The 57671-nt window shown below is 34.5% G+C and carries 50 protein-coding genes and 1 pseudogene (2 of these 51 cut by a window edge); 48 read left to right on the top strand and 3 right to left on the bottom strand.

Annotation, left to right across the window (positions count from 1 at the left end; translation table 11 throughout):
* From J4O15_RS08865 to J4O15_RS08775, 18 genes and pseudogenes are all read left to right on the top strand, one after another.
* Positions 1-752, top strand: the 3' end of a protein-coding gene (locus tag J4O15_RS08865; protein ID WP_208100502.1) for an ABC transporter ATP-binding protein. Its footprint begins 766 nt before the window's first position; only the last 752 of its 1518 coding nucleotides appear in the window; the start codon falls outside the window, past its left edge; the stop codon is at positions 750-752.
* Positions 742-1446 (top strand): energy-coupling factor transporter transmembrane component T, encoded by a 705-nt coding sequence (locus J4O15_RS08860; RefSeq protein ID WP_208100501.1) that lies wholly within the window; start codon positions 742-744, stop codon positions 1444-1446. Before J4O15_RS08865 ends, J4O15_RS08860 begins: the two co-directional genes overlap by 11 nt.
* 10 nt (positions 1447-1456) lie before the next feature.
* Positions 1457-2041, top strand: a complete 585-nt coding sequence (locus J4O15_RS08855; RefSeq protein ID WP_208100500.1) for an MptD family putative ECF transporter S component — start codon at positions 1457-1459, stop codon at positions 2039-2041.
* Between the two features lie 266 nt (positions 2042-2307).
* A complete protein-coding gene (locus J4O15_RS08850) occupies positions 2308-2571 on the top strand; it encodes a hypothetical protein (protein WP_208100499.1) in 264 nt (87 codons plus the stop codon).
* A 95-nt stretch (positions 2572-2666) separates the two neighbouring features.
* Entirely contained in the window at positions 2667-3308 is a 642-nt protein-coding gene (locus J4O15_RS08845) for a TetR/AcrR family transcriptional regulator (protein WP_208100498.1), read from the top strand.
* A gap of 58 nt (positions 3309-3366) precedes the next feature.
* Positions 3367-5118, top strand: a complete 1752-nt coding sequence (locus J4O15_RS08840; RefSeq protein WP_208100497.1) for an ABC transporter ATP-binding protein — start codon at positions 3367-3369, stop codon at positions 5116-5118.
* Entirely contained in the window at positions 5119-6843 is a 1725-nt protein-coding gene (locus J4O15_RS08835; RefSeq protein ID WP_208100496.1) for an ABC transporter ATP-binding protein, read from the top strand.
* Between the two features lie 8 nt (positions 6844-6851).
* Entirely contained in the window at positions 6852-8360 is a 1509-nt protein-coding gene (locus tag J4O15_RS08830; protein ID WP_208100495.1) for an ABC transporter ATP-binding protein, read from the top strand.
* A complete protein-coding gene (locus J4O15_RS08825) occupies positions 8357-9058 on the top strand; it encodes an energy-coupling factor transporter transmembrane component T family protein (RefSeq protein WP_009218365.1) in 702 nt (233 codons plus the stop codon). Before J4O15_RS08830 ends, J4O15_RS08825 begins: the two co-directional genes overlap by 4 nt.
* A 17-nt stretch (positions 9059-9075) precedes the next feature.
* Positions 9076-9657, top strand: a complete 582-nt coding sequence (locus J4O15_RS08820; protein WP_208100494.1) for an MptD family putative ECF transporter S component — start codon at positions 9076-9078, stop codon at positions 9655-9657.
* 251 nt (positions 9658-9908) lie between these two features.
* A pseudogene (locus J4O15_RS08815) lies at positions 9909-10241 on the top strand (sigma-70 family RNA polymerase sigma factor); the annotation flags it as partial.
* 258 nt (positions 10242-10499) lie between these two features.
* A complete protein-coding gene (tnpA, locus tag J4O15_RS08810; RefSeq protein WP_009219910.1) occupies positions 10500-10859 on the top strand; it encodes an IS66 family insertion sequence element accessory protein TnpA in 360 nt (119 codons plus the stop codon).
* Positions 10808-11209, top strand: coding sequence for an IS66 family insertion sequence element accessory protein TnpB (gene tnpB / locus J4O15_RS08805; protein WP_009219909.1), 402 nt, complete (start codon positions 10808-10810; stop codon positions 11207-11209). The genes tnpA (J4O15_RS08810) and tnpB overlap by 52 nt, the downstream gene beginning before the upstream one ends.
* 90 nt (positions 11210-11299) lie before the next feature.
* On the top strand, positions 11300-12841 hold the full coding sequence (gene tnpC / locus J4O15_RS08800) for an IS66 family transposase (protein WP_208100165.1): 1542 nt from the start codon (positions 11300-11302) through the stop codon (positions 12839-12841).
* Between the two features lie 594 nt (positions 12842-13435).
* Positions 13436-14650, top strand: a complete 1215-nt coding sequence (locus tag J4O15_RS08795; RefSeq protein WP_330638749.1) for a hypothetical protein — start codon at positions 13436-13438, stop codon at positions 14648-14650.
* A gap of 307 nt (positions 14651-14957) precedes the next feature.
* The gene (locus tag J4O15_RS08790; RefSeq protein WP_009218370.1) at positions 14958-15200 is read left to right on the top strand and encodes a type II toxin-antitoxin system Phd/YefM family antitoxin; all 243 of its coding nucleotides are present in this window, start codon (positions 14958-14960) and stop codon (positions 15198-15200) included.
* A 137-nt stretch (positions 15201-15337) separates the two neighbouring features.
* A complete protein-coding gene (locus J4O15_RS16460) occupies positions 15338-15574 on the top strand; it encodes a type II toxin-antitoxin system death-on-curing family toxin (RefSeq protein WP_334299464.1) in 237 nt (78 codons plus the stop codon).
* Between the two features lie 465 nt (positions 15575-16039).
* On the top strand, positions 16040-16576 hold the full coding sequence (locus J4O15_RS08775) for a histidine phosphatase family protein (RefSeq protein ID WP_208100492.1): 537 nt from the start codon (positions 16040-16042) through the stop codon (positions 16574-16576).
* Between the two features lie 171 nt (positions 16577-16747).
* Here the strand turns inward: J4O15_RS08775 and J4O15_RS08770 are convergent, their stop codons facing one another.
* Positions 16748-16951, bottom strand: a complete 204-nt coding sequence (locus J4O15_RS08770; protein ID WP_208100491.1) for a hypothetical protein — start codon at positions 16949-16951, stop codon at positions 16748-16750.
* Positions 16952-17386: 435 nt separating this feature from the next.
* Here J4O15_RS08770 and J4O15_RS08765 point away from each other — a divergent pair, with 435 nt between their 5' ends.
* From J4O15_RS08765 to J4O15_RS16170, 24 genes are all read left to right on the top strand, one after another.
* A complete protein-coding gene (locus J4O15_RS08765) occupies positions 17387-17986 on the top strand; it encodes a type IV toxin-antitoxin system AbiEi family antitoxin domain-containing protein (protein WP_208100490.1) in 600 nt (199 codons plus the stop codon).
* Complete coding sequence (locus J4O15_RS08760; protein WP_208100489.1) at positions 17983-18390, top strand: hypothetical protein; 408 nt, start codon at positions 17983-17985, stop codon at positions 18388-18390. The genes J4O15_RS08765 and J4O15_RS08760 overlap by 4 nt, the downstream gene beginning before the upstream one ends.
* Before the next feature lie 149 nt (positions 18391-18539).
* Positions 18540-19865, top strand: coding sequence for an IS1380 family transposase (locus J4O15_RS08755; RefSeq protein ID WP_208099814.1), 1326 nt, complete (start codon positions 18540-18542; stop codon positions 19863-19865).
* A 312-nt stretch (positions 19866-20177) separates the two neighbouring features.
* Positions 20178-20606 (top strand): IS200/IS605 family transposase, encoded by a 429-nt coding sequence (gene tnpA, locus J4O15_RS08750; RefSeq protein ID WP_156791601.1) that lies wholly within the window; start codon positions 20178-20180, stop codon positions 20604-20606.
* Between the two features lie 350 nt (positions 20607-20956).
* Positions 20957-22069 carry an anaerobic sulfatase maturase gene (locus J4O15_RS08745; protein WP_208100488.1) on the top strand — a complete coding sequence of 371 codons (1113 nt, stop codon included), beginning with the start codon at positions 20957-20959 and terminating at the stop codon, positions 22067-22069.
* Between the two features lie 426 nt (positions 22070-22495).
* Entirely contained in the window at positions 22496-23569 is a 1074-nt protein-coding gene (locus J4O15_RS08740) for a LacI family DNA-binding transcriptional regulator (RefSeq protein ID WP_208100487.1), read from the top strand.
* Positions 23570-23679: 110 nt separating this feature from the next.
* A complete protein-coding gene (locus J4O15_RS08735) occupies positions 23680-25011 on the top strand; it encodes an ABC transporter substrate-binding protein (protein WP_208100486.1) in 1332 nt (443 codons plus the stop codon).
* A gap of 138 nt (positions 25012-25149) precedes the next feature.
* Positions 25150-26058 (top strand): carbohydrate ABC transporter permease, encoded by a 909-nt coding sequence (locus tag J4O15_RS08730; protein WP_008753165.1) that lies wholly within the window; start codon positions 25150-25152, stop codon positions 26056-26058.
* 13 nt (positions 26059-26071) lie between these two features.
* On the top strand, positions 26072-26956 hold the full coding sequence (locus J4O15_RS08725) for a carbohydrate ABC transporter permease (RefSeq protein ID WP_208100485.1): 885 nt from the start codon (positions 26072-26074) through the stop codon (positions 26954-26956).
* A gap of 14 nt (positions 26957-26970) precedes the next feature.
* Entirely contained in the window at positions 26971-28374 is a 1404-nt protein-coding gene (locus J4O15_RS08720) for a sulfatase family protein (RefSeq protein ID WP_208100484.1), read from the top strand.
* Positions 28371-30377 carry a heparinase II/III family protein gene (locus tag J4O15_RS08715; protein ID WP_208100483.1) on the top strand — a complete coding sequence of 669 codons (2007 nt, stop codon included), beginning with the start codon at positions 28371-28373 and terminating at the stop codon, positions 30375-30377. The genes J4O15_RS08720 and J4O15_RS08715 overlap by 4 nt, the downstream gene beginning before the upstream one ends.
* Positions 30378-30399: 22 nt before the next feature.
* Positions 30400-31605, top strand: coding sequence for a glycoside hydrolase family 88 protein (locus J4O15_RS08710; protein WP_208100482.1), 1206 nt, complete (start codon positions 30400-30402; stop codon positions 31603-31605).
* Positions 31606-31666: 61 nt separating this feature from the next.
* Positions 31667-32455 carry a carbohydrate-binding protein gene (locus J4O15_RS08705; RefSeq protein ID WP_208100481.1) on the top strand — a complete coding sequence of 263 codons (789 nt, stop codon included), beginning with the start codon at positions 31667-31669 and terminating at the stop codon, positions 32453-32455.
* Between the two features lie 302 nt (positions 32456-32757).
* Positions 32758-33075, top strand: coding sequence for a hypothetical protein (locus J4O15_RS08700; protein WP_040461745.1), 318 nt, complete (start codon positions 32758-32760; stop codon positions 33073-33075).
* A 66-nt stretch (positions 33076-33141) separates the two neighbouring features.
* Positions 33142-34251 (top strand): Mbeg1-like protein, encoded by a 1110-nt coding sequence (locus J4O15_RS08695; protein WP_208100480.1) that lies wholly within the window; start codon positions 33142-33144, stop codon positions 34249-34251.
* A gap of 197 nt (positions 34252-34448) precedes the next feature.
* Positions 34449-34796, top strand: a complete 348-nt coding sequence (locus J4O15_RS08690; protein ID WP_208100479.1) for a type II toxin-antitoxin system RelE/ParE family toxin — start codon at positions 34449-34451, stop codon at positions 34794-34796.
* On the top strand, positions 34789-35895 hold the full coding sequence (locus J4O15_RS08685; protein WP_208100478.1) for a HigA family addiction module antitoxin: 1107 nt from the start codon (positions 34789-34791) through the stop codon (positions 35893-35895). Before J4O15_RS08690 ends, J4O15_RS08685 begins: the two co-directional genes overlap by 8 nt.
* Before the next feature lie 31 nt (positions 35896-35926).
* Positions 35927-37204 (top strand): O-acetylhomoserine aminocarboxypropyltransferase/cysteine synthase family protein, encoded by a 1278-nt coding sequence (locus J4O15_RS08680; RefSeq protein ID WP_208100477.1) that lies wholly within the window; start codon positions 35927-35929, stop codon positions 37202-37204.
* A 34-nt stretch (positions 37205-37238) separates the two neighbouring features.
* A complete protein-coding gene (locus J4O15_RS08675) occupies positions 37239-37529 on the top strand; it encodes a DUF3800 domain-containing protein (RefSeq protein WP_208100476.1) in 291 nt (96 codons plus the stop codon).
* 212 nt (positions 37530-37741) lie between these two features.
* Positions 37742-39238 (top strand): carboxypeptidase M32, encoded by a 1497-nt coding sequence (locus tag J4O15_RS08670; protein ID WP_208100475.1) that lies wholly within the window; start codon positions 37742-37744, stop codon positions 39236-39238.
* A gap of 92 nt (positions 39239-39330) precedes the next feature.
* Positions 39331-40377: a Fic family protein gene (locus J4O15_RS08665; protein ID WP_208100474.1), complete on the top strand. Its 1047-nt coding sequence runs from the start codon at positions 39331-39333 to the stop codon at positions 40375-40377.
* A gap of 297 nt (positions 40378-40674) precedes the next feature.
* Entirely contained in the window at positions 40675-42285 is a 1611-nt protein-coding gene (locus J4O15_RS08660) for a mannitol dehydrogenase family protein (protein WP_208100812.1), read from the top strand.
* Between the two features lie 13 nt (positions 42286-42298).
* Positions 42299-42469: a hypothetical protein gene (locus tag J4O15_RS08655; protein WP_208100473.1), complete on the top strand. Its 171-nt coding sequence runs from the start codon at positions 42299-42301 to the stop codon at positions 42467-42469.
* A 247-nt stretch (positions 42470-42716) separates the two neighbouring features.
* Complete coding sequence (locus tag J4O15_RS16170; protein WP_279546051.1) at positions 42717-42845, top strand: hypothetical protein; 129 nt, start codon at positions 42717-42719, stop codon at positions 42843-42845.
* Positions 42846-42936: 91 nt separating this feature from the next.
* Here the strand turns inward: J4O15_RS16170 and mprF are convergent, their stop codons facing one another.
* Both mprF and J4O15_RS08635 read right to left on the bottom strand, forming a co-directional pair.
* Positions 42937-45522 (bottom strand): bifunctional lysylphosphatidylglycerol flippase/synthetase MprF, encoded by a 2586-nt coding sequence (mprF, locus tag J4O15_RS08640; protein ID WP_208100472.1) that lies wholly within the window; start codon positions 45520-45522, stop codon positions 42937-42939.
* A 24-nt stretch (positions 45523-45546) separates the two neighbouring features.
* Entirely contained in the window at positions 45547-46263 is a 717-nt protein-coding gene (locus J4O15_RS08635) for an alpha/beta fold hydrolase (RefSeq protein ID WP_208100471.1), read from the bottom strand.
* 267 nt (positions 46264-46530) lie between these two features.
* Between J4O15_RS08635 and J4O15_RS08630 the strand changes: the two genes are divergently transcribed.
* From J4O15_RS08630 to pglX, 6 genes are all read left to right on the top strand, one after another.
* Positions 46531-47133, top strand: a complete 603-nt coding sequence (locus J4O15_RS08630; RefSeq protein ID WP_208100470.1) for a DUF1819 family protein — start codon at positions 46531-46533, stop codon at positions 47131-47133.
* Complete coding sequence (locus tag J4O15_RS08625) at positions 47133-47711, top strand: DUF1788 domain-containing protein (RefSeq protein WP_208100469.1); 579 nt, start codon at positions 47133-47135, stop codon at positions 47709-47711. Before J4O15_RS08630 ends, J4O15_RS08625 begins: the two co-directional genes overlap by 1 nt.
* A gap of 8 nt (positions 47712-47719) precedes the next feature.
* Positions 47720-51373, top strand: a complete 3654-nt coding sequence (gene brxC / locus J4O15_RS08620) for a BREX system P-loop protein BrxC (RefSeq protein WP_208100468.1) — start codon at positions 47720-47722, stop codon at positions 51371-51373.
* Between the two features lie 77 nt (positions 51374-51450).
* Positions 51451-53607, top strand: coding sequence for an AAA family ATPase (locus J4O15_RS08615; protein WP_208100467.1), 2157 nt, complete (start codon positions 51451-51453; stop codon positions 53605-53607).
* Positions 53604-54650, top strand: a complete 1047-nt coding sequence (gene mcrC / locus J4O15_RS08610) for a 5-methylcytosine-specific restriction endonuclease system specificity protein McrC (protein WP_208100466.1) — start codon at positions 53604-53606, stop codon at positions 54648-54650. The genes J4O15_RS08615 and mcrC overlap by 4 nt, the downstream gene beginning before the upstream one ends.
* 140 nt (positions 54651-54790) lie before the next feature.
* On the top strand, positions 54791-57671 hold the 5' portion of the coding sequence (gene pglX, locus J4O15_RS08605) for a BREX-1 system adenine-specific DNA-methyltransferase PglX (protein WP_208100465.1). Its footprint extends 827 nt past the window's final position; only the first 2881 of its 3708 coding nucleotides appear in the window; it begins with the start codon at positions 54791-54793; its stop codon lies beyond the right edge, outside the window.

The following is a 57671-nucleotide window of genomic DNA, read 5'->3' as shown; positions in this document are numbered from 1 at the left end:
TATATCAATTAAATGATGAAAGTATCAGTGGGAAAGGCTTGAAATTTTGTTACCCAAGTGCAACTAAGGTTGGAAATAAGCAAAACCAATATATCTTAAATCATCTTGATTTCAATATGGAGTGCGGAAAAGCCATTGGTCTTATTGGGTTAAATGGTACCGGGAAAACTACTTTTGCAAGGGTAATTTCAGGACTTGAGAAGATAAAAGAGGGGAAAATATGGGTGGAAAAAGATAAAGAGTTGAATCGTAAAGATTTAATGGATATGTCATATTTTGTATTTCAGGATTCAGACTATCAGTTATTTTCGGAAAGTGTACTTGATGAAATGCTACTTGGTATGGAGGGTAAAGATAAAAAAGAAAATACCCAAAAGGCACAGTTTATTTTGAGTGTACTTGGCTTAGACAAATATACAGATAAGCATCCGTTTGCTTTGTCAAGAGGAGAAAAACAAAGACTTACAATAGCTTGTGGAATGATGAAACAGGCAAAGATTTTTATCTATGATGAACCAACATCAGGTTGTGATAAAGACTCAATGCTTTCCGTCGCAAAACTGATTGAAGAACAATTAAAAAATGGAACAACAGTTTTGGTAATAAGTCATGATTTTGAGTTTTTAGCAAACACAGTGAGCAAGTTGTGGGTAATGGGAGATGGAAAAATAGAAACTGTTTTAGATATGAGTGAAAGTAATAAATTTCTCATATTAGACAAGATGAGAGGAGGTAGAGAGCTTGTCAGATAGAAGAACTATAGATCCAAGAATAAAACTTACTCTACTTCCAATTGCCTCCTTTACGAGCTTTTTTATAAGCGACACAATTCTACTTTTTGGACTAATCGTCTTTGCCTTTTTTCTATATTTATATAGCAGGATGTGGAAAAGAGCATTACGCTTTATTTTGTTTTTTGTGCTTTTATACTGCATAGAGTTAGGGCTTGGAAAGTTTTGTGAAGCAAGCATCGTATTTGCAATATATATGTTTATTTACTTTGCATCAAGAATGACCTTAATTGCTATGTTTGGTGGATATATAACAAAGACTACAAGTGTAAGTGAAATGCTTGAAGCATTAAATAGAATGAAAGTGCCAAGAAGCATTGGTATACCTTTTAGTGTTTTGCTTAGGTTTGTACCAACTATAAAAATAGAACTCAAGGCATTAAAAGAGAATATGAAGATTCGAGGAATCGTAACAAGCAGATTTTTCCCGTTGCTACATCCAATTAAATATATTGAATATACGCTTGTTCCGCTTTTAATGAGAATGATTAAGATTTCAGATGAATTGTCAGCTTCAGCACTCATTAGAGGACTTGATAGTGATGAGAAAAGGGTAACATTAACAGAATTGCGGTTTAGAAAAACAGACTTAATGATTGGACTATTAGGAGCTTTTATGATTGCTCTTGTGATAGTAATACAGAAAATTTATTAGGATAACTTTTATGAAAAACAAATTAAATGGTCGTGATTTTATTACAATCGGAATTTTTAATGCAATTGGAATTGTCATATACATGGCAGCCAGCTTTGCTATGGCAACAACAGTTATTGGAGGATTTATTGCTTCAGGAGTTAGCTTTATGGTAGCTGCCACCGTTTATATCCTTATGGCTGTAAAAGTTAAAAAGAAGGGAGTATTTACAATATCAGGAACTCTTCTTGGCTTAATTGCATTGTCAGGAGGACATTTACCTCATGCAGTATTTGCTGTAATCGGTGGAATCATATGTGATTTGATTATAGGAAATTATGAGAGCAAGGGACGAATGGTTATTGGATATGGGACATTTGCATTAGCAGATTTTTTAGGAACAGTAATTCCTGTGATTTTATTCGGGACAACTTCTTTTGTGGAAAGAGCATCAAAATGGAAAATGAGTGAAGCACAAATAAATGAAGCATTATCTTATTTCAAAGTTTCGTGGACAGTAGGCTTTGGTTTTATAACTTTTATTCTTGCTTGCATAGGAGCATTTGTTGCAACAAGGATACTTAAAAAACATTTTGAGAAAGCAGGAGTGATTTAATAATAGATTTACTTAGGAGGAAAAGTAATGGAGGGATAATCATGTCAAAACTTATAGTTTCAGTTTTCACAGAACGATATAATTATCCTTTTTTATGCTTGGACTTACTTTTGTATAGCAATATATCGCCATTACAAACATACAAATAGTCAATATAACAAATCAGTAGTTTTCAAGTTAAGAGGACTTTTTACGCCAAAGTGTAGAAGTCCTCCTTTTTTATTCTTAAAAAGCAAACCACAGAACAGGGAAAGGAGGATAACTAAGTGGCTAAAGAATATTACCGTTATGTGAAAGGAAAAGCCGTACCTGTAAGCGAAGAAGAAAAACAAAAGCTTGAGGAAGAAGAAGGAAAAATAAATGAAAGAAAAGATAGGCTTCACCAAAATTATCTAAAGCGTAAAGCAAACGGCAAACAACAGGAATATGAGGAAAGGTATAAAGCAAGGCTAGAACAGAAGAAGCAGGAGAAGTTAAGGGTTTTGAAAAGGGTTGGGATACTTGTAAAGGGTTCAGACGATAATTTATAGGATTGGTGATATATTGACTAAAAACCAAAAAAGTGATAATATAATTATCTAAGATAATATAATTATCAAAATAAAAAATAGGAGGGGAGAGTTATATGTCTTATTGCTCTGATATAACAAAAAATAGAATTTTAGAATGTGCTAAAGGGGAATTTTTAAGCAAAGGATTTGAAAATGCACAGGTGGCTGAAATTGCTAAATTAGCAAAAGTAACTACTGGAGCAATTTATCGTCATTTCAAAAACAAGGAAGCATTATTTTTTGCTCTGATTGAAGAAGAATATAATTACACGCTAAATGTTGTTTCTGATGTTGAAAAAAAGAGTGAAAATAAAACTATTAAGATAGACTCTGATTTAGTCGATGATGAAGCGATTATAGAAAATTTATTTTTAGAAACAATGCTATTTGTTGATTATATGTATGCACATTTTGATAATTTTAAGCTGATTTTTGCGTGTAGCAAAGGCTCACAAGTGGAAAATTTTATTGAGGATATTACTGAAAGATATACAGCTAAAAACATGAAGCTTATTCATTTCGATGCTAAACAGGAGCAAATCAACACAGAAATTAAAGAGTTTGAAGTTCATGTTATTACAAAAGGATATATTACATCTCTATGTGAATGCGTTCTTCATGATATACCGCATGATAATGTTAGTGAATATATTAGAAGTATTGTTGTTTTTCAATATTATGGTTGGAAAGGCTTAATGAAGATAAATAACAGATGATTTTTTATCAAAGAGTTAGCAATAACTAATTAACTATTTGTTTGGAGGAGGTGTTTTCTTGAAAAGTAACAATAAAAATGCTATTTCACAGTTGCTTAAATACGCCGGTGGAGAGAAAAAACAATTATACAAATCAATTTTATTAGCGACCATAGGAGAGCTGTTTGGAATGATTCCGTTTTTAGCGATTGCCAAGTTGATAGAAAAAATATATCAATCTGAAGTGTCATTTAGAACCGTATTTTATTTAACACTTATTGCTTTGTGCGGACAAATTTTAAAAGGAATTTTTACATTATACTCAACAATAACCTCACACAAAGCAACATTTCATATTTTAAAAAATATACGAAGTTTAGTAGCTGAAAAAATGTTAAGAGTACCTATGGGTGTAATGATAGATACACCTATAGGTAAATTTAAAAATTTAATCGTAGATATAGTGTCGAAGCTGGAAGATTCAATGGCTCATTTTATGCCGGAGATAACATCAAGTATAGTATCTCCTGTTTTATTTTTAGTTTTGATTTTTACTTTGGATTATAGGATGGGGTTGGCTTCATTACTTACTATTCCGTTAGGGATGTTAGGATATATAGGCATGATGAAAGACTATGAGTTTAGAAGTAAAACTTATACTACAGCTCAAAATAATATGAATAGTACTTTGGTTGAGTATATCAATGGAATTGAAGTTATAAAAGCTTTTAATCACAGTGCTTCTTCTTACGAGAAATTTACTCATGCGATTAACTTTTTTCATGATAGTACACTTGCTTGGTGGAAACAAAGTTGGTTATGGTCAGCATTTGTTCAAGCGGTTATGCCGTCAACACTTTTGGGGACTTTGCCGGTTGGTGCATATCTGTATATGAATTCAAAAATCTCTCTATCAAGTTTTATTGTGTGCATTATACTGCCAATAGGGTTTATTGCACATTTAATGAAAATTGGGAAGTATTCTGAACAATTTAACATGGTTAAGGCAAGTTTAGATGTAATAGAAGAATTTCTATCGAAAGAGGAACTTAAAAGACCAAAAGAGAAGGTAATTTTTGATGACACTCTTTATCGTTTTGAAAATGTTTCATTTGCATATGATAAGGAACTTGTGCTAAAAAATATCAACTTTGAATTAAAACCAAACACAGTAACCGCATTGGTAGGAAGTTCCGGTTCCGGAAAATCTACAATAGCAAAACTTATGGCTGGTTTTTGGGATCCGTCCAAGGGAAGTATCTGTTATGGTGGGAAAAAAATACCTGAAATTCCATTTGAACAGCTAACAAATGAGATAAGCTATGTTGCTCAAGATAATTTCTTGTTTAATACAAGCATAAAAGAAAATATAAAAATAGGAAACCCAACTGCAAGTGATGATGAGGTTATTGAGGCGGCTAAAGCTGCATCTTGCCATGACTTTATTATGGAACTTGAAGATGGATATAACACAAAGGTAGGTGATGCAGGAGATTCTTTGTCCGGTGGAGAAAGGCAAAGAATTACGATTGCAAGAGCAATGTTAAAACAATCTAAGGTAATAATTTTAGATGAAGCAACTGCATTTGCAGATCCGGAAAATGAATATCTCATTCAAAGTGCAATCAACAATCTTATTAAAGGAAAGACTCTTATAGTGGTCGCTCACAGGCTCTCTACTATTACAAATGCTGATACAATCCTTGTTATGAAAGATGGGGAAATTGTAGAGAATGGAACTCATGAAAACCTTGTAAAAAAAGATGGAGTATATGCTTCCTTGTGGAAAAATTATGTGGGCGGACTAGATAATGAAAAGGAGGCGATGTAAATGATTAGCATTGTAAAACGAATATTAAAAATATCAGGAAAGTATCAAAAAAATGTAATCCTTGGTCTTGTATTTAGTGGATTAAAATCATTTTTCGTTTCTTTGATGTTGTTGGCGGTTTTACTGATTATGATTAATCTTGAACAGTTGAATATGCCTATTATTATGCAGGCAACAGCAATTGTAGTTGTGAGTATATTCGGCAGATTTATTTTTCAATATCTTTGTGATAGAAAATTAAGTGCATCAGGTTATGAAATTTTTAAGGATAAAAGGATTGAAATAGGGGAAAAACTGAAAAAAGCTCCAATGGGGTATTTTTCAGAAAAAAACTTAGGAACAATCCAAGCGGTTCTAACAACAACTATTTCCGACTTAGAGGGTATGGCGATGCTTGCGATGAACTTTATTGTAGGAGGTTTTTTTCATGCCTTTGGTATGACTACCATGTTATTGATCTTTTGTTTTCCAGTAGGGATGGTATCTTTAATTGCAATCATCTTTGGTATGGGCGTTCTTAAATTAATCGCAAAGAAAACCGAAAAATATTCTCCTATCATGCAAGACTCACAAGAAATGCTTGTTACTGATGCAATTGAGTATATTAGAGGAATTTCAGTACTTCGTTCTTTTGAAAAAGGAACTGATGGAAAAAATAAAGTTGAAAAAGCGTTTATGAGTAAATGTAAAGTTGATATTGAGGTTACTGAGGGTTCAGCTTATTTAATGAAACTATATGAAATGATTTTTAAAGTTGCGAGCTGTGTATTGGTGTTTGTTGCAATAATTCTATATATGAAATCTCTGATTCCACTTTCATATACTCTTATGTTTATAGTATCTGCTTTTCTAATTTTTATGGAATTGGAGTTGGTTAATGATGGAGCATTTTTAAGCAGAATGCTCGCAACACAACTTAATCGATTGGAATATGTTTCAGATATACCTTCGCTTGATGAGGGCGGAAAAGAAATTGATTTGAATTCCTATGACATTGAATTGAAAGATGTTTGTTTTGGATATGGCGAAAGAGAGATTTTGAAGAATATAAATTTGCAGATAAAGTCGAATAGCAGTTTGGCTATTGTCGGTGCTTCAGGTTCCGGAAAGACAACTCTTTGTAATATTATAGCAAGATTTTGGGATGTTAATAAAGGTGAAGTACTTATTGGAGGATATAATGTTAAGGATTTTACTTCTGAAAGCCTATTACAAAATATCAGTATGGTATTTCAGAAGGTTTATTTATTCAATGACACGATTGAAAACAATATAAAGTTTGGAAATCCGAATGCTACACATGATGAGGTAGTGCATGCTTGCAAGAAAGCGTGTTGCCACGATTTTATAACAAGTCTTAAGTACGGATACGATACTGTTGTTGGGGAGGGTGGTTCAACGCTGTCGGGAGGAGAAAAGCAAAGAATATCTATTGCAAGAGCAATTCTGAAAGATGCGCCAATTATTATTCTTGATGAAGCAACTTCAAGTGTAGATCCTGAAAATGAGCATATGCTAATCAGCGCAATAAAGGAGTTAACAAAAAATAAAACCCTTATTAGTATTGCACATAGACTATCTACAGTAAGAGAAGCAGATCAAATTATTGTCATTGATAAAGGGAAAATTGTGCAACGAGGAAATCATAAGGAACTAATTAGTCAAGATGGAGTATATAAACATTTCATCGAAATTAGAAAACAATCTATTGGTTGGAAAATATAGGTGATGAAATGGGAGATGTAGTTATTGATTTTGATAATGTAAGTTTCAGTTATGGAACACAAACAGAAGGGAGTCTCAGCAATATAAATTTCAAAGTTAAAGAAGGAGAATTTATTTTGCTTACTGGTCAGTCAGGTTCAGGGAAAACAACTGTTACAAGATTGATAAACGGCTTAATTCCACATTTCTTTGAAGGGGTTTTAACTGGAACTGTGAAAGTGTTAGGAAGTGATATAAAAACTATCACTCCCGGAGAAATGGGAGAAAATATTGCTTCTATATTTCAAAATCCACGAAGTCAATTTTTTACAACGAATAGTACCAAGGAAGTGGCATTTGCTCTTGAAAATTATGGAATAGATAGAGATGAAATGATAGATAGAGTGAATTGTGCATTTCACGATTTTGAAGCTGAAAATCTTATGGATAGGGATATGTTTTCTTTATCTAGTGGTGAAAAACAAAAGATAGCGATTATAGCTGCAAAAACTTTGAATCCCAAGATTTATGTTTTTGACGAGCCATCTGCAAATTTAGATATTCATTCAATTATTAAATTGAAAAAAATTATGGAGTGGTTAAAAAAACAGGGACATACAGTGATTGTTTCAGAGCATAGATTGTTCTACTTAAAAAATTTAGTAGATAAATGCTTAATAATGAAAGATGGAAAAATTGATAGAGAATTAAAGAAAAATGATATTGATAACTTGAATGATTCAGATATTAGAGCGTATAAACTTCGAACATTTAAGTTAAGTAATATTAAATATGAACTAAAGGATAATCTTATTGTTAACAAGCAAAATGCAGATTTTAAAGTGGAAAATTTATCTTTTTCCTATGATGTTAATCATTCTGTTTTGAGTAATTGTAATTTAGAAGGGAATTTTGGTGAAACAGTAGCTATAGTTGGACACAATGGAAACGGCAAAACGACATTAGGTAAAATAATGTCAGGATTACTAAAAGCAAGAAGTGGACAATTTTTTATTGAAGGTAAATATACAAAGCAAAAGAACTTATATAAAAGTGTATATTTTGTAATGCAAGATGCAGATTATCAATTGTACTCCGATTCTGTTGTTTCTGAGTTAATGCTCAGTTCTATGAATAGTATTAAGCAAAATGATGAAAAAATAGAAAATGCGATAACTTTATTGAATATTTCATCATTCAGAAATAGACATCCGCAAAGCTTATCAGGAGGGCAAAAGCAGCGAGTTACTATTGCAGCTGCAATAGCTTCAAATAAAAAAATTCTGATTTTTGATGAGCCAACCAGTGGACTTGATTATGAAAATATGAAAGTCGTATCTGAAGCAATTAATACTCTTCGTAAAAAAGGAATACTGATTTTTGTTATTTCTCATGATTTAGAATTTTTAAGTAGAGTAGCAACTAAAGCAGTTTTTATAGAGAATAATACTGTTAGCAAAAGGATCAATTTAAAGAAAAGTGATGAGTTTGAAACAATAAAAAGATTTTTACTGCAGAGTGAGGGATATGAAGAATGAGCAAATCTTGTAAACAAAATGGAATAAGATATGATCCAAGAATTAAGTTGTTACAAGTTTTAATTATAGGGGTTTTAGTATTTACTTTGACCGGTAAAAAGTATGAAGTTCTACTTTTTTTGTCAGTATTTGCATATGGAATGATAAGCGGCATATACAAAACTTGTTTTAAATTTTTAGCTTTATATATAGTGTTGTTTATGGTAGCGGAAATAAGTCCATTATTTATTTCAACTACAATACACTATTTTTTCCTATGTTTTATAACATTGACACTCGCAACTATAAATATGATTAGAACAAGTGAAATATCTGAAGTATTAGCTTCCTTGCAAAATATGAAAATTCCATATTATATAAACATTCCACTAGCTGTTATATTAAGATTTTTTCCTACTCTAAAACAGGATATTACTTGTATAAAGCAGGGAATTAAGACTAGAGGGATTGATATTTCTTTCCTTGGATTTTTAAAACATCCTTTTAAAGTTTATGAAATGATGTTGATTCCTATGTTAATGCGAATGCTATGTACTGCAACTGAGTTGTCGGCATCTGTTGAGACACGAGGACTTGGAGTTTCGTGTAAAAAAACTAGTTATGCAGAAGTCAAATTTCGTATGCTTGATATGTTATTGCTAGTAATAATGATGGTATTTTATCTAGCTATCATCATTATGAAAATAAAAAATATTTAAAAACAAGGAGAATAATTATGGAAGAAAAAAAGAAATTTCAAATTAAAGATTTAATTATTACAGCACTAATGGTGCTATGCTCACAGGTTTTATATAGAGTGTTATCTTTTCTGTTCATATCGCCATACACAATGTTATTAGCAGTTCCGATATGGTCAATTATTGGAGCAATTGCCTATTTCTTAGTACCGGTAAAAACAAAAAATCCATGGATGATTTTATTATTTTGTGTACTTACAAGCATTATAGGTTTTTATCCACCATATATCATTAGTTGCATATTTGCCGGGATTATAGCTATGTTGATTGCAAGAACAAAAGGGATTGGCAATTATAAAGGATTAACAATTGGATATATGATATTTTGTGTTCTTGCCGGCTTTGGTGGAATGTATGTACCATTTCTTTTTTATGCAGATCAAACACTTAAATCTTATGAAAAAATGTTTGGGAGCAAATATTTAGGTACATTAACTAAAATTATTTCTCCTATGACTACAGTAATGATGCTTATTTTAATAGCTATTTGCGGATTGATTGGAGCAGTGATTTCCAAGAAATTATTGAAGAAGCATTTTGAAAAAGCAGGAGTGATTTAATCAATCTTTGTTTGTGAGGGAAAAAATGGATTAAATAATGGAGGTAATTGCAATGTATTATTTAGGGTCTGTTATTCATATAGAAAAAAACAATAGACCTTTTTGATACTGGTAATTATCATAAAAAATCAAATTTAAAATATAAGGAAAGAGCAAGTTTCTTTCATTTTAGAGGACTTATTATGCCTATGTGCAGAAGTCCTCCTTTTTTTGTCTAAAAACGCAGATAAAAAAGTAATGGAGGAAATAAAATGCCAAAAGAATATTACCTTTATGTTAACGGACAAAGGGTTAAAGTCAGCGAGCAGATATATAAAGTCTACTGGCGAGAAAAAGAACACGAAAAGTATTTAGAGCAAGTGGACAAGAAAAACCACTTGCTCTTTTTTTCATCATTGGATCATGACGGACACTTTGTAGACAATATTGTTGATGAAAGTGTTGATGTAGAAAAGATCGTTGAAACACAGATGATGATTGAAGCCGTTAGAAATGCTATATCAAGACTTAATGCAGAAGAAAAGGATATTATTGAACGCTTGTATTTCAATGATGAAGGGGTAACACTGCTTGTACGAGCTGAGGCATCAGCGAAGTAGAAATAGAATAGTAGTTTTATTCTTACAGAAAATCTAGCAATTTTATAGTAAGTATTACGATCTGACAAGAGTCAAAAACTTCTTAGAATATCATTTTAGTTAACGATTAAAATGTAAGCGCCTTATAATATAATGCCTTATATTCAGTTATAAATAATGAGATAATAGTTACCAACAAGTGTATAGTACTATTTAGTTATAGTGAAGTATAGTACTGTATAGTAATGCAAGTCGGAGGTAATTATGGATCAAGTAACAAAAGTAAAAAGGCATTTAAAACAAGAGCAATGGAAAGCACTTATTAATGACTGTCAGTCCAGTAAAATGACTGTAGCAGCCTGGTGTAAAGTAAATGGTATATGTGAGCAAACATATTACAGAAACTTAAAGCGTCTTCGTGAGCAGTTATGTGAGACTATTTCTATCCCCTCAGAATCTTTGGAAAATCCTACAACTTTCAAAAAGATAGAAATCACTTCACCTTTACCGTCTACAAATGCCGGAGTTATTATTCATTTACAAAATGCTACTGTCGAAATTTATGAAGGAACATGTCTGCAAACCATACAAACAGTGTTGTCAGCACTCAAAAGCGTATGTTAGGCGATATCAGTGTTGCTAAAAATATCTATATAGCCTGTGGATATACAGATATGCGAAAATCTATTGACGGACTTGCCGCTATAATTTTACAGCAGTTTAAAATGGACCCTTTTCAATCAGCATTGTTCCTTTTTTGCGGAAAAAGATGCAATCGCATAAAAGCACTACTTTGGGAAAAAGATGGCTTTGTACTGCTATATAAGCGTTTGGAGAATGGCAGTTTTCGCTGGCCACGCAATGAAAGTGATTTAAAAGTAATTTCATGGCAACAATTTCGCTGGCTGATGGAGGGACTTGCAATTGAGCAAAAGTCATCAATCCTTCCTGCTAAAAAGGGAGCTTTCTGCTAAATGAAATCGTTATATAGCCTTATTTTCACTGGATGTGTGTCACTTTTTGTAGTATAATTATATCATCAAAATAGTAAGGAATATACAAAAATGCAAAATAAAGATGCCTATATAGAGCACCTTGAAAACATCATAAAAGACCTTCAAAATCAAATAAAAAACCTTACTGAAATGCTTTCATTGCTTCGAAAGGAGAAGTTTGCTTCTTCAAGTGAGAAGACTTCTAAAAAGCAGTTTGAAGGTCAACTTTCTTTATTCAATGAGGCAGAACTGGAGGCAGATGCAAGAGTATCTGAGCCAATTGAAACAGCTGTTAAAGGCTATAGACGTAAAAATTGCAAAACAAAAAGGGATGAGCTTCTAAAAGATCTGCCTGTTCGTGAAGTATTATGTAGTCTTGTTGAGGAAGATCAATACTGTGAACAGTGTAATACAAAGCTTAAAGTTCTTGGTAAAAAGGTAGTAAGAGAAGAATTAGAGTATATTCCTGCAAAACTTAGAATTGTTCGTTACATTCAGTTGGTTTACGAATGCCCAAAATGTAAACACACAACTCATCCTTATATAGTGAAGGCACATACTCCTTCATCACTTATGAATCATTCATTGGCTTCTCCAAGTTCAGTAGCCAATGTTATGTATAAAAAGTATGTAAATGGTATGCCACTTTATCGACAGGAAAAAGACTGGGAGCAATTGGGAATATCTTTAACACGTTCAACTATGGCAAACTGGATAATCCGTTGTAGTGAGGATTATCTAAAACCAATAGTGGAATATCTGCATAAAAGATTGTTGGAGCGTGATATCCTACACTGTGATGAAACCCCGGTACAGGTGCTTAAAGAAGAAGGCAAAGCACCGCAGGCAAAGTCTTATATGTGGCTATATAAAACAGGAAATGATGGCAAACCATCCATTATCATTTATGACTATCAGCCTTCAAGAAATGGTGATCATGCGGTGAAATTTCTCAAAGATTTTAGGGGATATGTTCATTGTGATGGTTATTCCGGTTACAATAAACTTTCTGATATAACCAGGTGCGGATGCTGGGCACATCTTAGGAGAAAGTTTATAGAAGCAATTCCTTCTCAAAAAGTAAAGGATGCACCTCTTACTCATGCAGAGATCGGAAGGGATTATTGTAATAGGTTGTTTTATATTGAAGACAGCCTAAAAAACTTAACATACAAAGAAAGATATTATAAGCGTCCGGAACTGGAAAAACCTGTTCTTGAGGCTTTTTGGAGTTGGATTGATTCTATAACAGCTTTGAAAGGTTCAGCCCTTGGAAAAGCAATCATCTATGCAAAGAATCAACGCCCATATCTTGAGAATTATTTACTTGATGGAAGATGTGCTATTTCAAATAATACTGCTGAAAATGCAATTCGTCCATTTACGGTAGGTCGTAAGAATTGGCTATTTTCAGACACCTCAAAAGGCGCGTCTGCAAGTGCTATTGTTTATAGTATTGTAGAAACAGCAAAGGCAAATGGATTGAATGCCTACACATATCTGGAATATCTCCTCATGTACATGCCTGATACTGAGTGGCAGTCTGATACTGATCTTTTGGAAGATTTAATGCCCTGGTCAATGGATGTGCAGGAAGAGTGTAAACTATAACTTAAAGTGCTCTTTTAATTTTGAGCACTTTTATTTTATATTATTATCATATGGATTTTGATGGAATACAAGGCATCATGTTATTGTGCGCTTACATTAAAATTCTTAGTTTAGAAAATAAAATGGTTTTTAATGAGCTAATTATGTGCTAGTTATTGGACAAAATAATTAGCACATAAGAATGGAAAAATTGCTTTCAATTTTTAGATAGACTGAGGTAGAGTTGTAAGCGACTTTGACCGAATGGTTAAGGTCTTTTTGTGGTTTTAGTGGTATAATAAACAATATGAATAAGCTGTTTTGGGAGAACGAAATGACTGATAGTAAAAAAGTGAAAAAAGTTGAAATAGACTCTATAAAAATTGCCTTATAGAGCGCAACAAACCTCTCTGAGAAGATAAAATTGGGACAAAATACTGTAGCTATTATAATTTTGATGAGTATGATTATTGGGAAGAAATTATAGAGACTTTAGAGACTGACAGATTAAAATAAATTTATGAGAGAGTTGAAGGTATGAAGTTTAATAAAATATATAAAATTATCTTGTTGCTTATAGCGATAGTATTATTAATATTTTTTTGGCAAGTTATAGTGAATTTTGTTGTTTCTACTAATTTAGAAGTTTCGCAAGGGAATCTATTTGCATTAACTATTATATTTTATTTAGAAATAATCTGTATATTAGTGATATATGATTTAGTAATTATTAAGTTATATATGGGAGTAAGTTCTTGTTTGAGTAAACTAGGTCAATGGGCTATAAGAACGAAAAAGGTGAGTATTGCACTTTACACAATTAGATTAAATTATTATTTGTTAAGACTAAGTATATTATTACGTGTAGGTTGGGTAACTTATGGTAGCTCTGAAAAAAATTCAGTCTGGATAGGGATATCTAAACTCTCCTTGACTAAGCTATTGCTTAATATATTTAGATTTATAATAAGCATACCTATGTTCTTGGCATTTTTGTCTGCTTGTTTCTCTTTGAAGATATTGAAAGGAGATATTGTCTATTATTTGCATAAGCTTCAAGAATTTCTAAGAGATATTTTGCAAATAAAAGTAAATATTAGTGATATCTTTTCAAGGTTACCAGCCCTTGCAGCTTTGATTACGATATTACCAAGTCTCTTCTTCTATTTCTATAGTCAAAAACGTTATGTTCGAAAAATAATTGATAAGGAAAATAGTCAATATTTTGAAGAAGTTGTCTTGTTGTACGAAAAATTATTAATTTGGATTGATAATCATATTTATAAATTATCTGAGAATTTTAATTATGTAATTAAATGTCAAGATTCAATTGTTGAGATATTTTTAAAAAAAGAGGTTCCTAACTATATATCATTAGCTGAGCAGCAGTATTATATACCTGGAGATATTGAGACATTTAGATTTGTTGAGATCACTGATTTGACTGAGTTTCTAGAAATTATGAGTAAATTGTCTAGTGATAGATTAAGGAAATATACACGAATATTTTCAGTTAAACGATTTGATATTTGGCGTCTTTATCTTCTTGATTTTCCTTTATTAAATGAAGAAGAAAAAATCGAAAGATCTTTCTATACTAAAAAAGGGATGGGTTCTAAACTGGATAATCGTGTTACTTCTTCGTGTGACTTTACTCAAGAGCAAATTGAGAAGAGGAGGAGAGAGGAACTGTCCAGATTATCCTGGTCTATTTATGATGAATTGGAGTTGCTATACAGGTTTAAGAGAGTAAGCGATTCGTTAAGAAAATATCTTTATTTTTCAAGAACAGAGCGACTGCTTCTAAAAGCATTAAATAAAGATAAATAAATTCATTCCATAGTATTATTCTAAATTACCAATTACATTTCGTTTGATAGTATAGGTAGGTACTATCAGCACATGTGGAGGCATTACGCCTATACACACTAAATTCTCTACCTATTTTGTGGTGAAGAGTTTAATACTTTGTTTTAATTGCAATTTTTACGTAAAGGATCTTGCACTGTTTTCAGCTGTAGCAGGTCGCAGAGATTTTACCGCAGAGATTTTAACTACTCCTACAGATTGCAATAGGTTGAATTTAACCTAATTATACGATATAATAAAAACATTAAATAGACAGGAGGTCATATCAATGAATGTGGATACTGAAAATCTGGTTTCAATTACGGAAGCAAACCGGAACTTTTCCCGTGTAGCTCGTATGGTCGATGAGAAAGGTTCAGTAATTATTCTTAAAAACAATTCTCCGCGGTACCTTTTGATTGAGTTTAATCAGGCACAGAGAGAACAGACTGCATCTGATGAAGATATTCTTGCACTGTCAAAGCGTCTCATTGAAAAGAACCGCGAGGCGTATGAGGTGCTTGCCAAATGATTATTCTCTCCAAGGAACAGGTCATTCTTCTACATGCTCAGCTGATAGCAGAAACAGGAGGTGCTAAAGGAGTCCGAGACGAGGGACTACTTGAATCGGCGCTCTATGCACCGTTCTAGTCATTTGGTGACAGAGATATATATCCGTCCATTCAGCAAAAGGCGGCACGTTTTGGCATAGGACTTACAAAGAATCATGCCTTTATTGATGGAAATAAGCGTATTGGGGCACATGCAATGCTTATATTTCTTGCGCTTAACAAGATTGAACTAAGCTATACACAGCATGATTTGTCAGACACATTTTTGAAAATAGCTGCAGGAGTCTTTTCTTTTGGTGATCTGTTGAAATGGATACTTGATCATCAGGTCTGATTACAGCATCAGGCCTTCTACTGTAGGACTTGATTAGCTTACCAATGTCAGAAATGTTAAACTCTACCCATAAATACACAAGAGCATTTGAAGAAGGAGTGCCGATCAGTAATTCGATGTTTGTATTGGCAAAAGAATAAGGAAAAATCTTAAAAATTGAAAAAATAGAATAGAATAATGAATTAAAATAAAAGCTTAGATATAAATATTTGTCGGTGTGGTATTTAGGACTGCACCGGCTCTTCTTTTGTTCGGATATCGACTTTTCGGATCTTTTGGCGACCTCATCTGCTTCATCCGGTTTATGCTCGATATCGTCTGTGAGTGCAGAGTCTTGTTCAACACTATTTCTAAAATCAGATACGGGACAAATATTAATCATAATGCAATTTCCTTTTAATCATTATTTTATCATAAAAACAATATAGAGCGGCCGAAACCGCTATGACTTATTCGGGAGGTATCGTGAAAGTAATTATTATGCGACATTCAAGGGTAAAATATATATGGAAAAAATGGTATACCTCAGACGAATTTGATAAAGCCTGCAAAGAATACGATAGGGCTTTTGTCGAACACACTGAGCAAAACTTTCCTGATTTTAATTATAAAAATATTTATATAAGTTCACTGTCAAGAAGTAAAGAGACTGCTATAAATATATTTGGACAAGCTTACCTTAGACAAACAGAACTGATAGATGAAGTGCCTTTAAGGTCAGCTTTTGATTCGAAGATTAGATTACCATTGTGGTTTTGGAATTTTGCGGGACGAATTCAGTGGCTTTTTAATTTTGAAAGACAGAGTGAAGGCAGATTTAATACTAAAAAACGTGCAAAAAGTTTTGTAAATATGCTTTGTAGGGATGGAAAAGATGCTATAGTAGTAACACATGGATTTTTTATGCATACTTTATTGAATGCCTTTAAGGATAATGGTTTTAGGTATGATAAAGCAAATGTACATTATAAAACCGGAAGTTATGTTGTGGTAGAGAAATAATTATTACAAATTACGTGACTTTTAGTCACACGTACTTATTTTGACGCTTACTATTAAGCTTATAATTGCTTTTGATATAATCTTCATTTTCAATCTTTTATACATAAACACATGAATTGTATCTTGATAATGGTATTTACAGCTATAAGTAGTTATCTTTCACCATAAGTATTATATTTCCTCTATTGATTTTATTTCAGATTCGTCCAGTTCTATTCCCGATCGTGCAGCCTTACTTGAAATTATTCCAATGCTGTCAAGATACGGTTTTTCATTTTCTTCTGCTGTGCAAAACATGTTAACATAACCCACTACAGTCTCACCATATATGGTCTCAACTCTTACATGTTTAAACAAATACTTTTCTAAATCCATTCGTTTCTCCTGAGCGGAACCGCATGCGTTCACTTTTTTGAATAATGAATAATAAATCTATTTGTTTCTGATTGTTTTTCACCCATAGTATAGCCTATGTTATTTTCTATTTCAATTATTTCCTTAATGTAACTGATTTTTATTTGCACAAAATCTGTTCTATGCGGTTCTTTACATTTTTGTAATCAAGTATTTTTGTAATATGTGTGTTTAATTTTTCTACACAGTATAACGAGCCTCAAAAGGAGTATGATATCCGTTATATGCCTGACTTGTTTTTTTGCAGATTCTTGGGAGAAATTGGGACAGATTAGAGCATATATTGAAAGAATGAAGGCTAAGTTCAATGCCTTGATTATTTCTGAAAAAGGTCAAGAATATTGACTTTTATTCTTATAAATAATATAATTTAAGAACGAAAAGGCGGTGATAAAAATGAGTAAACGAGAACTACTACTAAGAAAAATAAAAGAAAATAATGGGATTATAACTACCAAAGAAGCCTTAAATCTTGGTATTCATAAGGATATACTAAAAGAATTAACTATAAAAGAAGAACTTGAAAAAATAGCTAACGGACTCTATGTACTTCCGGGTGAGAATATTGATGAGTATCTTTATTTCTCATATAGAATACCCAAAGGTATTTTTTCTCACGAAACAGCAGCGTATTTACAAGGATTATCAACAAGAATGCCCCTTGTTTATGTGATGAGTGTAAAGGTAGGAGATAATGTCAGCAGAGTTAAGTCGGCAAGAGATAATATTATTTTTAAGTATGTAAAAAAAGATTATTACGATATTGGGAAAATAACTATAACCGGTCCCTTTGGCAGAGAAATATCAGTGTATGACAAAGAAAGAACTATACTTGATATTATCAAAGATAAGGACAGAATAGATGCCCAAGTATTTAGCGAGGTGATAAAATCTTACTTTGCAAGTAAGGAGAAAAATTTATTAAAACTGTCGAAGTATGCTGTTAAGATGAATATGGAGCAAGCTTTAAATCGATATACGGAGGTGCTACTATGAAAACATCGGAACAGATAAAAGGAGCGATTAGGAACATATCTAAGAAAACGGGAGTTAATCCGAACTCTCTAAATGAAGTTTCCATAACAAAAATCTTAAACGAAATATTAGCGATTAAAATTGACGCAGATATTGAATATAAGTTGATTAAATTATCGCCAATAAGACAGGAAGATGTATTAAGTAAAGCAATAGAAAGAACAAGTAAATACAGAGGTTCTTTTGAAACAGCTTTACAGTACAAGGAAATAGTAGAGTTGTTCCGAGAAAGTGAAATACCAAAAGAACTATGGAAAAAATACACACAGAATAACCCATATGCCAAAGATGTTGATTTCTTAGATACTATATCAGTTTATGAAGAAATAGGTACTGTATTAAATGTTAACCTAAATTATTCATAGCATAGCTATGTCTGCGGCTGAAAGCCACATAATTACTGCATTTACAAAACTTTCTTACTTTCACCTAAAAAGTGAATAGAAAAAGGACCTCTTTCTTGGTAAAATTAAGGTGTCAAATCAAAACAATGCCAAGGAAAGGAAGTCCTCTTATGTCAATTTTAAACACTATTTCACTTGAAAGCAACAAGAAAATTAAAATAAATTTTAACGGTGGAAATCTCTCTTCTGATGGAGGGCTGCTCCTCATCAAAGAATTCGCTGCAAAGGTAGGTCTTATAAAGCTTGTGAAAAAGCTCTTCAAAACCAATGACCATACAAACAGCCGTATTCATACAGATTCTGATAACCTTATGCAGATGCTCTACCAAATTATAGCAGCCTATTTTGAGGATGATTGTGCAGATGAACTGATTAATGATCCGGTATTAACATCTATTTTGGAAAAAGAAGCCTTGGCTTCTCAACCTACACTATCTCGTTTTTGGAATAGAATGGACAACGACACTCTTACACAGCTTGATTCTATAAATGCAAAAATGCGTGATATTGTCTATTCTATTAAGGCTCCGGAGCACATGATGTTTGACCTTGATTCTACACTGCTTAACACCTACGGCAAGCAGGAAGGCGAAGGTTTTAACTTTCATTATCAGGCTCACGGTTATCATCCACTACTTTGCTATGACGGAATTACAGGTGATCTTTTAAAGGCTGAACTTCGTAACGGCACACAGTATTGTAGTAATGATGCTGACAAATTCATGATTCCACTGTTACAGGAATACCGTGCAAAATATCCATCGCTCCCTCTTTATCTTCGTGGTGATAGCGGTTTTGCTTCTCCTGATTTATACAAGGCTTGCGAAGATAACGACTGTAAGTATGCAATCCGCTTGAAGCAAAACCGAACATTGATAAAATACGCTGCAGATGCTGATACAGCATTATTTAGAGCAGCCCGTGAAAATCAAACGGATTATATGGTGGAATACGGTGAGTTCTATTATCAGGCAGGAAGTTGGTCGCATCCAAGGAGAGTTGTTTTTAAAGTAGAAAAACCCTATAATCAGTTTATTCACCTATATACTTTTATTGTCACTACAATGAAATCAGAACCACACAAAGTAATTCAATTTTATTGTGGGCGTGGCAAGATGGAGAACTTCATAAAAGAAGGTAAATCAGGGTTTGGTTTTTCTTCAGTAAGCAGTCGAACCAAGGTAGTCAACGCAAATCGTTTACAGGTACATGCTCTTGCATACAACCTGTTTAATTGGTTTAGGCGATTGGTGCTCTCTACAAATATGAGAAAGCAACAAATCAATACCATTCGCTTAAAGTTGCTAAAAGTAGCTGCAAAAGTAGTAAATAAGGCAAGATATATAGTACTCAAATTGTGTAGCAGTTGCCCTTATAAGAAAGAATTCTATGAAACGATTTCAAACATTATGAAACTGCCACTACAGTTGGAATAGTAGTAACTTATGAGCCTTGATAATCCAATATCAAATGACTATTTTTGATACATAGGGATAGTGCACCCTTTTTTCAGGTGATTTTCCAACTTACGAACGAGATAGCTTTATAAAACAATTATCTTGTAGGCTTTTTAAGCCAAATCTACTGTGGTGAATAATTCAGGGTTAATGATGATACTAAATGAAAAAAGCTATTAATCCCCCATCTGAGATGGGGGAACCGGCAAAGCCAAAGCGTTACTTAGAGTATTAAAAACTCCTATGCTATAATGATATTGGTTTCGCAGGCCATATCAAAGCATAGGAGGTATCCAAGTGGATAATCAAAGTATAACACATACACGTTGGAATTGCACTTACCATATTGTTTTTATACCAAAATACAGAAGAAAAATCATGTATGGAGAAACAAAAAAAGATTTGGTGGAAATAATAAAAAAGTTGTGTGAGATGAAACAGGTAAAGTTGATAGATGGAAGAGTATGTATAGATCATATTCATATGTATATAGCAATTCCACCAAAAATAAGTGTATCGGAATTCATGTCATATTTAAAAGGTAAAAGTGCATTAATGCTATTTGATAGACATCCTGAGTATAGAAATAAATGGGGCGATCGTCATTTTTGGGCAAGAGGATATTATGTATCAACAGTAGGAAATGTAAATGAAGAAACAATCTTGAAATATATTAAGGAACAAGAAGAAAATGATAAGGTAGCGGACGGAAGAAAGTAGAAGAGCCTTCTTTAGGAGGCTACCGATAAAAATGGTACTGCGAAATCCCGCCCTTGGCGGAACCGGAGAAATACCCCGGAGGGGTTAAAATTAAACCCCCATTTGAAATGGGGGTTGTTAACTAGTATTATGTTTGGTGTAGTCTCTAGGATTTCAAAAGAGGTTCTACCACTACAAATATATCGACATCGGCAGCTGTTGCTAAAAATGACCGGAGAGTAGCTTGATGCAAACCTAAAGAAATGCGTTGATTCCATAAAAGCAGGAATGGTATATTCTGCAGATGAAGTCAATGCATTACGTGCAAAAGAATTTGACTTATAATTTACACTAACAAAAAAGGAGACCACATGCCCCCAATAACTGTTTTAATCAAGCCGGCATCCAGTTTATGCAATATGTCCTGTGAATATTGTTTTTACTGTGATGAGGCGAATAAGCGTACACATGATTCCTATGGATTTATGTCTGAGAAGACTTTAAAAAATACAATCAGAAAAACCATGCTTAGGGCGGAGGGCAGCATACACTACGCTTTTCAGGGAGGTGAGCCTACTTTATGCGGTATTGATTTTTTTAAAAAAGCATTGGCTTACCAGAGACAATATAATAAAAATAATGTAGAAGTAAGTAATGCTCTTCAAACGAACGGCTTTACATTGACGGATGAATGGTGTTCTTTTTTTAAGGAAAATAATTTTTTAATTGGATTGTCTGTAGACGGTACGGAAAAAATACATAATTCCTACCGTCATACAAAATCCGGAGATTCTACCTTTGAGAGAGTAATAAACTCAGCGAAGCTTCTTGATAAATATAATGTGGATTATAATATTTTAACGGTTGTTACATCTGATGTGGCAAAGAATATTTCCGACATATATCACTTTTATAAAAAGCAGGGCTGGAAATATCAGCAGTACATAGCCTGTCTTGATCCCATTGATGAAGAGCGTGGAACTAAGTCATATTCTTTGACCTCAGAGATTTACGGAGAGTTTTTAATTAAATTATTTGATCTATGGTACAAGGATTATAAAAAAGGAAAAGATCCTTATAACAGGCAGTTTATAAATTATATAAACCTTGCCGGGGGGTATATGGCGGAATCCTGTGAGCAGAATGGAGTATGTGGGATTCAAACGGTAGTGGAAGCTGACGGAAGTGTATATCCCTGTGATTTCTATGCTATGGACGAATATTGCCTTGGGAATTTTAATGAAAACAATATGAGCGAGATAGACGAAAAAAGACTTGAAATAGGCTTTATAGAAAAATCATTTAAGCTGGATAGCGGATGCAGGGAATGCAAATATTACAGAGTCTGTAGAGGCGGATGTCAACGCAATAGAGATTTTAATCCGGATAGCGGATTATACAGTAATTATTTTTGTAAAGCTTATAAAATATTCTTTGATGCCTGCTATGACAGAATACTTGAGATAGCAAAAAGCTTAAGCTGAAAATGACAAAAAAACCTTGATTATTCAAGGTTTTTTTGAGTTGCAGTTCAGGTATTATATATTTTGTGACTTTTAATTTTACAATCCTTAAATCGTTTAACTCTTTTATAAAAACCGGGCAGGATTTAGCAGTAAAGGACTTATTCGAGTGCATTTTGCCGCTACAAAAGTGAACAAACAAGTTTTTTAAAATTGCGTAAAATCATGCGAAGTTTTAAGAAAGAGTTGCGATTAGGATTGTAAAATAAGCTCTAAAGGGGTAGCGAAACTGTAATTTTTTCAAGCTGATAGATTTTATACAACTTAAATAAAAATATTGACAACAAAATGATTTTGGTATATACTTACCACATAAGTAAACGGTTACGCAAACGATAATTTAAATTATATCTTGATTCACTTTAAAAGATTGGAGATGAATTATTTATGAAGAAAGCTTCAGGAAAGGTAACCATAAAGGATATATCAAAAGAATTGGGTATATCTGCTGTTTCTGTTCACAGAGCTCTCAGGGGTAAGGAAGGAATAAGCGACGAACTTCGTTCCAAGATTATAGAAACAGCGAATGAAATGGGGTATGTGGAAAATTATGCTGCAGCTTCCATTAAGAGAAAAACACAGAGGGTTGCGGTGGTTCTCCCTAAGGATAAATGGGAAAAAAAGATTTATTTTGACTATTTATGGCTTGGCATTAACAAGGGTGCGGATGAACTGAAGGGATTAAATATAGAAATAAGTCCTTTTGTATGTGATAACGAAGAAATGCAACTTGAACAGCTGAAAGAGATTGCAAAAATGGGACCGGGTGAGTACGGGGGAGTTATAACAATTTCTTTCACAAGAGCAGCTGAGGTACTTATGCAGTTTCAGAGTATGCTCGCAAGGGATATGAAGGTTTTGGTAATAGATGATCATATCGAAATCCCGGAAGGCCTTATCAGTATTCCGCCAAGGGAAGTACAGGTGGGTAAAGTGGCGGCGGAGCTTGCCGGACTTATAACATCCGATAAGGGAAGGTTACTTGTATCCTGCGGACGCACAGACTCTAAAATACATGCAAATCGCTTGGAAAGTTTTTGTAATTATATAAAGGAGAACAAACCGGGGCTGACAATAGAGCTTATAACAGGATATACAAGAAATATGGATCATAGGGGAGAGTTATATAAAAATGCCTGTGAGGCACTTGATAAGTATAGTGATATATGTCTTATGTATGCTCTTACTTCTCATGACAACAGAGCATTTGTAGAAGCCCTTGAAAAACAAGGAAAAAACAAAAATGTTGCAATAATAGGTACCGACTTAAATGAAGAGACCTTGGAGTTTCTGAAGCAAAAGAAAATGTCGGCGGTTATAGATCAAAATCCTTATGAAAAAGGATATATGGCTTTTAAGATAATGGTGGATTGTTTAATAAAAAATATTTCCGTTCCCGATGTTATACCATGTAGAATCGATATTGCTCTTGAAAATAATGCGGATCTTTATATGGATTGACAGACTCTTAACGAAGCTTTTTCGTAGAATTATATTTTCTGTTTTCCCAAAAGGAATACAGTTTAATAAAATTTGTAAAAATTTATATGTAAATATACAAGGAGGATTATATGAAAAGAAAGTTTTTACAAAAAATTGGTGTTGTTATGATTTCCGGTGTGATGATAGTGTCGGCACTGGCAGGATGCGGTAATAATACAGCTAAGGAAAGTACTACAGCCGCTCAATCATCAGGAGAGAGTACAAGTGCCCAAGCACAGGGTGAGAGTAAAACCGACGGTCCTGACTACAGTGGTGTAAAGCTTGTGTACTGGTCAAACTGGGAAGCTACCGAGCCACAGGGAATTGTTATTGCAGAGGCTGTTAAAGCTTATGAAAAAGAAACCGGTGTAGAGATAGAGGTAGAGTTTAAAGGTCGTAAAGGGATTAAAGAAGGTTTGATTCCGGCTCTTGATGCAAAACAGCAGGTAGACTTCTTTGACGGACAGGGAAATAAGAGCAATTACGGAGATCGTATTATAAGCCTTGAGGATTTGGTTAAAGAAAGTGATTATGAGTCACGTTCAAATCCGACAATGATGAAGCTTTTCAGAAGCTATAATGAAGGTGTACTTAAAGAGATTCCATATCAGTTTAAGGCAAATGCTTATTTTTATAATAAAAAGCTTTTCAAGGAAGCAGGAATAGATAAGGCACCTGCAAACTGGGAAGAATTCCTTGCTGCATGTCAGAAGCTTAAAGACGCGGGAATAACTCCGATTACTACTGATGATGCCTATGTACCACAGGCTTTCGGTATGCATCTTGGAAGACTTGTAGGAAGTGAAGGCTTAAAGGAAACCATTAACAATAATGAGTGGGACAGACCTGAGGTTTTACAAACAGCTAATGACCTCGCAGAGCTTGCATCAAAGGGATATTTCTCAGAGCTTGTGGCTTCAAATGTATTCCCGACAGGACAGAATACCGAATTTGCTACAGGTAAGGTTGCAATGTATGCAGTAGGAACATATGTGGTTAATGAAGTTAAAAATATTACAGGACCTGATTTTGAATGGGGATTCTTTGCATATCCTGAAGTTAATAACGGAATTAATGGTTCAGAAGCTATGATGATAGGTGGACAGAGCTTTGCCATTACTTCAGTATGTAAAAATAAAGAGGCTGCATTCGGATTTATCGAGAAGATGACAAGAGGCGAATATGACGAGAAGCTTGCTAAAGAGAGCATAAGTCTTCCGGCAGATTCACAAAATCATTCATGGCCGGAGCAGCTGGCTGATGTAAAACCATACTTTGACAATTGTACAGAGATTATGGGTGGTGCTGAAAGCAATCCGGAGATTACACCGGCATTAAAGGAGAATTTGATCAAGCTTTATTCAGGAAAAATTACAGGTACTGAATTTGTTGAGAATATGAAGAAGGCGGCAGGAAAATAAAGGCTTAAATAAACAAAGAGGGCAGGCGGGTAACGAGGTCGTTATTTGACCTGCTCTTTTTAAACATCATAATGCTACCTGTAAGATAAGTAGCTTAAATAAGCCCGTTTGTTACCTGTTTCAGAAGGGAAAATATTTATGAAACGTAATAAAAGTATGATTTGGGCATTTACTATTCCCGGAACAATATTGTTTCTTGGAGTATTTATTTACCCAATAATAAGAACCGTAATTATGAGTTTTTTTAAGATTGTGGAAATTACGGATCCGATAAGTAAGTGGGAGTTTAGAGGGCTTGGAAATTATGCGGATTTATTTAATGCTCCATTGTTTATACAGTCACTTATCAATATAGCAAAGATATGGACAATCGGAGGTATAGTTACACTTTCAATATCTTTATTATTAGCTATTATTTTAACAAGTGGAATAAGGGGAAAGGGATTTTTTCAGGCGGCAATATATTTGCCAAATGTAATAAGTGCGGTAGCTATGGCTACAATGTGGATTCAATATGCCTTTAACTCTTCATATGGATTTTTTACAACATTTTTTAGAATAATAGGTTTGGAGAGTCTTGCAAAAATACAATGGTTGGATGCGGAGCATAAGTTCTTTGCACTTTTATTTTCTTACTGCTTCGGAATGATAGGACATCATATGCTTATATGGATTAGCGGTATTGAAAGAATAAGTAAGGAATACTATGAAGCTTCAGGTATAGACGGAGCAAATAAGTTTCAGCAGTTTTTTCATATAACATTGCCGCTTTTAAGAGGAATTTTAAGAACAAATATTATTATGTGGTCAATAAGCATTGCCGGATTCTTTATATGGTCTCAGCTTTTCTCACCTTTAACCGCAGATACATCTACTGTAGTTCCTATGGTTTATATGTATACAAAGGTGTTCGGAGCTGAAACCGCTGATATTATTTCCCGTGATGCCGGGGCAGGTGCAGCAATAGGTATAATTCTTTGTGCTTTTGTAATAATTATATTTAGAGTTGCCAACAAGGTTCTTAAAGATGATGATTTGGAATTTTAAGAAAGGTTAGATTATGAAAGCACTGAAAAATAAAGAAAAATCCGCACCTTTTAATTTATCAAAAGAGATTAAACTTTTACCGGGATATATAATTTTAATACTTTGGGTTGCCTTTACGGCGGTACTTTTAGGTTGGGTGGTGGCGGCAAGCTTGTCCACTACTGCGGATATATTCTCGGGAGATATTTTAGGATTTAAAACGGGACTTCATTTTGAGAATTATGCCAAGGCATGGGTATCATCAAATGTTTCGGTATTTTTTGTCAATTCACTCATTTATGCGGTTTTATCCTGTGCATTTATTATCCTTGTATGTGCACCATATGCCTATGTTTTGCAAAGATTTGAATTTAAGGGAAGAAAGCTTATCACTTCTGCACTGGCGGGAACTATGGGAGTACCGCTTATAATGGTAATAATACCTTTGTATACCTTGGTGGCTGGAGCAGGAATGCTTGGCAATGCTTTTTCAAACAGAATAGTACTTATAGTTTTGTTTGTAGCCATAAAGGTACCATATACAACGACTTTCCTTATGGCATACTTTGCCAACATATCAAGTGCCTATGAAGAGGCGGCTGCAATAGACGGATGTCATCCGATAAAGGCTTTTTGGCTGATTGTATTTCCGTTAGCACAGGGCGGAGTTGTAACGGTAACAATTTTTAATTTTATAGCAATATGGAATGAATATTTCCTTTCACTTTTGTTTGTAAATTCAGAGAAACTAAGACCTGTAGCACTGGGATTATTCTCAATGATTAACGGAATGAAATACAGCGGTGACTGGTCAGGATTATTTGCTTCAGTAATAATTGTATTTATACCGACATTTGTGCTTTATATAGGACTTTCAAAGAAAATCATCGGTGGAATAACCGGAGGAGTGAAGGGCTAGGAAGGAAGTACAATATGAATTTATTGTTTGTTTTTGCAGATCAATGGAGAGCCGGAGCTCTCGGATATGCAAAGGAAGATCCGGTTAAAACTCCGAATATGGATAAGTTTTGTGAAGAATCTACTTATTGTGATCACACTTTCAGTACCTTTCCGGTCTGCTCTCCTCATAGAGCCAGTCTTATGACCGGAAAATATCCTCTCTCAGCAGGATTTTTTACAAATTGTAAGAGGGGATTATCTTTAAGGTTAAAAGATGAAGAGATATGTATAGGTCAGGTACTTAAAAAATCGGGTTATGATACCGCATATATCGGAAAATGGCATTTGGATGAACCTGAGCAAAACTATCATGAGTTTCCAAAATCCGGTGCAAGAGATTGGGATGCCTATACTCCGCCGGGAGTAAGAAGGCATGGATTTGATTATTGGTATTCCTACGGTACCTATGATATGCATTTATCACCGCATTATTGGCATGACAGTGATGAGATGATTAAGGTAAACAAATGGTCGCCTGAGCATGAAACGGATAAGGCAATAGAATATCTGTCAAAAATAAGGGATAAATCAAAGCCCTTTGCAATGTATATATCTTGGAATCCGCCACATAGTGTTTACAGTGAAGTTCCGGATGAATATTTAAAACTGTATGAGGATGTGGAGTTAAAGGAGAATGTGAGTTTAGAGAATATTCATCATCACACAGGTGAAAATGCTGCAATGAGTGAGGAAGAGCTTAGACTTACCACAAAGCAGTATTATGCGGCTATAAGCGGTCTTGACAAGCAGTTTGGAAGGTTGATTGACTTCCTAAAAGAAAATAATTTATATGAGGATACTCTTGTTATCCTGTCGGCGGATCATGGTGATATGATGGGTTCACACGGACTGATGGGAAAGCATGTCTGGTATGAGGAGTCAATAAAAATTCCTTTTGTATTGCATGTACCGGGAAACAATAATAAAAGATGCTACACCTGTATAGGAAGTCAGGATATGATGCCTACTGTCTTGGGGCTTTTGGGTTGTTCCATACCTGACAGTGTTGAAGGAGAGGACTGCTCAAAATTTATTAAAGGAGCAGAGGATAAGAATAGAGTAAGCTTTATTATGGCATGCCCGGGCAGAGCGGATTTTGTGGAAAAATTTAAAAAAGTCGGTAAGGATCCTGCCGGATTTGGATGGCGAGGTGTTAGAACACAGGAGTATACCTATGTTATGGAACTGGGATATGATGTTATTTCTAATCCCAAAAGATATCTTTATGATATTAAAAATGATCCGCAGCAAAAAACAATTCTTGATTTAGAGATTGAAGAGAATAAAAGGCTTGCAAAAAAGATGGAAGAGGAAGTCATTAAATGGATGGAGCGTCAAAATGACGGTTTCCTTAAGAATTGGAAGACTGCAATATGAATAATATAGATTTGTTGTGGGATGATTTTAAAGAGCATTTTGCATTTAAGAAAGAAGATTATATAAAGATTGCGGACTTTTGTAATAAAAACTGCAAAGAAATGAGGGATATTGTTCTTCAAACCGCAGATGAAGTTGTTGAAAATACATTTCTTTTCAGACTTCCATGGGATATGGAAGCCACAAATGAGGCGGTAAATTTTAAAGAAAAAATAAAGTGGAATTATTGCTTTAATGAGGATGAAGAATTTATTTTTCAATTAAATAGGCACAGATATTGGATATGTTTGGGGCAGGCATTTTGGATCAATCAAAATGATATATATGTAAAGACTTTTCTAAATCAGTTGCTTGACTGGATAAATGAAAATATAGATATTAAAAATGCCGACAGAAAAGTTTGGAGAACGCTTGAAACAGGGCTTCGTGTAGACTACTGGGTAAGGGCAATGTCATTTTTCATATCCCATCCTCTTATTACAGATGAAATAAAGGAAAAGTTTTTCTATGCATTATCCATACATGCAAAGCATTTGGCAACAAATCCTAAAAAGGGATTTTCCATAAAAAGCAACTGGGGAGTAATGGAGTATGCAGGTCTATATGTACTTTCTCATGTGCTGAAAAATGATGAATATAGAAAAAAAGCAATTTATTTTCTAAAAATGGCACTTTATACACAGATACATGATGACGGAATGCAATGGGAGGCATCCCCAATGTATCATAATGAAGTATTGGATACATATTTGGAAGTTTTAAGAGTGGCTAAGCTTTATAATGACGACGTTTTTTCAGAAGACGAAAAAGGGATTATAAAAAATATGGCTTATGCGACTTTATATCATACTTATCCAAATCACCATCAAATCTTGACCGGAGATTCGGATGACACTGATGTAAGAGATTTATTAAGTCGGGCGGCATTATTGTTTAAAGATGTAAAACTTAAATTCGCAGCTTATAAGGAACTTGATTTTGAAAGCGCATGGCTTTTTGGTCCTGAGGGGATAGATTTTTATGAGAAATTGGAAGCTAAGGAACCCCCCGGAGGACTTATGGCTTGTCATGAAAGCGGCGAGGCAATATGGCGAAATTCCTATAATGATGATTCAAGCTTTATATATTTTAGAAACACAAGTCTTGGGGGAGGTCACGGGCATCAGGACAAGCTTCATATTGAAATTTGGTTTGAGGGTGAGGAAATACTTAGAGACAGCGGGCGTTTTACATATAAAGATATTGATGAAAGATATAGACTTAAAGGCAGTCAGATTCACAATGTTCCCATTATAAATAACACTGAGTATGCGGAGTGTAGGGATTCATGGATATATAAAAGCCTACCGGCTTCCATGGGCAATACTTTTGTTATAAAAGAAAACATGCTGTTATTTGAAGGATTTCACTGTGGGTATATGAACATTGGAGTGCTGCTTAGAAGGCGTGTTGTAGCACCGACATCCGATATCATTATTATAAGTGATGAAATTATCGGGAATAAAGACCATGTTTTATCACAGCATTTTGCCTTTGGAAAGAATATAAGCTTAAAGACGGAAAGTAATGTGGTAATCGGAAAAGGTGAAAGATGTGAATTTAGTGTAAAGAGCTTTGATGAAAACGGTGAAATATTACCTGATATAATAAATTCTCCGCTCTCAAGACATTATAATCAGATAGAAGAAACGAGTGCTCTTAATATAAATACAAGGAGTTCATATTTTTTAACTACTATAATTACCAAAAACATGGTAAATAAAAAAACAGAGATTATAAAAGAGGATGTATACAATTTTTCTTATGAAACTATGCTTGCAAAGGATGCAGCCCAAGGATATGTAATTACAAGAAATGAAGAGAAATACGGGGTTGTTCTCATTAGAAATGATGTGGGGAACCATAGTGACTTAAACGGTATAAGAGGAGTATACGGGCTTGGACAAACCATGGTCGCTGCATTTCATAAAAATCCCGAATATATGACTGTGCTTAAATGGTAGAATTTAAAAGGAGATTTATTAAGTGGATAAATGGATTGACATTAATTTATTGGAAGAATACCCGGAAGCCACGGACAGTATGATTAAAGAGGCTTTGGATATGGCTATGGAACAGGTGAAGAATAATCTACCTGAATTTGAGGAGCATTTTCCGGCGGCAAACAGTGAGGGTAATTTCTACACACCGGGTATCAATACCGATTGGACAAGCGGTTTTTGGACAGGAGAGGTATGGCTTTCCTATGAAAATGCAAAGAATGAGAAGGACAAAGAATTATTTGAAACAGCCGGAAAAAAACAGGTAGACTCATTTTTGGAGCGTATAAATATAAGACATTATATAGATCACCATGATATGGGATTTCTTTATATACCGTCCTGTGTTGCCGCTTACAGCCTGATTTCTTATGAAAATGCAAAGGAGGCGGCAATAAAGGCGGCAGACCAGCTTTGCAGCAGATATCGCCCTGAGGGAAAGTATATTCAGGCATGGGGAGAGATGTGGGCAAGAGATAATGCCAGACTTATTATAGACTGTATGTTAAATGTACCTCTACTCTACTGGGCAAGTGAGGTTACAAAGGATGAGCATTATGCGAAGATTGCAAAAAATCATATTCTTACTACAATGAAGCATATAATAAGAGATGATGATTCCACATGGCATACAATATTTTTTGATCCGGATACCGGTGAATTTTCTCATGGTGCTACCTGTCAAGGATATAAGGATGCATCAGCATGGGCAAGAGGACAGGCATGGGGAATCTATGGAACTGCCATTGCATATAAAAATACCGGAGATAAGGAGTATATAAAATATTTTGAAAGAGTATCAAAGTATTTCTTAAAACATCTGCCTACAGATCTTTGCCCTTATTGGGATCTAAGTTTTGGTGACGGAGATGAAAATGAGCAGCCAAGAGACTCTTCATCAGCTGCAATCGCAATATGCGGATTCTTGGAAATGAGTAAATATTTGGATGAAGAAAGCAGAACATACTATACTTCAGTAGCAAAGAAAATCATGTATTCTCTTATAAAGGACTATCAGGTAAAGGATAGAAGTATATCAAACGGTCAGCTTTTACATGGAACTTATGCCAAGAAGACACCTTATAATACCTGTAAAAACAGTGGTGTTGATGAATGTGTTATTTGGGGAGATTATTTCTTTATGGAGGCTCTTACAAGGCTTGCAAGGGATGATTGGAAAATGTATTGGTAAGTAAAATAACCTTACGCAGTAATATAAAGAGAAAAGAATTTGTACTTTAACGGGAGCAGATATGATTAAACTTAAAATAGTAGGTAGGGGAGAGATAGAAAGAGCCTGCGGCTTTGAGGGAGATAATAGAGCGGAGCTTGTATATTGCAGTGAATACATAGATGGTGACAGAATAGTACTTGATACGGATAAAGCCGGAAGATACTGTGTGGTGCGTTTTGAGGACAGTATGAGAGAGGCATTTATATATATCCCCGGCAGAAGTATGGAATTTTTTATACCTCCTGCAAATAACCGACCGAATTATTCACCAAAAAGCTTTACAGGAATGATACATTATATTGGAGCAAGATATGCCACGGCTGAGGAAATAAAAAAGATAAAAAACCTTGCATTAAATGTTTATGATCAGCATGAAAATAATACTTTTTATCCTCATGCATCCGCTAATGTAGAAACCAGAGGTGAGGCGGTATTTGCGGCAAGAAATGCTGTAGACGGAATGTATGCAAACTCATCTCATGGAAAATATCCTTATCAGAGCTGGGGTATTAACAGAGATCCGGCGGCGGCTCTTACTATTGATTTTGGAAGAGAGGTTCTTATAAATGAAATAAGACTTACTCTAAGAGCGGATTATCCACATGATAATTATTGGGTAAGTGCAGACATTAATTTTGATGACGGCAGCAGTGAAACTTTAAAACTTGAAAAATCCGAAAAGCCACAGTGCTTTCAGATAAAGGAAAGAAAAATAAAAAGCCTTGTGCTTGAAAGGCTTATAAAGGCGGAGGGAGAATCCCCGTTCCCGGCGCTTACACAGATTGAAGTCTGGGGAGTTGAGGTCTGAATTGTAGAAATTTAATACAGTTTTTTGACAAATATCAGGGTGGGTTGATTTTCAATCCACTCTTTTTATACTATTGAAATTTGGGTCATCATATAGTGGAACTTTACCAAATATTATTTATAGGTAGGTGGGTACTGATTTGCAGAAAGTGGAGAAAAGATTATAAAAGTGATATAATATATTAAAAAATTTGAGGAGTAAGATACAATATAAAGAATATTAAAGCTCAAGTCTTCATTAAAAGATAAGGAACAACTAAATCAGGTCGATGGGCAGTAATGAAAGAGTGAAATAGTGTGGATATGAAATTGGTATGTAGTGTGAAATTTTATAGTAAAAAAAGAAAGATATTACCTGATTTAAACAGCGGAAAATATTGTCCCCACCTTATGGTAAAAGGAGATAATAGATATCTTGGAATAAGTTTTATTGAAGGAGATGCAATGGACTTTGATATATGGATTAAATGTATTGTATATCTATTTTATGAGAAAGTTGATTATTCTCAATTGGTTGTCGGAGCAAAATTTCATATAATGGAGGGACGAAATAATGTGGGGGAAGGAGTCGTTCTGGAAGTTTTGAAAGTTTCGCCGGTTCTTGATAAAAATACATATTAAGAATATTATAACTGCAATATATACAGTAATAAAAGCAGTTTGTGATTTGAAAAGGATAAAATAAAAATGGAACTACTCGACTATTTAAAATGGAGAAATGATGTAAGCTTATCGGTAGCATCATTTAATGATATAGATAATGTTATACTGTCATATATATCGTATATGAATTTTAGTGAATTATTCCCTGAAAATAATAATACTTCCGGTATCGAGGAGATACTGGAAGTGTTTTGTGAGAAATATTCTTTGGATGAAATAAGAGAGAACGGACAATTTACAGCAAGAGCCCCTCTTTTACTGGAACAGATGGTAAAAGGTGAGCGTTTTGGAGGAACAAGAATCGGACATTATAAGGATATTTTTGATGAAGAAGAAATCAAACAATTTTCGGCTGTTACATTTTTTCTTCCTGACGGAACAAATTACATAGCTTTTCGTGGAACTGACAGTACTATAACGGGTTGGAAAGAAGACTTTCTTATGAGTTGTATGTCGGATACGGAAGGGGCAAAGGAAGCGGCAGATTACTTAAATGATGTATCCAGTAGTATTAAGGGTGAGCTTATACTTGGAGGACATTCAAAAGGCGGTAATTTTGCAATATATGCAACAGCCTTTTGTAATGATAAAGTAAAGAAGCGTATTACCAAAGTATATAATAATGACGGTCCCGGATTTAGGGATGAAATTATAGATACTGAAGAATATAAGCAGATTACCCATAAAATATGTAGTATAGTTCCACAAACATCTATAATAGGTCAATTGCTTTCAAATGATGGTGAGCAAAAGGTAATAAAAAGCAGTGCAAACAGTATATTCCAGCATGATGCTATGACATGGGAGGTAACTAGAGACGGGTTTGTAGAGTCGGAGCTGGATGGATTAAGCAATTTTGTAAGGATAGCATTGGGATCGTGGCTTGAAAAAACCGATGATGAAACAAGGGAGTCTCTTGTTTCGACGGTTTTTTCATTGATTGAAGAGACAGAAGCAAAAACATTTAAAGAATTTGGAGGGAACTTATTTAAGAATACCGGAATAATCATAAAGAGCCTGGCAAAACTTCCAAAAGAAAAGAGGGATGAGTTGATGAGTGCGTTTAGCAGTGCATTGCAGGTAGGAGGGGAAACGGTTATGAATAATATCCCTATAATTTCGAGTAAAGAATAAAAGATATTTTTAAAACTGATAAAACTTAGAATAAATAACTATGTAATAGTTTATAAAATTAAGTTTTATTATGCAATAAGTATAATACATATGTTATATCTTTAGTTTATGAGTATTTACTTTAAACTTCTAAGATGATATAATTTTAATTACCAAAATGGTAATCAAATAAGAGGAGACGGTGATCAATTTTGGGAATGCAGATATTGTACAAGAATGAAACTGTAAAGAAACAGTTTTGCTCTGATTACAAAAAACAGTGGCGTTATCCTGAACAAGTAAAAAAGAAACTTGAATCTGCAGAAAATTTTATATTAAATGCAGAGTCTTTGATGGATATTGCTAATTATATCCCATTTCATTTTGAACATTTAAAAGGTGATAGAAAAGATGAATGGAGTATACGATTGGGCAAAACCGGATATAGGGTTACAATGATTCCTTGTGATAATGATGGTAGTGAGATTATAAAAGGAGATATACTTGCTCAGTGTAAAATGATCAAGATTGTGAAAGTAACGGAGGTGTCAAACCATTATGAGTAATATAAATGAATACAAAGATATAGTGGCATTTCACCCTGGATATTATATTGCAGATATTATAGAAGATATGGAAATAAGTCAGGTTGAATTTGCCACAAGAATGGGAACAAGCACAAAGACTTTAAGTCAGTTGATAAATGGAAAATCTAATATTTCTAACGACTTGGCAAAAAAACTTTCTGTTATGTTAGGAACAAGTATAGAAGTCTGGCTAAATTTACAGAATACATATGATCAGAAGTTGATTGAAATACAGATGGCTAAGGATATTGACTCACAGGCGGAATTGGTAAAAGAAATAGATTATAAATACTTTGTAGATGTTGTTGGTTTGGAAATGGCAAAAAGTATTAATGATAAAGTTAATAATCTTTGTAAATTTTTTATGGTTTCAAATTTAAGAATTATGTTGCAACAGGATTTCTTAGTGAATTTTAGGACAAGTGTATCTTACATTAGTGAGAAGAATATTATTAATTCCAGGGCTTGGATTCAAACAGCTATGAATATTTCAAAAAATATAGATACTAAGCCTTATAATGCGGCAATGCTAAAAGAGTATTTACCGGAGCTAAGAAGTATGACAGTTAAAAAACCTGAGGATTTTTTACCAAGAATGCACGAAATTTTTGCGGATTGCGGTATTGCATTTGTTCTACTGCCACATTTGAAGAATTCAGGTGTAAATGGTGCTGTAAAATGGGTGACTGAAGACAGAGTAGTGCTTGCAATGAATAATAGAGGATTGGATGTAGATAAGTTTTGGTTTTCTTTATTCCATGAAATCAAGCATGTTCTTCAACAAAAAATTAAAACAGTATTTATAAGCAGTACAGTTGAAGAAATGAAAGATTATAATAACAATCTTGAAGTAGAAGCGGACAGGTTTGCAATGGATTATCTTATTCCACCCGAAGAGTATAAAAAACTGGAACCGACAAGATATACTTCGGATAATGAGATTAAAGAGTTTGCTAAAAAGATAGGAATACATCCCGGTATTGTAGCCGGGAGGTTACAGCATGAAGGAATTATTGCACAGAACAGATGTTCAAAATTAAAAGAAAAATATGTGATTAAAATAAAACATATCGAATAAAATATAAGTATATATAAAGGAGAATATATTAATGTCAAACTATAATATCAATACCATCTGTGTACAGGGTGGTTATGAACCGAAAAAAGGAGAGTCAAGAGTAGTTCCGATAGTACAGTCTACAACCTTTAAGTATGAGACTTCACAGCAGATGGGGGATTTATTTGACTTAAAGGAGGCAGGGTATTTTTATACAAGGCTTGCAAACCCTACCAATGATGCTGTGGCAAGAAAGATTTGCCAACTTGAGGGAGGTGTGGCTGCTATATTGATATCATCAGGACAGGCTGCAAATTTCTATGCAATATTAAATATTGCATGTGCAGGTGATCATATAATTGCTTCTTCTGCTATTTATGGTGGAACATACAATTTATTGGCTAATACTATGAAGAATATGGGGATAGAAGCCACTTTTGTTGATCCGGATATTTCAGCCGAGGAGTTGGAGTCCAAATTTAAGCCAAATACAAAGCTTATATTTGGTGAGACTATAGCAAACCCTTCACTTAAGATTCTGGATATAGAAAAGTTTGCACAGGCGGCACATAAGAATGGTGTACCTTTAATAGTTGATAATACTTTCCCTACACCGATTTTTTGTAGACCGTTTGAATGGGGAGTAGATATAGTTACACACTCAACCACAAAGTATATGAACGGTTCAGCAAATGCGGTAGGAGGAGTAGTTGTGGACTCAGGTAATTTTGACTGGGAAAAATACAGTGAAAAGTTCCCGGGACTTACAACTCCTGATGCAACATATCATGGAATAGTCTATACAAAGAGCTTTGGTAAAGGTGCATACATTACAAAGATGACAACTAATCTGATGCGTGACCTTGGAGCTATACCTTCTCCACAGAATTCATTCTACCTTGGAGTTGGACTTGAAACATTGCATTTAAGAATGGAAAGACATTATGAAAATGCTCTGGCTCTTGCTAAGCATTTACAAAACCATCCTAAGGTATCTTGGGTTTCTTTCCCCGGACTTGAAAATGACAGTCAGTATGCCCTGGCACAAAAGTATCTTCCAAACGGAACTTGTGGAGTTATATCATTCGGTGTTGTAGGTGGAAGAGAGGCGGCAGTTAATTTTATGGATTCCTTAAAATTGGCTGCAATTGTTACCCATGTTGCTGATGCAAGAACCTGTGTACTTCATCCTGCATCCACTACTCACCGTCAGATGAATGATAATGAGCTTGCAGCTGCCGGAGTATCACCTGATCTTATCAGAATGTCTGTAGGCATTGAGGATATAAGAGATATTATAGCTGATGTGGATAAGGCACTGGGGAAGTAAAATATCGGTAAGCGTTAATAGAAAGGATAGGTATATGACTATTTACATAGATGAATCTGGGTCCATTAATAATCATATGCCGAATAATAAATATTTTATTATAGCCTTGGTAAATGTTACAAACAGAGCGTCCCTAAAGAAGTCATATAAACGTTTTGTTTCTTCTAATTTTAATAGATTGCTGGAACTTGATGGTGATAAATTAAATGTCAAAACAGGTAAGCTCATCAAAGAAGGTTCAAAAATGTTTCGTAAAGGAATATTTCAAGAACTTAAGGGCTCGCAATTTGATAAGGAAATGAAACAAAAATTTGTGGTATATTGACATGTTTGATAGTTTATGTTAACATTATGTTATCAACAGTAAGTCCTATTCCTATATGGGTGCCGTTTTCGAGGTAAGCGTCATGTGTTGGCGTCACCGGTAGGCAATTGATTATTTATAAGAGTTTAGACCGGTCGTAAGATTGGTCTTTTTCTTTTATCAGATGTTTTTTAAAATAATAATTTTACTTAAGCATAAAAGAAAGGAAAAATATGAATACAAAAGAAAAGTTAAAAAAGTATCAGGACTGGCTTTTTAAATGTTCTGCATACCAAATGGCATTAAATATTATTAATATTGATAAGCAGACAGTTGCACCAAGTGCAGGAGCTGCGTACAGAGATGAGAGATCTGCATACCTGGCAGGTGAACTGTTCAGTCTGGAAACTAATGAGGAAATAGTTGATTTATTAAAGGATTTAAAAGATGACAGGGAAGTAGAGGCTGAGGATAAGCGTGCAATAGAGCTTTATTATAAGAAAGCTTTAGATACTGTTTGTATACCGAAGGAAGAGTTTGTAGCTTTTAAAAAGCTTTGCGATGAATCATTTGATGCGTGGATACTAGCAAAGTCAAAAGCGGATTATTCTATCTTTGAGCCATATTTAAAGAGAGTTATTGAGAGTCAAAAGAAATTATATGGATATCGTACAAGCGATAAAAATATCTATGATCAGATGCTGGATGATTATGAGCCGGGTATGGATCAGGAAAAATATGATGCATTCTTTAATGCATTAAAAGAGAGATTGGTTGTGCTTATCCAAAAGGTAACAAAGGCGAAGCAGATAGAAGAGGGATTTTTGCATCAGAGCTTCCCTATAGAAGATCAAAAGAAGTTTATGGACGGATTACTTAATTACTTACATTTTGATTCTTCATGGGGATATCAAAATGAGTCTGAGCATCCGTTTACGTCATGGACATGTGAGAATGACTGCCGTACAACTACAAAGTATTTGGACTCAAATGTGACATCCGCCATACTTTCAACTGTTCATGAGGTGGGGCATGCCTATTATGAGCATAATATCAATCCGAAATATGACGGAATGATTTTATCTGAGGGAGTTTCCAGCGGAATGCATGAATCACAGTCAAGACTTTGCGAAAATTATCTGGGACGCACTATGGCTTTTTGGAAATATAATTATCCTAAATTGCAGGCATATTTCCCTAAGCAACTTGGTAATGTAAGTCTTGAAGATTTCTATAAAGCAATCAATATTTCAAAGCCGTCATTTGTTCGTACAGAAGCGGATGAGCTGACATATCCATTGCATGTTTTGATTCGTTATGAGATAGAAAAGGGCTTATTTAACGGCACTATATCTACAGAAGGACTGGATAAAACATGGAATGCGAAGTACAAAGAATATCTTGGAATAGATGTGCCAAATGACAAACTTGGAATATTACAGGATGTACACTGGTCAGATGGAAGCTTCGGATACTTCCCAACCTATGCACTTGGTACAGCCTTTGCAGCACAGTATGTGCATGCTATGAAAAAGGATCTGGATGTAGATAAATTACTTGAAAACAATAAATTTGATGAAGTTATGGACTGGTTAAAGAAAAATATTCATACACATGGTTTCCGCTACGAGGCACCGGAGCTTATGAAGATGGTGACCGGAGAGGAATTTAATGTAAACTATTTCCTTGACTATATTGAGGAGAAATATACAAAGCTTTATCAGTTATAAAACTATAAAACTAAGTCTCTCATTCCCTTAAAATATTGACTATTCCCTCAAAAATAACTATTATTTAAGGGAATAGTAGTAGAGGTAAGGGAATGAGAGATTTTAATTATTCAAAAATCAAAGAGAAAAAATGGGATTTGGAAATTTTGGGTTTGGTGGCAGCGATATATAAAGAAGCCGGAAAGCAGGAAATGTATCTTAAACAAAGACCGGAAGAATTAGAAAAGCTTGTAGAAATTGCAAAAATACAAAGTACAGAAGCATCTAATGCTATTGAAGGTATTGTTACCACAAACTCTCGTATAAGGCAGCTTGTAGAAGAAAAGACAGCACCAAGGAATAGAGATGAACAGGAGATTATAGGATATAGAGATGTTTCAAATATCATTCATGAAAGTTTTGATGCTATACCTATAACACAAAACTACATCCTTCAATTACATAAGATACTATACAGCTATATGGAAAATAGTATGGCAAGTAGGACAAAAAGTGTACAAAATTATATTAGTGCTACATATCCGGATGGGCATTCAGAAACATTATTCACACCGCTTGCACCATATGAAACACCTGAAGCTTTGGATAAGATATGTGAAGAATATAATAGAGTAATAGGAAATGCAGAGATTGATCCATTGATTATTATTCCTGTATTTATACATGATTTTCTCTGTATACACCCTTTTAATGACGGAAATGGAAGAATGAGTAGACTGCTCACTACACTATTATTACATAGAAACGGTTTTTATGTGGGTAAGTATATTTCATTAGAAGCAAAGATTGAAAAAAATAAAGATTTTTACTACGCTTCACTTAGACAGGCACAAACCGGTTGGTATGAAAATGATGAAGATAAATTGCCTTTTATTAAATATATACTTGGAACAATTCTATCAGCATATAGAGATTTTGGTGAAAGATTCGCACTGGTAGAAGAAAAACTTTCTGCATTGGATACAGTAAGACGGGCTTGCCTAAACAAGATAAGTAGATTTACTAAGCAGGATATACGAGAGTTATGTCCTTCACTCAGCCTAAGCTCCATTGAAGGTGCACTTAGAAAGTTGGTGTTATCAGGTGAGCTTAAGAGAGAAGGAAAAGGTAAGAACACTTACTATTATAGGCTGGGCTAAATTAATAGAACATTTATAGACATATCGTTTTGAACAGGTATGTTTATTTTAATGCATGTAACTGATAATGCTTAAGTAGGCGATAGGAAGTTTAATCGGTCATGGGAAAAGTCTGAGATAATACAGTATGTTCTCTGACTGATATTTTTGCTATATGTGTACTTGGTTTGATGCTTACGGATTTTCTACTAAAGATATAGAAGATATAAATTGAATTAATTTAAAAGTAGTCGTAAAATATTATAGAGCTTACATATCCATATTGAAGAATATTAAAATATTAGGAGGTAAAATATGATGAAATTGTCTCTAAACGGTTTGCAGGATAATCAGGCCTGGAAAGCTGTAGGAATTGCACTGCCTGATTATGATGTGGAAGCTTTACAAAAAAGGACAAAGGAAAAGCCGGAGTGGGTTCACTTTGGAATCGGAAACATTTTCCGTATCTTTCTTGGTGGAATAGCGGATGACTTGATTACACAAGGGTTGATGGATACCGGTATTATTTGTGCAGAAACCTTTGATACTGATATAATTGATAAAATATATACTCCGTATGACAATCTCTGCCTTGGAGTCATATTGCATAAAGACGGCAGTATGGATAAGAGAGTTATCGGATCACTTGCAGAGTGTGTCAAGGCAAGAAAAGATGACGGTACAGGGTGGGCAAGATTGAAAGAAATCTTTAGTGCTCCAAGTCTAAAGATGGTTTCATTTACAATTACCGAGAAAGGCTACAATCTTAGAAAGACGGACGGAAGTTATTTGGAATATGTTCAAAGGGATATTGAAAACGGACCTGATGAGTGTAGCGGTGCGATAGCGGTTGTGACAGCAATGCTTTTTGAGCGATGGAATGCAGGAGGTGTCCCGATTACATTGTCATCAATGGATAACTGTTCCCACAACGGTTCTCTACTTAGAAGTTCGGTAATCACTATGGCAAATGAGTGGGGAAAACACGGATTTTTGGAAGATGATTTTTTAAATTGGGTACAGGATGAGACAAAGGTATCATTCCCTTGGTCGATGATTGATAAGATTACACCGCGTCCGGCTGAGTTTGTAGCTGAAGTCCTGAAAAAAGATGGTGTAGAGGGGCAGGATATTATTGTTACTTCCAAGAATACCTATATCGCCCCTTTTGTAAATGCTGAAAAACCACAATATCTTGTTATTGAGGACAGCTTCCCCAACGGTCGTCCGGCACTGGAACATGGCGGCGTCTATATGACAGATAGGGAAACCGTTGATTGTTCTGAACGTATGAAGGTTACTGCTTGTCTAAATCCTATCCATACGGCACTTGCTCCTTACGGCATGTTATTGGGATATGAGTATTTTGCAGACATTATGAATGATCCTGAATTGAAGATATTGGCTCATAATGTTGGCTACATTGAGGGGTTGCCATGTGTGGAGGATCCGGGAATTTTTTCACCTAAGGCATTTCTTGACGAGGTTATAGAGGAACGCCTTCCGAATAAATATTTGGGAGATACAACCGCCAGAATCTGTACAGATTCTTCCCAAGGAGTAGGGGTACGCTTTGGTGAAACAATACGATCATATGTAAATGAGTATGGTACAGCCTCAGGCCTAAAAGCTATTCCACTTGCACTTGCCGGATGGATGCGCTATTTCTATGCTGTTGATGACATGGGAAAGCCTTTTACTTTGGCTCCGGATCCACTGGCTCAGGAATTGCATGATGTTGTGAGTGAAGTAAAACTTGGTGAGCCTGAAAGCCTTAGGGATCAATTGCATACGATACTTTCCAATAAAGAAATATTTGGAATTGATTTATACGAAGCCGGTGTAGCACAGAAGATAGAAGAGTTTTTTAAAGAAGAAATCTCAGGCACAGGTGCAGTTCGTGCTACTTTGAAAAAGTATCTTAACTGATAATATAAAAAATATGGGTATATTTTATTCAAGACTTTCAAACCCTACAAATGATGCTGTAGCAAGAAAAATTTACCAACTTGAGGTTGTTGTTGTGGTAGGCTCAGGAAATTTTGAATCGAAGAGAAATATACAAAGATATATCAGCTATAAAACTAAGACTCTTATTCCCTTAAAACATTGACTATTCCCTTAAAAATAACTATTATTTAAGGGAATGATACTAGGGTAAGGGAATGAGAGATTTTAATTATTCAAAAATCAAAGAGAAAAAATGGAATTTGGAAATTCTAAGTTTGGTGGCAGCGATATATAAAGAAGCAGGAGATGTATCTTAAGCAAAGACCACAAGAATTAGAAAAGCTTGTAGAGATTGCAAAAGTTCAGAGTGCACAGTCATTAAATGCTATTATCCGGAAATCTGTTCACAGATGGGCATTTTCTCTGCACCGACTGTACCGGCATATATTGACGGTCAGCTTGTTGCACGAGAGAGCGGATATTTAAGTCTGGATACACTACTTGGAAATATTGAGCGTTATCTTGAATTGAGGAAATAAGGATGCGTAGGGTGAGACAATAGGTATTATTAAAGACATATCATGGTTATTTGTCAAATATTGGGACGGGTTGAGTTTCAACCCGTCTTTTTCAATTTTTTTTTACCTGTCTGTTATCTATCTTATATATAGTAAGTAAATCAAAAAGCAAATTACTGTCTTTTGGGAAGGATAGATATCTTGCCTCCCAAAACGGAGCAAATTTTTCCTTATATTTTCTTAGACCGCCAAAGGAATAGAAACGATTTGTGAAGCTGTAAACTAAAAATGCAAGCTTCTCATTTAAAAAGCTGTGGTCATACTGACCGACATTTGAAAGAGGAGCCATTCCAAGGTCAAAGTATCTGACATTATTTTCCTTCATATAGAGAAAAATCCGGACAAAAAGATAGTCCATAATACCGTTTTTTTCCGTTTTAGGATCGTAGCGCATAAGGTCTATACTTGACTCATTATCATTATTACATACCAAAAAGTTTGCAAATGCCTGAATATTTCCGGAATCATCAAGTACACAGGCAATTGGGGCAAGTGAAAGATAATCTCTGTCAAAATACCCTAAAGAAAAGCCCTTTTCCTGTCTTCCCAAAAGCCAGTTGTCAGAAATATTTTTCAATTCATCCAAAAAATTATTTGAAAAAGGTGGAAACTCTACTTTAAAGGAATATCCGCTGTTTTCTCCACGATTTGTAATGGCACGAAACTTTCTTCCACTTTTTCCGACCAAACCAAATTCAGTTAGATCCACTTTCGCAGTTTCACCAAATTTCATAAAATCATAGCCGAAATTATGCAGGAGTAAAGTGATATCCTGACTTATTTCGTAAAAGAGCGGTATAAGATTTTTGTCTTCGGCATCTTTTATAAATGCAGATACAGCTTTATTAAAATATTCACTTCTACCTATAGGATCCCCCATAACAACCGCCTTACCGTCTTCTAAGGCAAACTGAAAAGCCACGAGGTCCTTATTATCTTCGCTATAATAATATATAAGTTTATCACCCAAAAATGCAAGAGAAGCATTTAAATTGGTATTATCAAAACTTTCCAAAAACGCTTTATAACGAGATTTTTCAATTTTTTCTCCAAATGTAAAATGTCTGTCCTTTGCCATAGATTCTACTGCAATATAAAAGAATGCAATAATCAGTAAGTAGGCAAAAAGGTGTAAAAAACGAATGAAAAAGCCGTTAAAAAAATGGGTTCCAATAGAAGCACTTGAGAAGAAACCGTTATGATGAAAGAGCTGAAAACCCAAACTGTTGCCACCTGTATTTCCCCTTGATACATACAAAAGAAATACAGTGACTATAAAGCTGGAAACTATATATCCTATATCTTTTATTCTGTCTTCCAAAGGATAGAAAAATGCCTTTCTGTTTAATCTGTTTCTCTCAGTATATAAAAGTATTAAAAATACAAGTATATAAAGACTGCCAAAAACGGAGCAGTCGCCAAGATTAATATAAATCAGGCTTATAGGGCAAAGCACAATTGAAAATGGTTTTGTAAATGCAGAATGTCTTTTTATAAATCTTCCAAGTAGAAAGAAAAGGCTTCCAAGCAGGAAACTTGGAAATTGAAAGAGCAGTTGTCCGTGTATGGGATCCATTTTTCCTATAATAGGTATATTATGAATCTCATCGGGAAGTATTGCACTTGCCATAAGGAAAAAACCGAAGAAGTTTGCCATAAAGTGAAGCATTCCACGGCTTATTATATTTGAGAGCTTCCCGGGTAAGCCAAGAAACTTATCATTTATTTGTCCTCCCATACTCTTTATAAATAAAATCAGTCCTATAAAGAAAGGAATAAAATAATAAAAAATACGGAAAAGCAAAAGCCAGCTTGCAGCTTCATTATGGTTTAATGAAAGATGTAGCAGACCTCCAATCATTATCAGATCAAAACTTCCGAGACTGCCGGGTATCATTGATACGATACCTATACAAATGGAGATGCAATATAAAGGAATTATATTTACAAAAGAAACATTGTAACCGAGAACTCTGCCTACATAGAAGAAAAATCCGGATACAAATAACCAATCCAAAAGAGAGGTACCTATTAGAGCAAGTATTTTCTTAATGCTTAAATTGCCAAAGTAGTCCAGATTCTTTCTGGTAGAAAGGAAAAGCAGTACCGGAAGTATAAGAGAGGCAAGTGCAAGTACAAAACTGTATGTCTTTAAAGTATTATTAGCATTATAAGAAAATACTAATAATAATGATATAAATGACAATAAGGAAAGCCCTGACATAAAATAAGGCATTACCTTTGATATACCTTGCATTGTTTTGTCTCCCTCTTCCTCTTCGGAAAAATAGCTGTACCTAAGCCCGAGGTCTATAATTCCTGCAAAGCCTATAAGATTATTTAAACTGTTTATAGTCCAACTGTTTTCAATAAGCTTAAATACAGAAATTTTCTTTCCAAGTTCTTTTGTCAGTATATAGTCATACAGCATCATAGGAGAGACTGCAAGAATACCCAAAATAAGAAGACTTAAAATCTGTAAAATAGATAAATGACTGAGTATATCCTTTACAGCACTAAAAGAAACAGTCTTTCTCATATGAGAAAACTCTATCAGAACCAAGATAAGTATACTTATAAATAAAATGCCTTTTATAACATTCTTGTATTTTTTTAAAAAAGAGATTATCTTTTGCATTTTACCTCCTTGAAGAATTGCAAATCACATAGTACAACTTTGTATATAACTCACCATTTTTGAAATAGTCTTGTTAAAGTAGTTACTGTCCTTTTTTGGAATATTGTGTCCTTGGTTTTTTATCTCTATAAACTTACCCTTAGGAAAAAGTCCGGCAATAGCCTTGCTGTGCTCCCTTTTGATCATATCATGGTCTCCAACTAAAACTATGACAGGATAGTTTGATTTAGAAAAAACTTCCTTAGGAATATTTAAATCTTCATGCAAGAGTGGAGAGACTTTTGCTCTCCTTTTAAAAAAGGGGAAGATTATACCCAGAGTTTTATATAAGGCTTCTTCAAAATAACAAGCGTATCCCGGGAGAAATTTCAGACCTGTAAAAGTAATATTACCGCTGTTTGCCAAGATACCGGCAACTCTTTCTTTGTGAAGCGCAGCATACTTTATGGCAAGGTTTGCACCGTCACTATGTCCTACCAGCAGACATTTTTCTATATTAAGATATGAAAGTAGCTCATCAAGACTGTCTGCCAAATAAGAAAAGCTTATTTTCCCCAAAATATCTCCTGATTTACCATGTCCTAAGCTGTCTACAAAAATAAGCTTATAGTACTTGCTCAAAACCCTTTGCTTTTTAAAATAACCGCTTTCCAGATTGTTTCCGTGTAAGAAGACAACCGGAAAGCCTTTTCCTATGATTTCATAATGGATTCTTTCTCCGTTATTACGATAAAATTCCATATCATCACACTTTCAATAGTTTATTTGTATCAAGTTCTAGCACAATGAAAATGAATTGTCAAATTAAATTTGAATGAAATAAACTTTTCACCAAGGGGATTAGAAAATCAGATTTAATTCTACTGGTAAAAATGTTATTATTGTACATAGTGTGTTAAGTTATATTAAATTAGGAATAAAACAATCTTATCCCAGAGATGACACTGTGAACCAAGTCCGTACAATAGGACAGGATAAATATTAGAATCAAAGTGGGGTGTAAAATATATGGAAAGAAAAGCGTACAGTGCAGGTGCTGTAAAGATGTCTTTTTGGTTTATGGAATTTCGCAAAGTTGTAGGGCTTATGGCAGAAGGAAAAACTTTGAAAGAAATAAAAGAAATCAATAAAAAAGAGAATATATTCGGTGCGCCTACAATACTTCGCTCCGAACAGATATTTAATACGGTTTCAGGAAGAATTAAAATGCTTAATAAAAGCTTTATTAGTGTATTTCAAGACAGTGATGTTACAACACAGAAATTATTTGCGCTTATAGCGGCACTTGCCTATGATACATTGTTTTTTGACTTTGTTTATGAGGTTATAAGAGAGAAGCTTATTATCGGGAGCAATACATTTACAGAAAGCGATATTAGAATATTCTTTAAGGATAAGCAGCTACAGAGCGAAAAGGTGGCAAAGTGGACTGATCCGACAATTATCAGGCTGGGCAGATCTTATAAAACAATGCTTTTTGAGGCGGGACTTATCGATAAAGGGAAAACAGAGAGAAAAATTATAAAGCCGATACTTGATCCTGCTATGGAATACTGGTTAAAAGATCATAGTATGGAGGCATATATTATGGCACTGACAGGAGTTGGATGATGGCAGATTTAGCAGCTAGACTTGACGAAATGGAGGCGGAGATTAAAAAGCCTAAATTTCGTAAAAACAGCGGAAGAGCAAATGAAGTAAATTATTGGGTATTTGACTATCCGGCGGAAAAAGAAATGGAAGTTCGTGAGCGTATAAATTACCTGAAAAATAAGAATCAAAAAGGTGGTGATGATTTTGAATTGGTGGTTTTTGATCTATATGATATCATTATCGACTTTCTTGAAGATAAAAACTTTATGGAAAAATGTTTTGATTTTGAAAAGAAAAAGGGCTTTGAAAGGATAACAAAGGCGGTAAGCAATTCTATGAAGTTTAATGATGATGACAGTATTATTGTAAAGCATATAAAGGATAATACACCTGATAATGCGATTGTCTTTTTGACAGGGATTGGGAAATGTTACCCCATACTTCGTTCGCATAAGGTTCTTAATAACTTACATCAGGCATTTGTGAAAGCACCGGTTGTGATGTTTTTCCCGGGTACATATAATGAACAGGAACTTATTCTTTTCAATGAGATAAAAGATGATAATTACTACAGAGCATTCAAGCTTGTAAAATAGGAGGGAAAATGCAGATTAAAGATATGTTTGCCAAAAAGATTGACCGTGAGATTCAGGGAGTCATCATCGTAGGGCAGGGCGAAGAGACAAATGTGTCACAGGAACTTGAGGAATATGTGGTTACAAAAGAATTGCAAAAGCATTTTGCGGATTTTTTCGCTGCATATAAAAAGAGTATTGATGGAAGCACACCTAAGATGGGAGTGTGGATCTCGGGTTTTTTTGGAAGCGGTAAATCACATTTCCTAAAGATATTATCATATCTGCTTGATAACAAAATTGTCGGAGATAAGCATGCACTTGATTACTTTATTGATGATAATAAGATAACAGACTCGAGAGTACTCTCAGATATGCAACTTGCGGCAAATACACCGGCGGATGTTGTACTTTTTAATATTGATTCCAAGAGTGAATCAAGTGGTAAGCATAATAAAGATGCCATTGTAAATGTGTTTTTGAAAGTCTTTAACGAAATGCAAGGGTTTTGCGGATCTATGCCTCATATAGCAGACCTTGAGAGAAGACTTGTTGAAGTGGGAAGGTTTGACGAGTTTAAAACTGTATTTGAAGATGAATATGGAGAGTCATGGGAGGAGTCCAGAAAAGACTTTGACTTTATACAAGACAGTGTGGTGGATGCTCTTGTAAATATGGACTATATGAGTGAGGCAGCTGCAAGAAACTGGTGTGAGAAAGCGGCAGAAAGCTACACTATAAGTATAGAAGATTTTGCAAAGCGTGTAAAATCATATATAGAGAGAAAGGGAAACAACCATCATGTGGTTTTCCTTGTAGATGAAATTGGACAGTATATAGGTGATGATTCAAAACTTATGCTGAATTTACAGACTGTTACGGAAGAACTTGGAAAAGAATGTATGGGCAGAGCCTGGGTGATCGTCACATCACAGCAGGATATAGACTCTATTACCAAGGTAAAGGGAAATGATTTTTCAAAGATTCAGGGAAGATTTGATACAAGACTGTCACTATCCAGTGCCAATGTGGATGCCGTAATAAAAAAAAGGATTCTTGATAAAACCGATACTGCAGCACAGGCACTTAGACTTTTGTATGAGCAAAAATCAACTATTATAAAAAATCTGATAGTATTTAATGACGGTGTGGAGAAAAAGCTTTATGCAAATGAGAATGATTTTACTGAAAGTTATCCTTTCGTGCCATACCAGTTTAACCTGCTTGCAAGTGTGCTGACATCCATTCGTACACATGGTGCATCAGGAAAGCATTTATCGGAGGGAGAGCGTTCCATGCTGGCTTTATTTAAGGAGTCGGCATCAACATTAAAAGAAAGAGAGATGGGAGTCATTGTACCCTTCCATCGTTTTTATGATGCCTTGGAAAACTTCCTTGATCACAGCCATAAGGGGGTTATCAGTAAAGCGTATAATAACAATTATATCAATCCGGAGCAAAAAGATGCCGATGTCTTTACCGTCAATGTTTTAAAGACATTGTTTATGATCAAGTATGTGCTTGAAATAGAATCAAATATTGACAATATTACAAGCCTTATGATTGAAAATATTGATGATGATCGCATTGCACTGAAGGAGAAGGTGGAAGATGCGATAAAGATATTGATGCGTCAGATGCTGGTGCAAAAAAACGGAAATATCTATGTATTTTTGACTGATGAAGAGCAGGAAATCAATAATGAGATAGAAAAAGAAAATGTTGAAATGTCGGAGGTCATCACAAAGATTGCCGAAATGATATTTGAGGATATTTTCGCAGATAAGAAGTATCGCTACCCTGAGTTTAACGGCAGATATTCATTCTCATTTAATCAGATGGTGGATGATCGCCCATATAAGTCGAGTCAAAATGCCGATATAGGACTTCGTATACTTACACCTTGGTATGACGGAGGTATGGATGATGCAACGCTTCGCATGATGTCAGGACAGGGAAGGGAAGTCCTTGTGGTGCTTCCAAATGATGATGAGTTTTTGACAGAGATGAGGGTATATCTAAAGATTGAGAGATTCCTTAGGAAAAATACTTCCATGCAGCTTGCCAAATATGAAAGTATAAAAGATACTAAGCGTGTGGAGATGAGAGAACGCAATGCCAATGCAAGACTTTATCTGACGGAAGGGCTAAAAGATGCGACCATATATGTAAATGGGGATATTGCAAATATATCAGCAAAGGAAGTAAATAACAAGATTTCTGAAGCCATAGGCAGACTTGTACAGACAGTTTTCCATAAGCTTTCATATATTGATACTGTTATGGGAGAGGCAGATATCAGAAAACTTTTCCAAACTACAAATCAGATGCAGATGTTGCCGGAAGGAGGCAGATTTGCAAATGCTTATGCACTTGATGATGTACAGGGATATATATCCATGAACTCACATAATCACTTAAAGACATCTATGAAGTCCGTAAAGGATCGCTTTATGAAAGCACCTTACGGATTTGTAGAGGATGATATAAATTGGCTTGTTGCATGCCTGTTTAAGCGTGGAGATATTTCGTTTACTGTAAATGGAGCATCCGTAAGCTTAAATAATAAATCTGAAGATGAAATAATAAACTACATCACGAAAAAAGCCTTTGTAGAAAAGCTTTTGATGGAAGAGCGTGTGCGTGTTAATGAAAAGGATAAAAAGTCAGTTCGTGATGTGATGAAAGAGGTCTTTAACAGTACGGTATCCACAGAGGATGAGGACAGTATTATGAAAGACTTTAAAAGATTGTCCTCAAATATGATAAATGAGATGGACAAACTTGAGGTATATTACAGACAGTATAATTATCCGGGAAAGAATGTACTTGATAGCGGTAAACGCCTGTTACAGTCTGTAATGCAGCTTAACGGTGCATTGGAATTTTTCTCACATATTTCAAAATACCAAGATACCTTCTTTGATATGGCAGAAGACTATGAACCTGTAAAAGCATTCTTTAGCGGAGAGCAGCAGAATATATTTATGCGTGCACTGGATATGCTTGCAATATATGAAGACAGTAAAACTTATATTGTGGACAGTGAATTGGAAAAAGTTGTAGGGGAGATGCGTGCTATAGTAAAGCAGGATAAGCCTTATAAGAATATACCTAAGCTGCCGGAACTTATAGCTCAGTTTAGGGATGCCTATAATCAGGTTATAGATGTGGAAGAAGCACCGGTTCTTAACTCTATAGATCAATCAAGGCAGCGTGTTTTAGAAGTGCTCAGTACAAAAGAATATGAAAAGCAAAAGAAAGAACATTATTTATCCTTATTTGAAGAGATAAAAGATGGAGCGCAAAGCTGTAATAATATATCATCACTTAGAAGTTTTGCAGATAAAGCCGGAGCTTTAAAAATTCGCCTTATGGATGAGATGGACAATATGGATCGTCAGATTGCGGAAAGAAAGCAGGCTGAAGAGATAAGAAGAATTGAAGAAGAAGCCAAAAAGCGAGGTAGTGCTGTCAGCGATGTTGAAGTGGCAAGAAGCATAGCTGAGCAAAAAAAGCAGTATAAAGTACGTAAAACAAAGAATGTACCTATTAAGAAAATAACAGGTACATCTTCTTGGAGACTTGAGAATAAAGATGATATTGATAAATACGTTGAAGAGCTGAGAATGAGACTGCTCTCCCAAATGGATGAGGACACTATTGTCAATATAGAGTTTTAATGTGTAAATACAGTTAATAGATATAAGTGAAAGTAGATATTATATTTTAAATTTGATTTTTGAGGAGAATGATTGATATGGATATACAAAACAAGTTTGGTTGGGTTCCGTTTTATAAAGAATTTGCTTTAAAACTGCAAGATTATAAAAATAAAAGAAGTGTACTTATTAAAAAAGTAAAAAAGATATACGATATTACCGGGATAAGTATGCCCACTTTAGATAAGAATAATAAGATTGTAGATATTGATCCGTTTACAGTGTTCGGGCTTTTTAGCAGGAAGATGAGAGATGATAATCGAATAAAGCTCCTTAAGGCTATTGAAAAATTATTTGAGTTGACTACAGAAGTTCCTAACCGTTTTGAGAGCCTGCCTGTTATAACTCCTCAAAATGCCACTTTTTATTCTTTTATAGATTATCGTGAAGACAGCGATATTGATGATTTATGGGAACTGTTTATATCTGCATTAGAATTTACAAAGAGTCAGACAGCTCGTGATAAAAAGAATGTTTCACATTATTTTGATTTGACTATCAATAAGAGAGGAAATGGAAACAGCAAAATCACTATGGGCTTGTTTTGGATAGCACCGGATTCATTTTTAAACTTTGACAATAGAAATCAGTGGTATATCTATGAATCGGGTAAAATACCCGAAGACATTGTTGAGAGTCTTCCTGAAGTTGAAGCTAAAATATCTGCAAAAAATTATTTTAAGATAGCTGATATATTAAGAAAATACTTACAAAGTAACAGGAGTGAATTAAAGGATTTTAAGGAATTATCATTTGATGCATGGGAGTATTCGGAGCAGGTAAATAAGGAGCTTTATGGAGATGAAATATCAGCAGGCAACTCGGCCCTTGCAGATGAAGATGTGGATACAAAGCATTATTGGGTATATGCACCGGGTGAAGCTTCATCTATGTGGGATGAGTTTTATAATTCCGGAATTATGGCAATAGGTTGGGGAGAAATAGGTGATCTTCGGGAGTTCAAAACAAAGAATGAAATGAAAGAAAAGATGAAGGAAACTATAGATAAGGGTTTGTCTTATAAAAATTCAGCTCATGCCACATGGCAATTTGCAAATGAAATGAAAATAGGTGATATTATTTTTGTAAAGAAGGGTAAGAATCAGATTGTCGGACGAGGAATAGTGAATTCAGAATATGAATTTGACGCAAGTAGAGAAGATAAATATAAAAATATCCGTCAGGTAAACTGGACTCATAAAGGTGAATGGCTTAATCCGGGACTCTCTATTGTTAAGACACTGACGGATATCACTGACTATACAGATTATGTACAAAGGCTAGAGAGCTTGTTTGAAGATCAGGATGATATTATTGAAGAAGAGGAAAAGTATTATCCTGAATATACAAAAGAAGATTTTCTGTCTGAAGTATTTATGTCTGAGAAAGAGTATGATGATCTTTGCAATATCCTTAGAATCAAGAAAAATATTGTTTTGCAAGGTGCTCCGGGAGTAGGTAAAACATATATTGCAAAAAGACTTGCTTATTCCATGATGGGGACAAAGGATATTGAGAGGGTGATGTTTGTACAATTCCATCAGAGCTATTCTTATGAAGATTTTATAATGGGATTCAGACCGGATTCTGCCGGCTTTAAATTACAAAAAGGTTCCTTCTATAATTTTTGTAAAAAAGCGGAGATTGATGGAGAGAATGATTATTTCTTTATCATTGATGAGATAAACAGGGGCAATTTAAGTAAAATTTTTGGAGAGCTGTTCATGCTTATTGAAAATGATAAGCGTGGAATTTCACTGCAATTATTATACTCTGATGAAAAATTTGCTGTTCCGAAAAATGTTTATATTATCGGTATGATGAATACGGCGGATCGCAGCCTTGCAATGCTTGATTATGCTTTGAGAAGAAGATTTGCATTCTTTGAAATTAAGCCGGGATTTGCAACGGATGGATTTAAACAATATATAAAGGATTTGGAAAATGAAAAAGTAGAAAGCCTGATACAATGTATAGAGGAATTAAATAATGATATTTCCTTAGATGAATCATTGGGAGACGGCTTTTGTATAGGGCACAGTTATTTTTGTAATCTGACATCAGACAGTATAAATGATATTGTATTGTCAGGCATCGTAGAATATGAGATTATTCCTCTTTTAAAAGAGTATTGGTTTGATGAGCCTTCAAAAGTTAAAAATTGGAGCATTGATTTAAGGAGTGCAATTAAGTGATATCCATACAGAATATCTACTACATGTTGTCATACGCATTTAAAGTTCTTAGAGATAATGGATATAAAAGTATGGCAACAGAAGAATTTAATAATATGGCAGAAATGATGGCACAGATATTGTTAAGAGGTATATCACTCAGACTTAAAAGAGGTCTTGAAAAAGAGTATCTATCTCAGACACAGGCACTTTCTTTTTTGAGAGGAAAAATTGATATTTCTGATTCGATAAAAACTCAAAGTATACGCAAAAGGCAGCTGGTCTGTATTTATGATGATTTTTCTATAAATAACAGGATGAATCAAATAATAAAGTCAACCTTGGAGATACTTTTGAAGGCGGATATAGGTAAAAACAGAAAGAAAGAAATTAGAAAGCTTATGGTTTTCTTTTCAGATGTAGATTCAATAGATTTATATTCAGCGGACTGGAACCTGAGATATAATAGAAATAATCAGACTTATCAAATGCTTATAGGAATCTGCTACCTTGTAGTGAAAGGACTGATGCAGACGAACTCGGATGGAGTAACAAAGCTTATGGATTATCTGGATGAGCAACATATGTGGAGCCTTTATCAGAATTTTATTTTTCAATATTACAAAAAGCATTATCCGGGTTTGAAAGTATCATCATCACAGATACCTTGGTTTTTAGATGATGACAAGAAAGAGATGCTTCCTGTTATGCAAAGCGATATTTATATTCAAAGAGATAATACAGTGCTTATAATAGATGCTAAATATTATAAAAATATAACACAGGTGCAGTTCGGGAAGCATAAGTTTCATTCTGCCCACCTGTATCAGATGTTTGCATATGTGAAAAACTGTGAATATAATTTTGCTGATGAAAAAATTTCGGTGTCAGGAATGCTTCTATATGCAAAGACAGATGAATTTATAGAACAAAATCATGTATATCAAATGCATGGCAATAAAATCAGCATTAATTCATTGGATTTGAACCTTCCATTTGAACAGCTTGCAATGCAGATGGATGAGATTGTAAAAACTCATTTTCCCGGGGTGGAAAAACATTAATAAAGAGAGATAATCTCTATAAAGATTCGTATATATATTGAATAAACTTAAGATAACGAGTACTTAAGATATAAATTATATTCAAAATTTAAAGGATAAGGTCAGAAGCATCTAACACACAAAAAGGAGAGCATAAAGGTATGAACAAATCGGCCATCAAAAACTTTGCTATTTGGGCAAGAAATAAGCTTATAACAGATATCAGCTACCGTGCAGGGCTGATGGGAATAACAACTGAAGGGATAGCGGAGGCACTGCCACAGTCTATGGGCGGTACAGAGTTTTATGATATAGGAACTGAAAACCCATATTCAATCAGCGGAGATGCTATAAAGCAGAGAAAAAAACTGGTAGAGGTCATTCGAGAGAAAGAAGCAGATACCGACTATGCTACAGCTTATAAATACATCATGGAAGAGGTTGCCTATACATGGTTCAACCGCTTGATTGCCATACGCTTTATGGAGGTAAATGAATACCTGCCTACTCATATTCGTGTGCTCTCCTCGGATAGCGGAAAGCTTGAACCGGATATTGTGACAAATCCTTTTGATACGGAGCTGCAATTTACAGAAGAAGAAAAAGAAAAGATAGTACAATTAAAAACAGACAACAGGCTTGATGAACTTTTTTGTATGCTATTTATAAAGCAGTGCAATGCATTAAATGAGAATTTACCTGCACTTTTTGAAAAGACAAATGATTATACGGAATTGCTTTTAAATATTTCGGTTATAGACAGGGAAGGTGTGGTCTATAAGCTGGTTCATGATATACCTGAGGATGATTTTAATATAGAAAAAGGCGGTCAGGTGGAGATTATAGGTTGGCTGTATCAGTACTATAATACAGAGCCTAAAGCACAAGTTTTTGCCAGACCTTCAGGAACCAAGATAAGGAAAGAGGATGTCCCTGCGGCAACACAGCTTTTTACACCTGACTGGATCGTCAGATATATGGTGGAAAACAGTCTGGGGCGACTATGGGTAGAAGGCCATCCAAATGATGAACTGAAGGCAAATTGGAAATATTATCTGGAAGAGGCTAAGCAGGAGCCTGAAGTAGAAGAAAAACTGGCTGAAATCAGAAGAGAGTATGCAAAGCTAAATCCTGAGGACATAAAACTTATAGATCCCTGTATGGGCAGCGGTCATATTCTGGTATATGCCTTTGATGTGCTGATGCAGATATATGAAAGTGCAGGCTATGGTCAGCGTGATGCTGCAAGAATTATACTGCAAAAAAATATCTATGGTCTGGATATAGATGATAGAGCATTCCAGTTGGCATATTTTGCAGTAATGATGAAAGCAAGGCAGTATAATCGTAGGATATTAAGCGGTGAGCATAAGCCAAATCTATTTTCTATAAAAGAGAGTAATGGAATCAACAGAAATCATCTAAAATACTTAGGTATGAACTTAAGTGAAGATGATAAAGAGAAAGCCGTCACTCAGATAAATGCTCTACTTGATACCTTTATAGATGCCAAGGAATACGGTTCTATACTTACAGTGGAAGAATACGACTGGGAACTTTTGGAAAGCTTTGTAGCTGATAGTGAGCCTACAGGACAGATCAGCATGGAAACAGTGGGGATAGAGGCTACTAAAGAAAACCTGTTGCAGATGATAGAGCAGGGGAAAGTGTTGGGGCAGAAGTACCAGGTGACGGTTACGAATCCGCCGTATATGGTGAGTGGCGGTATGAATAATAGGTTGCAAAAATATGTAAAAAAAATCTATCCAAATCAAAAATCAGATTTATATGCTGTATTTATAAAAAAATCTTCTGACATGCTTAAGATAAATGGATATATGGGTATTATTACTCAACATACATGGATGTTTTTACAACGATATGAAAAAATGAGAGAATCAATTATTGATAGTTTTGTTAACATGATACATTTAGGTGCTCGTGCATTTGATGATATAAGTGGAGAAATAGTACAGACGACAACTTTTGTTATAACTAAGAAATCTATAAAAAATTATAAAGGAAATTATATACGTTTAGTAGAATATAGTAGTGAACTTACTAAGTCAAAAGCTTTTTTTGATGGAAAGAATAGGTTCATCTCTAAGCAGGATGATTTTAAACTCATTCCAGGAAGTCCAGTTGCATATTGGATAACGCCACAAGAGTTAAATTCATTTATGGTTGGTAAATCATTAAAAGAAATTGCAGAACCTAGAGTTGGTATAATCACAGGAAATAACGATATATTTATTCATACATGGTGGGAAGTATCAAAGCTTGATATAAAGTCTGATATAAAGGACTATGATGAATCTGTAAATAGTTCTTACAAGTGGAATCCATATAATAAAGGTGGAAGTACACGATTGTGGTATGGAAACAGAGAACTTGTAGTACATTTTAATAATGGCGGAGCTGATATAGAAAAAAATGCAATAAAGGAAGGATGTTTTTATTTTCTTGGTGCCCAAGATGTGTTTTTTCATGAAGGAATAACATGGAATGGTATGGCAAGTGGGAGAAATTCTTTTAGATTTTCACCAGAAGGGACTTTGTTTGATAGCAATAAAGGTCCAATGCTATTTCCAAAAACAAAAGAAGATAGTTATTATCTTTTAGGATTATTTAACACGAAAGTTACTCAGAGCTTTCTTTCGATTTTAAATCCTTCAATTTCACTTCAGGCAGGAGATTTCGAAAAGCTTCCTGTTTTAGAAAATGGGAATAGAAAAAGTACAGAATTGATTAGTAAAGATTGTGTTAAAATATCCAAAACCGACTGGGATTCCCACGAAACCTCTTGGGATTTTGCATTTCATCCACTTGTAAAAAATGACATTTGTAATGTTGCCATAACTGCGGATCCAAGAACTATTTCCGATTCCTACCATTCCTGGGTATCTGAATGTGAACAACGCTTCTTGGGACTCAAAGCCAATGAAGAAGAACTTAACCGCATTTTTATAGATATATACGGTTTACAGGATGAACTTACCCCTGAAGTATCAGATAAGGATGTGACTGTTCATAGAGTATATG

Source organism: Lachnoanaerobaculum sp. Marseille-Q4761, assembly GCF_017565785.1.
Taxonomy (GTDB): Bacteria; Bacillota; Clostridia; order Lachnospirales; family Lachnospiraceae; genus Lachnoanaerobaculum.
The sequence above is the reverse complement of the archived record's forward strand: the minus strand, read 5'-3'. Positions and strand labels throughout refer to the sequence as shown.

Excerpts from the sequence above, each read along its gene's own strand:
- J4O15_RS08855 (WP_208100500.1), top strand. The coding sequence starts at position 1,457 with ATGAAAAACAAATTAAATGGTCGTGATTTTATTACAATCGGAATTTTT.
- J4O15_RS08845 (WP_208100498.1), top strand. The coding sequence starts at position 2,667 with ATGTCTTATTGCTCTGATATAACAAAAAATAGAATTTTAGAATGTGCT.
- J4O15_RS08835 (WP_208100496.1), top strand. The coding sequence starts at position 5,119 with ATGATTAGCATTGTAAAACGAATATTAAAAATATCAGGAAAGTATCAA.
- J4O15_RS08830 (WP_208100495.1), top strand. The coding sequence starts at position 6,852 with ATGGGAGATGTAGTTATTGATTTTGATAATGTAAGTTTCAGTTATGGA.
- J4O15_RS08825 (WP_009218365.1), top strand. The coding sequence starts at position 8,357 with ATGAGCAAATCTTGTAAACAAAATGGAATAAGATATGATCCAAGAATT.
- J4O15_RS08820 (WP_208100494.1), top strand. The coding sequence starts at position 9,076 with ATGGAAGAAAAAAAGAAATTTCAAATTAAAGATTTAATTATTACAGCA.
- tnpA (WP_009219910.1), top strand. The coding sequence starts at position 10,500 with ATGGATCAAGTAACAAAAGTAAAAAGGCATTTAAAACAAGAGCAATGG.
- tnpB (WP_009219909.1), top strand. The coding sequence starts at position 10,808 with ATGTCTGCAAACCATACAAACAGTGTTGTCAGCACTCAAAAGCGTATG.
- tnpC (WP_208100165.1), top strand. The coding sequence starts at position 11,300 with ATGCAAAATAAAGATGCCTATATAGAGCACCTTGAAAACATCATAAAA.
- J4O15_RS08790 (WP_009218370.1), top strand. The coding sequence starts at position 14,958 with ATGAATGTGGATACTGAAAATCTGGTTTCAATTACGGAAGCAAACCGG.
- J4O15_RS08770 (WP_208100491.1), bottom strand. The coding sequence starts at position 16,951 with ATGGATTTAGAAAAGTATTTGTTTAAACATGTAAGAGTTGAGACCATA.
- J4O15_RS08765 (WP_208100490.1), top strand. The coding sequence starts at position 17,387 with ATGAGTAAACGAGAACTACTACTAAGAAAAATAAAAGAAAATAATGGG.
- J4O15_RS08760 (WP_208100489.1), top strand. The coding sequence starts at position 17,983 with ATGAAAACATCGGAACAGATAAAAGGAGCGATTAGGAACATATCTAAG.
- J4O15_RS08755 (WP_208099814.1), top strand. The coding sequence starts at position 18,540 with ATGTCAATTTTAAACACTATTTCACTTGAAAGCAACAAGAAAATTAAA.
- J4O15_RS08745 (WP_208100488.1), top strand. The coding sequence starts at position 20,957 with ATGCCCCCAATAACTGTTTTAATCAAGCCGGCATCCAGTTTATGCAAT.
- J4O15_RS08740 (WP_208100487.1), top strand. The coding sequence starts at position 22,496 with ATGAAGAAAGCTTCAGGAAAGGTAACCATAAAGGATATATCAAAAGAA.
- J4O15_RS08735 (WP_208100486.1), top strand. The coding sequence starts at position 23,680 with ATGAAAAGAAAGTTTTTACAAAAAATTGGTGTTGTTATGATTTCCGGT.
- J4O15_RS08730 (WP_008753165.1), top strand. The coding sequence starts at position 25,150 with ATGAAACGTAATAAAAGTATGATTTGGGCATTTACTATTCCCGGAACA.
- J4O15_RS08725 (WP_208100485.1), top strand. The coding sequence starts at position 26,072 with ATGAAAGCACTGAAAAATAAAGAAAAATCCGCACCTTTTAATTTATCA.
- J4O15_RS08720 (WP_208100484.1), top strand. The coding sequence starts at position 26,971 with ATGAATTTATTGTTTGTTTTTGCAGATCAATGGAGAGCCGGAGCTCTC.
- J4O15_RS08715 (WP_208100483.1), top strand. The coding sequence starts at position 28,371 with ATGAATAATATAGATTTGTTGTGGGATGATTTTAAAGAGCATTTTGCA.
- J4O15_RS08705 (WP_208100481.1), top strand. The coding sequence starts at position 31,667 with ATGATTAAACTTAAAATAGTAGGTAGGGGAGAGATAGAAAGAGCCTGC.
- J4O15_RS08700 (WP_040461745.1), top strand. The coding sequence starts at position 32,758 with ATGAAATTGGTATGTAGTGTGAAATTTTATAGTAAAAAAAGAAAGATA.
- J4O15_RS08695 (WP_208100480.1), top strand. The coding sequence starts at position 33,142 with ATGGAACTACTCGACTATTTAAAATGGAGAAATGATGTAAGCTTATCG.
- J4O15_RS08690 (WP_208100479.1), top strand. The coding sequence starts at position 34,449 with ATGCAGATATTGTACAAGAATGAAACTGTAAAGAAACAGTTTTGCTCT.
- J4O15_RS08685 (WP_208100478.1), top strand. The coding sequence starts at position 34,789 with ATGAGTAATATAAATGAATACAAAGATATAGTGGCATTTCACCCTGGA.
- J4O15_RS08680 (WP_208100477.1), top strand. The coding sequence starts at position 35,927 with ATGTCAAACTATAATATCAATACCATCTGTGTACAGGGTGGTTATGAA.
- J4O15_RS08675 (WP_208100476.1), top strand. The coding sequence starts at position 37,239 with ATGACTATTTACATAGATGAATCTGGGTCCATTAATAATCATATGCCG.
- J4O15_RS08670 (WP_208100475.1), top strand. The coding sequence starts at position 37,742 with ATGAATACAAAAGAAAAGTTAAAAAAGTATCAGGACTGGCTTTTTAAA.
- J4O15_RS08665 (WP_208100474.1), top strand. The coding sequence starts at position 39,331 with ATGAGAGATTTTAATTATTCAAAAATCAAAGAGAAAAAATGGGATTTG.
- J4O15_RS08660 (WP_208100812.1), top strand. The coding sequence starts at position 40,675 with ATGAAATTGTCTCTAAACGGTTTGCAGGATAATCAGGCCTGGAAAGCT.
- J4O15_RS08655 (WP_208100473.1), top strand. The coding sequence starts at position 42,299 with ATGGGTATATTTTATTCAAGACTTTCAAACCCTACAAATGATGCTGTA.
- J4O15_RS16170 (WP_279546051.1), top strand. The coding sequence starts at position 42,717 with ATGGGCATTTTCTCTGCACCGACTGTACCGGCATATATTGACGGTCAG.
- mprF (WP_208100472.1), bottom strand. The coding sequence starts at position 45,522 with ATGCAAAAGATAATCTCTTTTTTAAAAAAATACAAGAATGTTATAAAA.
- J4O15_RS08635 (WP_208100471.1), bottom strand. The coding sequence starts at position 46,263 with ATGGAATTTTATCGTAATAACGGAGAAAGAATCCATTATGAAATCATA.
- J4O15_RS08630 (WP_208100470.1), top strand. The coding sequence starts at position 46,531 with ATGGAAAGAAAAGCGTACAGTGCAGGTGCTGTAAAGATGTCTTTTTGG.
- J4O15_RS08625 (WP_208100469.1), top strand. The coding sequence starts at position 47,133 with ATGGCAGATTTAGCAGCTAGACTTGACGAAATGGAGGCGGAGATTAAA.
- brxC (WP_208100468.1), top strand. The coding sequence starts at position 47,720 with ATGCAGATTAAAGATATGTTTGCCAAAAAGATTGACCGTGAGATTCAG.
- J4O15_RS08615 (WP_208100467.1), top strand. The coding sequence starts at position 51,451 with ATGGATATACAAAACAAGTTTGGTTGGGTTCCGTTTTATAAAGAATTT.